Source organism: Endozoicomonas sp. 2B-B, from assembly GCF_053470045.1.
Genome location: NZ_JBLZMU010000001.1, coordinates 956544 through 1010400 on the forward strand (window position 1 = coordinate 956544; position 53857 = coordinate 1010400).

Sequence of the window (53857 nt, forward strand, 5' to 3'; positions counted from 1 at the left end):
CACGTTTCGCATTATCTGCCCAGAAGTTGAGCAGCTTCCTTGTATGTGAGAGCAGAGACTTTCCTGCATTCATAAGGGATAAAATGACATTACCAAACAGTCGGGTTCCACTTTTCATCGCCTTATGCGTCGAGATTTCTTCAATGGCTCCACTTTCATAGAGGTTCGCCTGTGCAGCATGGGCAAGATACCTTTTCAACGTCACAACCACGAAGGACATCAGAATCAGGCTAAACACCAGTGTCGCTGATTTAGTGTTAAAACGATGCCACCCTGAATAGGACTTGATCTCTTTGAAGATAAGCTCTATTTGCCATCGTAGACGATAGGCCTGAAGTACTTCATTCAGGGTGAACTCAACCCGGTTAAGGTTGCTTACAACGAATACCCATTTCAGTTTCCTGTCATTCCAGCGGACAACCAAACGATATGGCCAGGCTTTGAATCCTGGCCATTCTACATCCAGGTCGAGGCATTGATCTTTAGGGAAGCCAGACAACACTTCCTTAAGTTTTTTCCCTTTGTAGCGATTCAGATTTTTGCCATCCTCCCGTACTGCGCTGAGTATCGTCGGGTTGATACTCTGAGGTGCCTTGCAGATAAAAGAACCTTCCCGATCATCAATGGCAGCAAAGCGTTCCAACTCAAAATAACCGGCATCGATCAGCATCAGGATATTAGCCATGGAGGTTGGCAGTGGTGGCAGACAGTCTCTTTCTGAACGGGTATCTTCAGTGAGCTGCACGCGCACCAGATTGTTGGTAAGAAGATCCATTGTCGTATGAAGTTCTACAGCAGCAGGACTGACCGTTGAGAACCTGCCGGGAAATGTTTCCTTTAGGGCATTGTAGACAGCCTGCGATGAGCCGTCATGAATCAGAATGTGCTCGAACTCTGAAAATGGACTGTCCTCATCAAACGCCATGACTTTGCGGGTAAAGACTTCCAGACACTGCACCCATAGCCAGAGGACAAGAGCAGGCATCGCGTCTTTTTTAGCTTGATTTGCCCAGGAACGATAGGAGACATTCAGCCCCGTCAACTCATTAAATTTACGGTGGAGATCGGCTTGAGTATCGCAGTTTCCATCACCAGCAAGGGCATCAATCAGTGAAAGGATAAAGTCCAAGGGGCGGATATCTCGCTGTCGTATAGTAAAACCAAGCTGTTCCGCCATACTGAGAAGTTCAGACCGGTCGAAACACGTCAGCAGTTTTTTTGAACTAGTCTACTATTTGCGATACTCATCTTGTTCAGCCTTGATACTTTTCGCGAAGCTTTATTTTGGCTGTTCAAGGTGAGTTCTGCCGCTGGAAATGAAGCTTTTTTGAGCTTAATGTCTACCCTAAGATAAGCTCTTAAACTGCTCGTTGCCTACAATTATTTCTTTAACTCTTGATAGTAGATTGTTTAACTTTTCATATAGTTGACTCTCTGGTTTTTCAAAATTTTGCAAACAAAATTGATCGAGCGAAACTGCTCGTGTTTGTTGCAAATTAAGATCAGCTGTAGCCTCATAGAAGGCTGGTGGAAAAACAGGAAAAGGCAACTTAGGCATGTTCATAACAAACAAAGATTTTACACTCAAATCTTTTCTGGTAGATCTGTGTTGCAATTCAGAAAGCAATATCCTGATATCGTCAATCATTATATTCAAACCACTGTTAAAACTAATAGACTTATATATTTCATAGTTTTGACTTCCCGGAGGCATAATTTTTAATGATAACACGTTACACAAAAGTATAAATTTCTCAGCTGCTTGAAATATTTTAGGATTTGCATTTGCCGCTGATGCGGATGCTATGAAGTAAAAAAAAGTAATGTTAATAATTTTCTCATCATAAACTGCCTTTATCGATGGTCAGACTGTTTCAAGGTAGCATTTTTTTTGAGAAATATGACAGCGGGGTATTCCTTTATGCTATAGCCTCTCCAGTGGTGGGACGAGAAAAGCCAGTTTTTGTCGTCTTTGTGTCAACAATGTCATTAAATAGTCATTTGTAACCGTTATAAAAAGCCCTGATCAAATTGAATAAAATCAGGAATCTCAATGGAACTGAAACTCGCTCGCAACGCTATCACTCTGGCAGCTCCCTTCATTTTGGCTGGCTGTTCAATGGTTCAGGAAAACGTTGAAGTTTCCCATCCCACCATGGAGCCGATCGCTCGATATGCTTCTGGCAGTTACCATAAAGGGGCTGCAGAGATTGTGGCCTGGCATAAAGCCAGTCAATCTATCTATGTTGTCAACGCCCTGGATAAAACCGTAGATATTCTCAGCGGTAAATCACTCAAGGGGCAGCCTCTGGCTAATCCGACCATGGATTCCAATATACTCAAAATTGGCAAGATCAATCTTGAATCCAGTATTGACGGCATGAAGCTGGGCACCGCCAACAGCGTTTCTGTTCATGGCGATCTGCTGGCTGTTGCTGTTGAAAACAGTGACAAACAAAAGAAAGGCGTTGTCATAGTTTATAAGCTCGATTCTGAAGGTGGCGCTGTATTCAGTGACTATAAGGTTGTAGGTGCACTGCCTGATATGGTGACCTTTACGCCCGATGGAAAATACCTGCTGACAGCGAACGAAGGTGAACCCTCATCGGATTACAAAATTGACCCGGAAGGTTCAGTCAGTGTCGTCAAGGTTACCTCTGAAGGCAAACTGGAAGAACCACGTCATGCTACTTTCACTGCTTTCAACAAGGGGTACTCCAGAAACAGTGAGCTGCCAGAGGATGTCAGGGTTTTTGGTCGTGATGCTTCTGTGGCTCAGGATCTTGAGCCCGAGTACATAGCCGTTTCTGATGATTCCAGAACAGCGTACGTCTCTCTGCAGGAAAACAATGCCCTGGCATTGGTTGATATTGCCAATGCTCGCATTGATTCTATTGTTCCCCTTGGTTACAAGGATTATGGTCAGTTTGCGATGGATGCCAGTAATAAAGACGGTGGTGTGAATCTGCAAAAATGGAGTGGTGTCTATGGTATGTATCAGCCAGATACCATTGCTACCTATTCCGTGAAAGGTAAAACCTATGTTGTAACAGCCAACGAAGGTGATGCCAGAGATTATTGGTACAAAGCTGCTTCTGAAGCTCAATGTCTGGCTTCTGGTGGTCTGAAATACGATGATGAAGACGGTTGCCTGGGGTTCACAGAAGAAGTTCGTACCAAAAAGGTTAAGGTGGCCCTGGAGCACCCTAACGCTGAAGCAGCCAAGGACCAGAAAAAGCTGGCTCGTCTGAAAATTACCAACACTCTGGGTGATTCGGATAACGACGGCAAGTTTGAAGAACTTTACTCCTACGGAGCACGCTCATTTTCTATCTGGAACGAAACAGGTGAGCTGGTCTATGACTCAGGCAGCGACTTTGAAGAAGTGACGGCCGCTGTGCTGGGTAAACACTTCAACAATAATGACGAAGAAACCAAAGGTGATAACCGCAGTGACGACAAAGGCCCTGAGCCAGAGGCATTGGCTGTGGGTGAGATTGATGGACGTCAATATGCGTTTATTGGTCTGGAACGAACCGGCGGTGTCCTGATGTACGACGTGACTCATCCTGAAAAAGCCAAGTTTGTCAGCTATGTCTACAACCGTGATTTTTCAGTTGATACTGAGAAAGAACCAGAAAAAGCGGGGGATGTTTCTCCGGAGGGTATGAAGTTTGTAGAAGCCACTGACAGTCCAACTGGAAAGCCTTTATTGATAATCGGTCATGAAGTCTCTGGTTCTACACTGGTATATCAGGTAGATTGATTAGACGTGCCTTTCGGTAGATTATTATCGTTTTTGTCTTCAAAGGGTTGAGGGTTGTCAGAGAATTTCCGGCAACCCTTGTTTAAAGTGAAGCTCTGTTCAGATGACGGTGATTTTTTCGACTTCTATCTCGGTTGTTTCAAAAGCACCGCTTTCTACTTCGCCCAAAATCTTAACTTTGGTCTTTTCATTGATCTGCACCTGAGGCATGTCTCTGGATTCAATCTCTACCTGAATGCTGTCGTTGCCATCTGAAAAGGTGTAGGTTTCATCGTCGATTTTGTTGGTCAGGTAACCGGTAAGTTCCACCTGGGAGTCATCAACCGGGTTTTCGATGATGGAAGTAACATCATTGATCCTGGGTGTGCTGCTGGGGCCGGTGTATTCAGCAAATGCGTTGCCAGTGGTCAGTGCGATCGTTGAAGCAGCGAGGAAAGCAGATAGTGTCTTATTCATGGTTTCAATCTCCGGTTTTTCTTTCGAAATGGGTATCTGTGTAAAAGGTGGGCTTAGATTAATCGAAAGCAGTTAACCGGAAGATGAGTGAATCATTAAACTTTTTTCATAAAAGAAAAAACTGTGGCTTCAGGGGCCAAGCTTCCAGGTAGTAACCGGCAGTTTATAGTGCTCCAGAACCTGTTGTAAGCGTTCCCAATATTCATGGTCGGATGGTTTTCTCAGAATCAACACAATCCCAGCCTGTTTTTTGGTCAGCATTCCATAGGCAAGAGACTGGCCGATGGCTTCAGGCCATTTGTTGGCAAAATCCATTTCGATGGCGTAACGGTCAGTGATGCAATCGACACGTCTACCGTCGTCGAGTCTGGCTTCAACTTCTCCACCTCTGCCTTCACACCAGACCTTTTGATACCAGAGCTCGGGTTCCGATGCCCAGGCCAGATTGACAAGCAGAAGCGATAAAAAAATCGTAAGGAGACGCGGTAGTGTCGTTAACATGTGCTCAATCCATTGAGTCAATGATTCAACGCTACCTGTCACGACTGCTCAGTGCAATGCCTCATCGCCCCAAAGGGGATTATCTATCGCCTTCAGGGAGAGAAAAAACACCTTGATGACAGAACGAGTTAAAAATCCAAGTATTTATAAGGAACTAAAACCAAAAATAAGTATCTAACAATGTAATAAGCCAAAAGTATAATAGGGGGTTTTGCTATGGATGGTGATTGCAGAGTTGATAATATTAAGTGCGCAATATGTTATGACACAGCAAATTGCGACAGCATCGAACTAAAATGCGGGCATGCTTTTGGTAAATCATGCATGCAGAAATGGTTGGCAAGGAATGACCAAAAAAACTGCCACTTCTGTCGAAAAGAATTAACTGATATTGATTTAAAAAAGATAGGGAAAATTCCATTGCATGAACGCATGGTAGTTATTTTGGAAAGAACTATTAAATTTATTCGCAAGACTGTTGACATGCTTGTTCACCCAAATCCCTCGCTTCTTGTTGGGATTGCTGGCGGGGCTACCGCAGCTGTAGCTGGATTGGTTGTAGATGAGAACAATGGTGGGATTGGCGCTTCTATGTTTATTAGTTGTACTATCGGCGGTTTCGTGAGTATTCATGAATGGGAGCGTCAATTGACTGTCGAACTTGCTACTGGTTTTGCTACTGGTGTTGCTACTTCTGTCTTTGTGGGAAAGCCCGCAGCTTTCTGTTTAGCTGCCGTGTCTGTTGTCAAGGTTGCTGCCAATTATCTCGTAAGAAATCATTAAAATGATTTGCTGAGCAATTTTGAAGCATATTCTCCTGGCTGATCCCTCAGTCACTGGTGCCAGATTTAATTGACAAGAGCCATGAACAAAAGAAGGAAGGAGCCATTTCTGTTTTCAATAGACAATGTCTCGGAGGAAAACAAGGTTAAAGGATGACACCCTTGATGTCGTCATCTTTAAGATCCAGATAGTGGATAGACTTGATACGACGGATCGTACGGGATTTACCACGAATCACCAGTGTTTGGGTTTCTGCGATGTTACCCTGGCGGGAAACACCTTCCAGCAGGTCGCCCCTGGTAATACCGGTGGCCGGGGTGTCGTCAGCCAGTAAAGCAAGATCCTGTTGATGTCCTGCCTCATCGCCCTAAAGGGGATTATCTATCGCCTTCCGGGAGAGAAAAAACACCTTGATGACAGAACGAGTTAAAAATCCAAGTATTTATAAGGAACTAAAACCAAAAATAAGTATCTAATAATGTAATAAGCCAAAAGTATAATAGGGGGGTTTGCTATGGATGGTGATTGCAGAGTTGATGATATTAAGTGCGCAATATGTTTTGACACAGCAAAATGCGACAGCATCGAACTAAAATGCGGGCATGCTTTTGGTAAATCATGCATGCAGAAATGGTTGGCAAGGAATGACCAAAAAAAATGCCACTTCTGTCGAAAAGAATTAACTGATATTGATTTAAAAAAGATAGGGAAAATTCCATTGCATGAACGCATGGTAGTTATTTTGGAAAGAACTATTAAATTTATTCGCGAGACTGTTGACATGTTTGCTCACCCAAATCCCTCGCTTCTTGTTGGGATTGCTGGCGGGGCTACCGCAGCTGTAGCTGGATTGGTTGTAGATGAGAACAATGGTGGGATTGGCGCTTGTATGTTTATTAGTTGTACTACCGGCGTTTCCGTGAGTATTCTTGAATGGGAGCGTCAATTGACTGTCGAACTTGCTACTGGTATTGCTACTGGTATTGCTACTGGTATTGCTACTTCTGTCTATATGGGAAAGCCCGCAGCTTTCTGTTTAGCTGCCGTGTCTGTTGTCAAGGTTGCTGCCAATTATCTCGTAAGAAATCATTAAAATGATTTGCTGAGCAATTTTGAGGCATATTCTCCTGGCTGATCCCTCAAGCACCGCTGCTCAGATTTAATTGACAACAGTTGCGAATAGAAAGAAGGGGGAGCCATTTCTGTTTTCAATAGACAATGGCTCGGAGGAAAACAAAGTTAAAGGATGACGCCCTTGATGTCGTCGTCTTTACGGTCCAGATAGTGGATAGACTTGATACGACGGATCGTACGGGATTTACCACGAATCACCAGTGTTTGGGTTTCTGCGATGTTACTCTGGCGGGAAATACCTTCCAGCAGGTCGTCCTTGGTAATACCAGTGGCCGGGGTGGCGTCAGCCAGTAAAGCAAGATCCTGTTGATGTCCTGCCTCATCGCTCTAAAGGGGATTATCTATCGCATTTCGGGAGAGAAAAAACACCTTGATGACAGAACGAGTTAAAAATCCAAGTATTTATAAGGAACTAAAACCAAAAATAAGTATCTAATAATGTAATAAGCGAAAAAGTATAATAGGGGGTTTTGCTATGAATGGTGATTGCAGAGTTGATAATATTAAGTGCGCAATATGTTTTGACACAGCAAATTGCAAAAGCATCAAACTAAAATGCGGGCATACTTTTGGTAAATCATGCATGCAGAAATGGTTGGCAAGGAATGACAAAAAAAACTGCCACTTCTGTCGAAAAGAATTAACTGATATTGATTTAAAAAAGATAGGGAAAATTCCATTGCAGGAACGCATGGTAGTTATTTTGGAAAGAACTATTAAATTTATTCGCGAGACTGTTGACATGTTTGCTCACCCAAATCCCTCGCTTCTTGTTGGGATTGCTGGCGGGGCCACCGCAGCTGCAGCTGCAATAGTTGCAGATGAGAACCATGTTGGGAATGTCGCTTCTAATTTTATTATTTGTACTACCGGCGTTTTCGTGAGTATTCATGAACGGGAGCGTGGAGTGACTGTCGAACTTGCTACTGGTGTTGCTACTTCTGTCTTTATGGGAAAGCCCGCAGCTTTCTGTTTAGCTACCGTGTCTGTTGTCAAGGTTGCTGCCAATTATCTCGTAAGAAATCATTAAAATGATTTGCTGAGCAATTTTGAAGCATATTCTCCTGGCTCATCCCTCAAGCACCGCTGCTCAGATTTAATTGACAACAGTTGCGAATAGAAAGAAGGGGGAGCCATTTCTGTTTTCAATAGACAATGGCTCGGAGGAAAACAAAGTTAAAGGATGACGCCCTTGATGTCGTCGTCTTTACGGTCCAGATAGTGGATAGACTTGATACGACGGATCGTACGGGATTTACCACGAATCACCAGTGTTTCAGTTTCTGCGATATTACCCTGGCGGGAAACACCTTCCAGCAGGTCGCCCTTGGTAATACCGGTGGCCGAGAACACCACGTTATCAGAACTGGCCATATCATCCAGACGCAAGAGAACGCCGGGCTCAATACCCATTTCTTTACAGCGGCTGCGTTCAACATCACCGGCAGCCCTGTTTTCAGGCGTATCGCCTTTGGCTTGATCGCGGGTCATCAGACGACCTTGCATATCGCCACCCAATGCACGAATCACAGCTGCCGATACTACGCCTTCGGGTGCACCGCCGATGCAGTACATCATGTCGACTTCGCTGTCGGGCATACAGGTCAGAATAGAGGCGGCTACATCACCATCAGGAAGGGCAAAAACCTTTACGCCCATTTTTTGCATCATCTCAATGGCGCTGTCGTGACGAGGCTTGGCCAGTGTGATAACGGTCAGATTTTCTATGGGCTTGTGCAGTGCTTTGGCGACATTATGGATGTTCTCTTCAAGGCTAAGGTTCAGGTCGATGGCGTTTTTCGCGCCAGGACCGGCAACCAGCTTTTCCATATACATGTCGGGCGCTTTCAGGAAGGAACCTTTATCGCCTGCAGCCAGAACGGCCACAGCATTGTTCTGACCCATTGCAGTCATGCGGGTACCTTCAATAGGATCAACGGCAATATCAATACTCTCGCCCTGACCCTTGCCGACTTTTTCTCCGATGTAGAGCATGGGGGCTTCGTCGATTTCGCCTTCACCAATGACAATCTCGCCATCCATCTGAACTTTGTTGAGCATGGCTCTCATGGCTTCAACTGCTGCACCGTCAGCCGCATTCTTATCGCCTCTGCCAAGCCACTTATAACCAGCCAGGGCTGCCGCTTCGGTCACACGTGAGAATTCAATCGCCAGTTCGCGTTTCATGGTAATCCTGAGGGTGATCTAGGGTATGGGCGGGACTTTATCACAACTCTGACATCCGGAGTGAATCGCAATAATCGGGATTTTACTCCGCGAGCTTCACTTTTACACGATTTGTGTTATCCACAGACTTGACGCAATTCCCAGCATTCCGTAAAATTTCGCCGCTTTATATTGCCCCTAGCTGTATTTGAAAGGGGTTGGTAGATGCCGGTTTTTACGCCGGCTTTTGCCGTTGAAGCAAAGAATCTTCTGCGCACTCCTCTGACGCAGCTGATTCTTACTTACTTAGAAACGACTGGAGTTCGCCAATGGCAACAATTAACCAGCTGGTTCGCAAGCCTCGCAAGCGTAAGGTCAAAAAGACCGACGTTCCTGCGCTGCAGGCCTGCCCACAGCGTCGCGGTGTATGCACCCGTGTTTACACTACTACCCCCAAGAAGCCAAACTCTGCGCTGCGTAAAGTTTGTCGTGTGCGTCTGACCAACGGCTTCGAAGTGACTTCCTACATTGGTGGTGAAGGTCACAACCTGCAGGAGCACAGTGTTGTTCTGATCCGTGGCGGTCGTGTAAAAGACTTGCCCGGTGTTCGTTACCACACCGTTCGCGGTAGCCTGGATACTCAGGGTGTTAACGACCGTAAGCAGGGCCGTTCCAAGTACGGTACCAAAAAGCCTAAGTCTTGAACTGGTTGCTTGAAACCAGTGTCCAGAGACTAGACTTGAGAACGCTCAGTAGAGCAAGAATTTAACAGTAGGTTGATAAGAGTAAGGTCAGGAGTTTTTTCCTGAGCTACCTGAAGGCCGAAAAGAGGGCTTATCAATGCCAAGAAGACGCGTAGTCGCCAAGCGCGAAGTACTGCCAGATCCAAAGTTTCATAACAAGACTCTGGCAAAATTCATTAACCATGTGATGGTTTCCGGTAAAAAATCTGTTGCCGAGAAAATCGTCTATGGCGCACTGGACAAAGTTCAGGAGCGTACCAGCAAGGACCCTCTGGAGCAGTTTGAAAAAGCGCTCGAGTCCATCGCTCCTGTGGTAGAGGTAAAGTCCCGCCGCGTCGGTGGTGCTACCTACCAGGTACCTGTAGAAGTTCGTCCAAGCCGTCGCACAGCACTGGCTATGCGCTGGCTGGTTGACGCTGCGCGTAAGCGTGGCGAGAAGTCTATGGATCTTCGTCTGGCCGGCGAACTGATGGATGCTGCCGAGAACAAGGGTGCCGCTGTCAAGAAGCGTGAAGACGTGCATCGCATGGCTGAAGCTAACAAAGCGTTCTCTCACTACCGTTTCTAAGTATCAGAGGATTGAGTCGTGGCCCGTAAAACCCCTATTGACCGCTATCGCAATATTGGTATTTGTGCCCATGTTGACGCGGGTAAGACAACGACCACTGAACGTGTATTGTTCTACACCGGTCTGAGCCACAAAATTGGTGAGGTGCACGACGGTGCAGCTACTATGGACTGGATGGAGCAGGAGCAGGAGCGTGGTATTACCATTACTTCTGCTGCTACTACATGTTTCTGGCGTGGTATGGATGCTCAGTTTGATGAGCATCGTGTAAACATTATCGATACTCCCGGACACGTTGACTTCACCATTGAGGTTGAGCGTTCCCTGCGTGTACTGGACGGAGCTGTCGTTGTTCTGTGTGGTTCCTCTGGTGTTCAGCCTCAGACTGAGACCGTATGGCGTCAGGCTGACAAGTATGAAGTACCTCGTATGGTCTTCGTCAACAAGATGGACCGTACCGGTGCTAATTACCAGATGGTAGTAGATCAGCTGCGCGATCGTCTGAACGCAAATGCTGTTCCGATGCAGATGACAATTGGCTCTGAAGACGAGTTCAAAGGTGTTGTCGATCTGGTTAAGATGAAGGCGATCATCTGGAACGAAGCTGACCAGGGCATGACCTTCAACTATGAAGACATTCCTGCCGAGATGGCTGATGTCTGTGCAGAAATGCACGAATACATGGTTGAAGCAGCTGCCGAGTCCACTGAAGAGCTGATGGAGAAGTACCTTGAAGAAGGTGAACTCTCCGAGGAAGAAATCAAGGCCGGTATCCGTGCTCGCACCCTGGCTAACGAAATTATTCCGGTATTCGGCGGCTCTGCATTCAAAAACAAGGGTGTTCAGGCCGTTCTGGATGCTGTTATCGAATACATGCCTTCTCCGAAAGAAGTTAAGGCCATTGAAGGTATTCTGGACGACGGTAAAGACACGGTAGAAACCCGTGAAGCTGACGACAATGCTCCGTTTGCTGCGCTGGCGTTCAAAATTGCTACCGACCCATTCGTGGGTACCCTGACCTTCATCCGTAGTTACTCCGGTACCCTGAATTCCGGCGACACCGTTTACAACCCTGTTAAGGGCAAGCGTGAGCGTGTAGGTCGTATGGTTCAGATGCACTCTAACAACCGTGAAGAACTCAAAGAGTGTCTGGCGGGTGATATCGTTGCTCTGATCGGTATGAAGGACGTGACCACTGGCGACACTCTGTGCGCCATGAACAGCGTTATTACTCTTGAGCGTATGGAATTCCCGGAGCCTGTAATCTCTGTTGCGGTTGAGCCAAAGACCAAGGCTGACCAGGAGAAGATGGGTATCGCTCTGGGTAAACTGGCCCAGGAAGATCCTTCTTTCCGTGTTCATACCGACGAAGAGAGCGGTCAGACCATCATCTCCGGTATGGGTGAGCTGCATCTGGACATCATCGTTGACCGTATGCGTCGCGAGTTCAAGGTTGAAGCGAACATTGGTAAACCACAGGTTGCTTATCGTGAGAAGCTGAAAGCTACCGTTGATGCTAACCACAAGTTTGCCAAGCAGTCTGGTGGTCGTGGTCAGTACGGTCACGTTGTGATTGAGTTCTCTCCGGCTGAAGAAGGTGAAGAAGGTCTTCAGTTCGTCAACGAGATTGTTGGTGGTGTTATTCCGAAAGAATACATCCCGGCTGTTCAGAAGGGTCTGGAAGAGCAGATGCAGAACGGTGTTATTGCCGGCTACCCTCTGCTGGGTCTGAAAGCTCGTCTGTACGATGGTTCTTACCACGATGTTGACTCCAACGAAATGGCGTTTAAAATCGCTGCTTCTCAATGTCTGAAGAAATACGCGCCACAGGCTAACCCTGTTCTGATGGAGCCCATGATGAAGGTCGAGGTGGTAACACCTGAAGACTACATGGGTGACGTTATGGGTGACCTGAATCGTCGTCGTGGTATTGTTCAGGGCATGGAAGATACACCTTCCGGTAAGGTTATTAACGCTCAGGTGCCACTGGGTGAAATGTTCGGCTACGCCACAGATCTGCGTTCAGCAACTCAGGGGCGTGCTACATACTCGATGGAATTCAGCGAGTATGCCGAAGCTCCCGCCAGCATTGCTGAAGCGGTCATTAAAAATCAGGGTTAATAGTGTATCTGCGGTGTTCTAACAGGCATAAAGGGCTGTTAGAATGCTGCAATCACTACCCCGAACCATTGATATTTATCTAAGGGTCAAGAGAAATGGCTAAGGAAAAATTTGAACGTTCGAAGCCGCACGTAAACGTCGGCACCATCGGTCACGTTGACCACGGTAAAACTACTCTGACGGCTGCACTGACTCGCGTATGTGCAGAAGTATGGGGTGGCGAAGCTAAAGACTTCTCTCAGATCGATAACGCTCCTGAAGAGCGTGAGCGTGGTATCACCATCTCTACTGCTCACGTAGAGTACGACTCTCCTAGCCGTCACTACGCTCACGTAGACTGCCCAGGACACGCCGACTACGTTAAGAACATGATCACCGGTGCTGCCCAGATGGACGGCGCTATTCTGGTATGTTCCGCTGCTGACGGCCCCATGCCTCAGACTCGTGAGCACATCCTGCTGTCTCGTCAGGTTGGCGTACCTTACATCGTGGTATTCCTGAACAAAGCTGACATGGTAGACGACGAAGAGCTGCTGGAACTGGTTGAAATGGAAGTTCGTGAACTGCTGGACACTTACGAGTTCCCGGGTGACGACACGCCAATCATCACTGGTTCTGCCCTGATGGCTCTGGAAGGTAAAGACGACAACGAAATGGGTACTTCCGCTGTTAAGAAGCTGGTTGAAACCCTGGACGAGTACATCCCTGAGCCAGAGCGTGCTATCGATCAGCCGTTCCTGATGCCTATCGAGGACGTATTCTCCATCGCTGGTCGTGGTACCGTAGTAACTGGCCGTGTTGAGCGTGGTATCATCACTGTTGGTGAAGAAGTAGAAATCATTGGTATCAAAGAGACTACCAAGACTACTGTTACCGGTGTTGAAATGTTCCGTAAGCTGCTGGACGAAGGTCGTGCAGGTGAGAACATTGGTGCGCTGCTGCGTGGTACCAAGCGTGAAGAAGTTGAGCGTGGTCAGTGTCTGATCAAGCCAGGAACTGTAACGCCTCACACCAAGTTCGAAGCAGAAGTTTACATTCTGTCCAAGGACGAAGGTGGTCGTCACACTCCATTCTTCAAGGGCTACCGTCCTCAGTTTTACTTCCGTACCACTGACGTGACCGGTGCTGTAGAACTGCCAGAAGGCGTTGAAATGGTAATGCCTGGTGACAACATTAACTTCGTAGCTACCCTGATCGCTCCAGTAGCGATGGAAGACGGTCTGCGCTTCGCTATCCGTGAAGGTGGTCGTACTGTAGGTGCTGGTGTTGTTGCCAAGATCATCGAGTGATATTGAATCGCTGGTAATCTAGATCACCCTATAAAAACCCCGGATTTCTCCGGGGTTTTTTTGTCTTTAAGCCGCTGGCTTTCCTGGTGGATAGATGAAAACCATCTCAACGAATTTCGAAACCATGACCCACCTGTTCGAAGAAAACGTTCAACCCGGACTCTAGTTTATCTCGATTTTGCCGACCGGTCCTGTCAATGGCTGAACTTGACAAGGTTAACAATATTGCTAACCTCACTTTATGAAAAAATTAACTTGGCACATCCATTTCTACAGTGATCGAGTCGCCAAGGACATGGGCAAGCTGCCAGCCGGGATACTGGCTGATTTCATTGATCTTCTTGATCAGGTTGAAGTTCACGGTCCAAACCTTGGTGAACCTCATACCAAACCAATGGGGCGTGGGTTATATGAACTTAGGGCTAATGGGCCTGAAGGAATAGGCAGGGGTCTTTTTTGCAGTGTGAAAGGAAACCATGTTGTTATTTTGCATGTGTTTCAGAAAAAAACTCAAAAAACATCTAAAAGAGACTTAGATCTTGGATATAAGCGGATGAAGGAGGTGCAGCATGGCAAACTTAAGTTATAAAGCATTTCGCAAGAAGGCGCTTGAGCGCGAAGATGTTCAAGCTGCGATGGAAGAAAAAGCAGAGTTCTTTGCACTCCGTCGTGAACTGATTCGAATGCGGCAGGAAGCAGGAATGACCCAAGAGGATATTGCCCAGGCAATAGGTACACAGAAAACCAGTATCTGCCGACTTGAGAGTGCCAACAGTAAAACGCTCCCGAGTCTGGGTATGTTGAAAAAATATGCGGAAGCCACCGGGCATAAGCTCAACATCACTTTTTCTCCTGTGTGACACTTCCCTTGATTTAATGCTGCCGTTTTAATAATGACAGCCAACTGGTTTTCAAGTGTCCATTTATTTGGTTTTTTGCCGTCTTCAGTCGCAGGTATTCCTTGTGATCTTCCTTTCTTGCGCTTTTCCAGCCCCGAGAGCAATAACTAAGGCATGGATAAAAAGGTTTCATTTGGTTGAAACATAGCCGGAGTAAGGTGATGCCAGTATATGTCGTTGGTTCAGGTCGATTCTATTTGGAGATGACCTTATGAAAAAATGGATGACTGGTCTGGCTCTGGCGGATGGTTTTTATGCGGCACAGTTGCTTAGACAGCAGCATCCTGAATACTTCGCTCTGCTTTCGACAACCACCCTGCAATACAACTTCAGTAGTGATAGCGCCAGTTTGTCGAGCACTGGCCCGGTGATTGAGTTGGGCTGCGAGGGTGAAATCATCGGTATTCGTATTAACAACCGTTCGGTCCAGCCGATGCGCCTGCCAATGCCAGCCCGGGGTAAACGACATCTTCAGGGGGCCTATGCGGATATTGATTCCCTACGCAGTGAACTTAAGCGAATGAATTGATCCAGAAGAAAAGATTATTGAAATGAGAGTTATTGACTTTATCCGCACACAATATATCGAGAATGGTCATGTTGCTTATGGTGAGCATATCTCAATGACCAATCATATGTTGCAGTCAGCCTTTTACGCTGAACAGAGTGGCAGCTCAAAGGAAGTAGTCGTTGCTGCTTTCCTTCATGATATTGGTCATTTGTTGCATGGTCTCCCGGAAGATATTTCCGATCATGGCATTGATGGTTTTCATGAAGATATTGGTGAGCGTTGTTTGAAAGGTTATCTGCCAACACTGGTCACAGATTGTATTCGTCTTCATGTTCAGGCGAAGCGATACATGTGCACACTTAAGCCTGCCTATTACGACAAACTTACCGAGGCTTCGCGGGAGTCTCTTGCAATACAAGGTGGTTTGATGAGCGATCAGGAAGTTGCGGCTTTTGAAGCGGAGCCTTATTACAAGGAAGCTATGCGAGTTCGGGTTTATGATGATATGGGCAAGCAAGCCGAGCTGGAGCATCCTGATCTGGATTACTACCTGAAGCTGACTGAAGAGTGTTTGATGATGACTGAGATGCCTGCTCCCGATAACACATTGACCGTATAATAAAGTCGAAGACGAAATTCGTAAAGCCGAGCTGCAAGGTGAAGAAAAAAGGAATACCGCCAACGGAAGGCCAAACATCTGGCGTGTAGCCTTCGCTGTGTACCAGCGGGGAGAAAGAACTGGTTTTTTTGCTGGATAGAAGAGGGAAGGGGATAATGTCACTGTGTTCTAGACGTAATTGTCAGTTTTCTTCTTGCAGGTATAGATTCATCTCAGTACTTCATCGATGTGCTTCAGCGCATCAGTTTTCAATCAGCTCGAGATATTCGAGAGCTGATCCCGTGATTTTGGAAAGAGAAATTCGAGTTGAGTCCGTTAAAATTCGATCTCGACAAGTTGGGGTGAATGCTCTTGGCTTTAACGGTTGCTTTTTTTGCCTCATTCTTCTGATTCTCTTTTACTTGGTACTCTTTATTAACTAAAGCGGTTTTGTTTCAGCCTAATTCCATATTGCACCCTTAAGATGTTAGTAATCCTAACATTTATGTAATTGAGTAGATTGCTATAGATCAATATGATTCAGTACAAGTTCATTGAGGAAAGAACTATTACAGAATAAATACTCATAAATCTATACAAATGGAGGTGTAATATGCATTTAGATAAAATCGATTATTCTGATGTAGCGGGTCAGTATCAAGCGCCATATCAAGCCACTTTAACAGACAAAAATGAAGCAAGTCTTTCTGGTAAAAAAGTAGCTATCGTAGCACCCTTTAATGAGGGTTCTCATGTGCCTGTAGGGGATAAGGGATATGAGGGTCAGCCATTGCAAGCCAGAAAAACCAATCGTGCTCTGGCCGCATTGTCAGCGCTCGCGCTGGGCGTTGCATCAGTGTTATACGTTATGCCAACCGCCACGTCCGTTGGGGCTTTCACAGCGGGTTCCATTGGTGCGGCGGTTGGAGCGTTAGCGGGGCCACAAGGTCTGTTTGCTGGTGCTGTTGCTGGTGTCACTGTTGGATCTTTTATAGGATTAAGCGTTACAGCCTACTTTACCCCCTATTTGATGGCAAAGGTTTACAATGCGGTCCTGGATGTAACGAATGGCAATGGCTTTGAACGATCAAAGCTTGCTGACAGGGTTGTGGCTTATTATGAGGGGGAAGCTTCAACATCAAAGGCATAAGCCTGATGCGACCTAAACCATAAACCAAAAATCACTGTGATCACCGCAGTGATTTTTTTTGTCTGCCGTTTTTCCAGTTTTCTTTTGTCGGGCACACTCAATTAACTGAAGCAGATTAGTTTTAGTCTGATTCCGAAACACTGATGGGTTGAACCCAGACTGCAAAGGAATCTTGCTGGATTCCATATTGCACCCTTGAGATGTTATTAATTCGTAAGCGTTCAAGCAGGGTATAGACTCCCCCTACTTATCGAGATCGGATTTTAACGGATTGGCCCCGAATTTCTCTTTCCAGATTCGTGGGATTAGCTCCCGGATATCTCGAGCCGGATGGTAACTGATGCGCTGAAGCACATCGACGAAGTACTTGTATGGATCAATGCCTGCAAGAAGACAACTGACGATTAACGTCTGAAACACGGCTACATTGACTGCCCCTTCTTCTGTCCAGCAAAAAAGCCAGTTCTTTCTCCCCATCGGGATACACCTGAGACTTCGCTCCAGGTGATTCGTATCAATGGCGACATCCGGATTATCCAGATAAAGCCGTAGCTCTTTTTCCCGTTTGTTCACGTAGCCAAGAGCCTTGCTCAATGGGTTGCTTTTCACCAGATTCAGGCGACGAAGTTGTTCTTTATGCCAGTTAAAGAACTGATCAACCAGTGGCTTGGCATTCTGTTGGCGGTATTCCTGCTTTGCTTCGCCTTGCAGCCCAGCTTTGCGGATTTCGTCTTCGACTTGATAGATCGCACCTATGCAGTCCAGCGCCTCTTTTGCGGCTTCTGGCTCGACCTCTTGTGACTTGACGAAGTACCTCCTGCTATGTGTCCAGCACTGGGCATGGATGATTTTGGGATATTTCATGCACAGGCGGTCGTATTCCGAATAACCATCGGTCAGCAAGACCCCCTTATACTCTTTCAGATAAGGTTCTACGACCCTGCCAGAACGATTGGTGGAGAAGGTAAAAGCTATCTCATTCTGGTCTCCGTAAAAACACCAGAAGTAGCCTCTTTGCATCTTGCCCTTGCTTTTACGGCCCGCTTTTCCGGGCGTTTCATCCAGAGTGAGGACACGACTTTCCAGACAGCTGTTGAGCACTTCGTCAGCGATGGGTTTGAGTAAGTGCCCGGCACGCTGCTCAAGATGTGTCAGGGTTCCACGGCTGATGGTAATACCACTGGACTCAAGTTTCTGATGCTGGCGGTAAAGCGGTGCGTGAAAGCGGTACTTCTCTACCAGCAGACCTGCGATAAAGCTGACATCGGCAAAGCTGCGATCAAATAATCCTGATGGTGCGGCTACCGTTGTTAGCGTCTGGCTGGGCTTATGGCGAACGACTTCGCGCTGATATTTCAGGATGACATAGCTGGCAGGGCGCTGCGCCAGCCGATAGGTGTACTTGTAGTCAATGATTTCGTACTGGTCTGCGTCTTCACCCTTCATTTCTGCAGCAGGCATCGGGATGAGTTCAATCGGTACATCTTCAGTAAAGCGCAGTCCCTGATCGGTCACACAGTCTTCAGGGCGATTCTTTTTCCGCCGTTCGTAAGTGATGGTTTCTGTGGGAGTTTCCTGCTCTTCAGGCTTGTCCTGAAGGATTTCTCCCAGCGCCAGCTGGTCCGGATTCTCAATCAGGCGCTTTTCGGATTTTTCACCAAATAGCTGTTGTTTAAACCAGGCCAGCTGATGTTTAAGAGAAGCTATTTCCTGATCACGCTCCGACAGCAAGACCAGGATCTGCTGGAGCAGGTCCTGGTCAGTGGTGCCGGGGGTCGAAACAGGTAATTTCATGGCGGTTAAAGATAGACCTTTGACTCTCCTTTTGTGTAACGGGACGGTTGATGTTTGTAGCGTTTATATTGCTGAACGCAGCGGGTATCAATGCCTTCAAGGATGAGCTTCAGATCTGTCCACGCCATTGTTTGCTTGATGGATTTGCCTGCATGAGTATGAAACTGACCCTGTTCCAGTCGTTTGCTCCAGATACAGTATCCACTGCGATCAAAATACAGCACCTTGCACTGGGTTTGTTTGCGGTTGATGAAGACAAACAGCTGGCCGCTGAGTGGGTCTTCTTCAAGTTTGTTTCTCACCAGGGCAGACAGGCCGTCGTAGGATTTACGCATGTCGGTGGGCCGGTTGTAGAGCCAGATCCGAACCTGAGATTCTGGAAAAAACATGATCAGCGACGCATACGAAGAATAACGCCACCGGGCAGCTCAAGTTCCAACTGCCAGTTTAAGCTGGCTGGAGGCTCAGTCAGCCCGTTTGGGACTTCAACCCATTCCGGGGCAGAAGCCTGAGCGATATCAAAGGAGTCAGTGTTGTTGTAATTCCTGAGTTTGCGTTTCCAGTTTGTGAATGTTGCCAGGCTTATGTTTTGAGTTTGGCAAAAAGCTTTCTGGCTCAAGCCACTGGCTATTTGCTGATCAATGATCTGTTGCCACTGCTCAGGGTTGAGACGGGTAAAGGGTTTTGTCAGTTGCTTCACGTTAGGTATCTCCTGCGTTGTTTGCAGGGGAAAGGCTGGCAGTCAGGTTGTGATTTTTGAAGACGTCCTCAAATGAGCGGTTACATTAATTCTAACATTTGTGTAATTGAGTAGATTGTTATAGATCAATATCATTCAGTACAAGTTCATTGAGGAAAGAACTATTACGGAATAAATACTCATAAATCTGTACAAATGGAGGTGTATATGCATTTAGGTACAATCGATTATTCTGATGTAGCGGGGCAGTATCAAGCGCCATTTCAAGCCACTTTAACAGAAAAAAATGAAGCAAGTCTTTCTGGTAAAAAAGTAGCTGTCGCTGCACCGTCTAATGAGGGCTCACATATGCCTTTAGGGGGTAAGGGATATGAGGGTCAGCCATTGCAAGCCAGAAAAACCAATCGAGCTCTGGCCGCATTATCAGCGATCGCGATGGGCGTTGCATCAGTGTTATACAAAATGCCGACTGCCGCTTCCGTTGGGGCTTTCACTTTGGGTAGCATTGGTGCCGGGCTTGGGGCGATAGCAGGGCCAGAAGGTCTATTTGTTGGGGGCGTTGCTGGCTCAGCTGTTGGATCTTTCATAGGATTAAGCGTGACAGCCTACTTTACCCCCTATGTGATCGCAAAGGTTTACAATGTGGTTCTGGAGGCAACGAATGACAATGGCTTTGAACGGTCAAAGCTTGCTGACAGGGTTGTGGCCTATTATGAGGGGGAAGCTTCAACATCAAAGGCATAAACCTGATGTGATCTGAACCATAAACCAAAAATCACTGTGACCACCGCAGTGATTTTTTTTATCCGCCGTTTTTCCAGTTTTCTTTTACTGGATGCACTTAAGCTAAAGCAGTTTTGTTTTAGCCTGATTCCGAAACGCTGATGGGTTGAACCGAGGATCCAAAGCAATCAATAAAAATATGAGCCTGACACTTCCAGAGAGCAGAATAGTAGGTGCCGGTCAACTGGACAGCTAGCCAAGTTAAGTTCTAACGTCCGATATAGCCTTAGCACTTTAGTGCTGTCGTACATATTTTTAGCGTGATCGTAAAGGCCAGGTGGGAAACTTGCTCAACACTCCTTAGCAGTTTTCCTTATCTCATTACTCGTTTTATTAGGTTATCATGCCGTCTTAACTACGCGTGCGGTGGCTGAAACAAGTGTCGAATTATTTTTCGTCCGGCACTTGTGTTGACTTTAAGTTTTGTGCTTAGTAGAATTCCGCGTCCTCTTTTGTCTGGGTGGCATTGTTCACCGGACTTAGTTCTTTATTGATAGATGGTTACAACAAGATGAGTCAAGCTCAGCAGATTCGCATTCGTTTGAAGGCTTTTGATCATCGTCTGATTGACCAGTCCACGCAGGAAATTGTTGATACTGCGAAGCGAACTGGTGCTCAGGTGCGTGGTCCAATCCCTCTGCCAACCCGAAAAGAACGTTTCACGGTTCTGATCTCTCCACACGTAAACAAAGATGCGCGTGATCAGTATGAGATTCGTACTCATAAACGTCTTCTCGACATTATTGAGCCCACCGAAAAGACCGTTGACGCACTGATGAAGCTAGACCTGGCAGCTGGCGTTGAAGTGCAAATCAGTCTCGGTTAATAGCGGCACGGGCAGCCATTCAGTGTGCACAAAACTTTTGTGTAACGCTCTGGAATGAGCGGCCATAGTGGGTGAAAGCCCCGTACACGAGAGAGGTTGAAATGACTATTGGATTAGTCGGTAAGAAGTGCGGTATGACCCGTATCTTCACAGAAGACGGTGCTTCTGTACCAGTCACTGTAATTGAGGTTGACCCTAACCGCATCACTCAGGTTAAAAGCCTGGATGTTGATGGTTACAGCGCAGTTCAGGTGACTACGGGTACTAAAAAAAGCAGCCGTGTTCGCAAGCCAGAGGCTGGCCACTTTGCGAAAGCAAAGGTAGAGGCTGGTCATGGTCTTTGGGAATTCCGTGTTGACGATTCTGCTTCTTACGAGCTGGGTCAGTTGATCGGAGTTGACCTGTTCGAGCAGGGTCAGAAAGTAGACGTAACTGGTCAGTCCAAAGGTAAGGGCTTCCAGGGTGGCGTAAAGCGTTGGAACTTCCATATGCAGGACGCTACACACGGTAACTCTCTGTCTCACCGTGCTCCTGGTTCCATCGGTCAGTGTCAGACCCCGGGTCGTGTCTTCAAGGGTAAGAAGATGGCTGGGCATATGGGTGCTGAGAAAGTGACTGTTCAGTCCCTGGAAATCGTTCGCGTTGATGCTGAACGTAACCTGCTGCTGGTAAAGGGTGCAGTGCCTGGTGCTACTGGTGCTGACGTTATCGTTAAAGCTGCAGTTAAAGCGCGCGCCTGAGGGGATTAGACGATGGAATTGAATGTAACAGGTGCTGGTACGGTTCAAGTCTCTGACGTGACCTTCGGTACTGAATTCAACGAAAGCCTGGTTCACCAGACTGTCGTTGCTTTCATGGCCGGTGCTCGTCAAGGTACCCGTGCTCAGAAAACCCGCAGCGAAGTAAGCGGCGGTGGACGTAAACCCTGGCGTCAAAAAGGTACTGGCCGTGCACGCGCCGGTACAATCCGTAGCCCACTGTGGCGCGGGGGCGGTAAATCTTTTGCTGCTAAACCACAGGATCACGCTCAAAAGCTGAACAAGAAAATGTATCGTGGTGCTCTGCGTTCTATCTTGTCTGAGCTGGTTCGTCAGGAACGTCTGGTGGTAGTTGAAAGCCTTGGTGCCGAAACGCCAAAGACCAAACTGATGGTAGCCAGACTGAAGGAGCTGAATGTCGAGAGGGGGCTGATTGTTTCTGATGAAGTAGATCAGAACCTGTATCTGGCGACTCGCAACATTCCCCATGTGGATACACGTGACGTACAAGGCGTTGACCCTGTCAGCCTGATCGCTCATGAGAAAGTCGTGATGACTGTAGCAGCCATCAAGAAATTCGAGGAGATGCTGGGATGAACCAGGAACGTATTTATAAAGTTCTGCTTGGTCCGCACATTTCCGAGAAGGCGACAGTGGTGGCTGAAGAGCATGGCCAGTACGTCTTCAAGGTAGCCAAGGACGCAACCAAGCTTGAAATCAAAAAAGCGGTAGAGCAACTGTTCGAAGTCAGCGTTGATGCTGTTCGTACAGTGGTTGTTAAAGGTAAGACCAAACGTACTCGTTTCGGTATGGGCAAGCGCTCAGACTGGAAAAAAGCGTACGTCAGTCTGGCGCAGGGTCAAGAGATTGACTTTGCCGACGCGGAATAAGGAGTTACAGGATGGCCGTAATTAAGTGCAAGCCGACTTCTCCGGGTCGTCGCTTTGTTGTCAAGGTTGTAAACCCTGACCTTCACAAGGGTCGCCCACACGCGCCTCTGGTGGAAAAGAAGAGCAAGTCTGGTGGTCGTAACAACGCTGGTCGCATCACTACCCGTCATCGTGGTGGTGGTCACAAGCAGCACTACCGTATCGTAGACTTTCGTCGCAACAAGGATGGCATCCCGGCTATCGTTGAGCGTCTGGAATACGATCCAAATCGTACCGCTCATATCGCCCTGCTGAAGTACATGGACGGTGAGCGTCGTTACATTATCGCACCTAAAGGTGTGAAAGCCGGTGACGAGCTTTACTCTGGTGTTGATGCTCCTATCAAGCCAGGCAACACACTGCCTCTGCGTAATATTCCGCAGGGTTCTGTAGTTCACTGTGTTGAGCTCAAGCCAGGTAAAGGTGCGCAGATGATGCGCAGTGCCGGTACTTCCGCTCAGGTCGTAGCGCGTGATGGTGCTTACGTAACCCTGCGTCTGCGTTCCGGTGAAATGCGTAAAGTACTGGCTGACTGTCGTGCAACTCTGGGTGAAGCCTCTAACAGCGAGCACAATCTGCGCTCTCTGGGTAAGGCGGGTGCCAAGCGTTGGAGAGGCGTGCGTCCGACCGTTCGTGGTGTTGCCATGAACCCGGTTGATCACCCACACGGTGGTGGTGAAGGTCGTACCTCCGGTGGTCGTCACCCAGTGACACCATGGGGTGTTCCGACCAAGGGTCGTAAGACTCGTTCCAACAAGCGTACGGATAAGATGATCGTACGTCGTCGCAGCGCGAAGTAAGCCTAGAGAGAGGATACGACAGTGCCACGTTCTTTGAAGAAAGGCCCATTTATCGACCTTCACCTGCTGAAGAAAGTCGAAGATGCGGTTGAAAGCGGCAACAAGCGTCCGATCAAGACCTGGTCACGCCGCTCAATGATCCTGCCAAACATGGTGGGTCTGACTATCGCCGTTCATAACGGTCGCCAGCATGTGCCTGTTTTCGTTAGCGAAGACATGGTAGGCCTCAAGCTGGGCGAGTTTGCTGCTACCCGCACCTACCGCGGTCACGCTGCAGACAAAAAGGCCAAGAAGCGCTAAGAGGGTAAGAAATGAAAGAAGTAGCTGCTATACATAAAGGCGCTCGCATTTCCGCCCAGAAAGCGCGCCTGGTTGCTGACCAGATCCGAGGCAAAGCTGTTGGTGAAGCCCTGGACCTGCTGGCATTCAGCCCTAAAAAGGCTGCAGAGCTGGTCAAGAAAGTGTTGGAATCTGCGATTGCTAACGCAGAGCACAACGAAGGCATGGATATCGATGAGCTGACAGTGTCTGCTATCTTCGTTGACGAAGGTATGACCATGAAGCGCATTCGTCCACGTGCCAAGGGCCGTGCTGATCGCATTCTTAAGCGGTCTTGCCATATCACGGTTAAGGTTGCAGAGGTCTAAGGAGCGATCACATGGGTCAGAAAGTACATCCAAATGGGATCCGACTGGGCATCGTAAAGCCCCACAGATCTGTATGGTTTGCTGAAGGTCAGCAATACGCTGACAAGCTGATTACAGATCTGGAAGTTCGTGATTTCCTGCAGAAGAAGCTGAAAAATGCTTCCGTAAGCCGCATCGACATCCAGCGTCCTGCTCAGAGCGCTCGCGTTACCATCTATACTGCCCGTCCAGGCATCGTAATTGGTAAAAAAGGCGAAGACGTTGAGAAGCTGCGCCAGGCTGTTACCAATATGATGGGCGTACCTGTTCACATCAACATTGAAGAAGTTCGCAAGCCCGAACTGGACGCAATGCTGGTTGCACAGTCCATCGCTGGTCAGCTGGAGCGTCGTGTAATGTTCCGTCGTGCCATGAAGCGTTCTGTACAGAATGCTATGCGTCTGGGCGCGAAGGGCATCAAGGTGCAAATCAGTGGTCGTCTCGGCGGCGCCGAGATTGCCCGTACCGAATGGTACCGTGAGGGTCGCGTACCTCTGCACACTCTGCGTGCAGACATCGATTACGCAACTTATGAAGCCCTGACTACCTACGGTATCCTGGGCGTTAAAGTATGGATCTTCAAAGGCGAAGTGATTGGCGGAATGGCAGCTGAAGCTGAAAAGCAGCCTAAAGAGCCAGCCAAACGTCCTAAGAAGAGACAGGCTAAGAAGTAAGGAGCGCGGTAATGTTACAGCCAAAGCGTACGAAATTTCGTAAGCAGCAAAAGGGTCGCAATCGCGGCCTGGCACACCGCGGCTCCACTGTTAGCTTCGGTGAATACGCATTGAAAGCAACAGGCCGTGGACGCATAACTGCTCGTCAGATCGAAGCAGCACGTCGTGCCATGACCCGTCACATCAAGCGTGGTGGTAAAATCTGGATTCGCGTCTTCCCTGACAAGCCGATCTCCAAGAAACCTCTCGAGGTTCGTATGGGTAAAGGTAAGGGTAGTGTCGAGTACTGGGTAGCACAGATCCAGCCGGGTCGTGTCCTGTACGAAATGGAAGGTGTGTCCGAAGAGCTGGCTCGCGAGGCATTTGCCCTGGCTGCAGCCAAGCTGCCAGTGGAAACTGCCTTCGTTAAGCGGAGCGTGATGTGATGAAAGCTGCTGAATTGCGTGAAAAAACGGTTGAACAGCTCAACGAAGAGCTGGTCACACTGCTGCGGGACCAGTTTAACTACCGCATGCAGAAAGCGACGGGTCAGCTGAGTCAGACTCATCTGCTGAAGCAGACCCGACGCGACATCGCCCGTATTAAGACGGCGTTGAATGAGAAGGCAGGTATTTAACAATGGCTGAAGACAAGAAAGTCCGTACTCTGACCGGTAAGGTTGTGAGTGACAAGATGGACAAGACCGTCACCGTTCTTATTGAGCGCCGTGTTAAACATCCGCTCTACGGTAAGATCGTTAAGCGGTCCACCAAGTTGCACGCTCACGACGAAAACAATGATTGCCGTATGGGCGACATTGTCACAATCAAGCAAACACGTCCTTTGTCTAAGTCCAAGACATTTGAACTGGTTTCCATTGATGAGCGTGCTACTCAAATATAAGGCCACGGTGCCCTGGGTCTGAGTGGAAGTGGCTGGCCTTGTGGTCGGCCAGTTGTACAACGACCGGCGGGTACCCGTCTGCAGTTTGGGCTTGGAGAATAAGCATGATCCAGACAGAATCTCAACTCGAAGTAGCCGATAACTCCGGCGCTCGTCGAGTACAGTGTATCAAGGTGTTGGGTGGATCCCACCGCCGCTACGCCCACATTGGCGACATCATCAAAGTCACCGTTAAGGAAGCGATTCCACGCGGTAAGGTCAAAAAAGGCCAGGTGATGAATGCCGTTGTTGTGCGTACCAAAAAAGGCGTTCGTCGTCCAGACGGTTCCGTAATCCGCTTCGATGGCAATGCTGCCGTTCTGCTGAACGCAAGCAATCAGCCAATCGGTACCCGTATCTTTGGGCCAGTGACTCGTGAACTGCGTGGTGAGCAGTTTATGAAGATCATTTCCCTGGCACCAGAAGTACTGTAAGGGAGCAGGAAATGAAAAAGATCCGTCGTGACGACGAAGTAATCGTCATTGCTGGCAAGGACAAAGGTAAGCGCGGCAAAGTGCAGACCGTTCGTGCCGATGGCAAACTGATTGTTTCTGGTATCAACATGATCAAGAAGCATCAGAAGCCTAACCCCACACTGGGCACCCCTGGTGGCATCGTTGAAAAAGAAGCTCCAATTCAGGCTTCCAACGTTGCAATCCTGAACACAGAAACCGACAAGGCTGACCGTGTTGGCATTGCTATCTCTGAAGATGGCAAGAAACAGCGCGTGTTCAAGTCTACCGGTCAACCGGTTGACGCGTAAGGGGTGGCATAATGGCAAACTTCAAGACTAAATATCGTGAAGAGATCCTGCCCAAGCTCAGAGAAGAGCTGGGCGTGAGCAACGTTCACGAAGTTCCTCGTATCACTAAAATCACCCTGAACATGGGTGTGGGTGAGGCGATCGGTGACAAGAAAGTCATCGAAAACGCTGTTGCTGACATGGAGAAAATCGCCGGTCAGAAAGCAGTCGTTACCAAGGCACGTAAATCCGTTGCAGGCTTCAAGGTTCGTGAAGGCTGGCCAATCGGTGTTAAAGTGACCCTGCGTGACGAACGTATGTACGAATTCCTGGAGCGTCTGGTTGACATTGCTCTGCCTCGTGTTCGTGACTTCCGTGGTATCAGCCCGAAGTCTTTCGACGGCCGTGGCAACTACAGCATGGGTGTCAAAGAGCAGATCATTTTCCCGGAAATCGATTACGATAAAGTCGACGCTCTGCGTGGTCTGGATATTACCCTGACTACCACAGCCAAGACTGACGACGAAGGCCGTGCACTGCTGAAAGCCTTCAACTTCCCGTTCCGTAACTGATTAAGGTACGAGCCCATGGCAAAAGTATCCATGAAGCAGCGGGAGTTGAAGCGTCAGCGCACCGTTGCCAAGTATGCAGAGAAGCGCGCTGCGCTGAAAGCGATCATCATCAGTCCTGACAGCTCAGAAGATGAGAAGTGGGACGCTCAGGTAGCACTGCAGAAGCAGCCACGTGATGCCAGCTCATCTCGTCTGCGTAATCGCTGTCGTGTAACAGGTCGGCCTCACGGCTACCTGCGTAAATTCGGCCTGAGCCGCATCAAGCTGCGTGAAGCGGCCATGCGTGGTGATGTTCCAGGTCTGGTTAAGGCCAGCTGGTAAGCGCGATTGATCTTCTGGAGAGATAGATAATGAGTATGCAGGACCCGTTAGCAGATATGCTAACTCGTATCCGTAATGCCCAAATGGCAGAACATGCATCTGTCGAAATGCCATCTTCCAAGGTAAAGGCTGCTGTAGCCAAAGTACTGAAGGAAGAAGGTTATATAACCGATGCACGTGTAGAAGGCGAAGTTCAGAAAACTCTGATCATCGACCTGAAATACTATGAAGGCAAACCTGTTATTGAAAACCTGAAGCGCGCTAGCCGTCCGGGTCTTCGTTCTTACGCAGGCAAAGAAGGTCTGCCCAAAGTGAAAGGCGGTCTTGGTATTGCCATTGTTTCTACCAACAAAGGTGTAATGACCGATCGTGCTGCCCGTGCAGCCGGTGTTGGTGGCGAAATTCTTTGCACCGTATTCTAAGGGAGGGGTCAGATGTCTCGAGTAGCAAAAAGCCCTGTAGAAGTCCCTGCCGGTGTTGAGATCAAGTTGAATGGTCAGCACATCTCCATCAAGGGTGGTAAAGGTCAACTGGAGCTGAGCATTCACTCCAACGTTGAAGTAAAGCAGGAAGAAAACGTCCTGACTTTCGAAGCCCGTGACGGTGCCAAGCACTCTCGTGCATTGGCTGGTACTACCCGTGCGCTGGTTAACAACATGGTGACCGGTGTGACCGCTGGTTTCGAAAAGAAACTGCAGCTGGTGGGTGTAGGTTATCGTGCGCAGGCCAAGGGCAAGAGCCTGAATCTGAACCTTGGCTTCTCTCATCCGGTTGACTACAGTTTGCCGGAAGGCGTCACTGCGGAAACTCCAAGCCAGACAGAGATCCTGATCAAGGGTATCGACAAGCAGCTGGTTGGACAGGTTGCAGCGGAAATCCGCGAATTCCGTCGCCCAGAGCCATACAAAGGCAAGGGTGTCCGCTACGCCGACGAACACGTTCGTCGTAAAGAAGCCAAGAAAAAGTAAGGTAAGGTGATCATGATTGATAAAAATTCTGCTCGCCTGCGTCGTGCCCGACGTGCACGGATGAAGATGCGTGAATTGGGCGCTAACCGTCTGAGCGTTCATCGCACACCGCGTCATATCTATGCGCAGGTGGTTGCCCCTGAGGGTGACAAGGTGCTGGCCTCTGCCTCCACCGTTGAGAAGGAGCTGCGTGGCGAAGCTACCGGTAACGTTGAAGCTGCTAAAAAAGTGGGCGCTCTGATTGCTGAGCGAGCTAAAGCTGCTGGTGTTGCCAAGGTCGCTTTCGACCGCTCCGGTTTTAAGTATCACGGTCGTGTTAAGGCTCTCGCCGATGCAGCCCGTGAAGCCGGTCTGGAATTCTGAGGGTAGGCATCATGGCGAAAGATGAGCGTAAACCGCAAAACAATGACGAAGGCCTGATCGAAAAACTGGTGCAGGTTAACCGTGTAGCCAAAGTGGTGAAAGGTGGCCGTATCTTCGGTTTCACAGCCCTGACCGTTGTTGGTGATGGTAAAGGTAAAGTAGGCTTCGGTCGTGGCAAGGCGCGTGAAGTGCCTGTCGCTATTCAGAAGGCTATGGAAGCTGCCCGTCGCAACATGATCCAGGTAGACCTGAACGGTGATACCCTGCAGTACCCTGTAAAAGCCCGTCACGGTGCTTCCAAGGTCTACATGCAGCCTGCTTCTGCAGGTACCGGTGTTATTGCCGGTGGTGCAATGCGTGCTGTTCTGGAAGTGGCTGGCGTACACAACGTACTGGCCAAGTGCTACGGTTCCACCAACCCTGTGAACGTTGTTAACGCAACCTTCAAGGGTCTGCGCGACATGCGTTCTCCTGATGACATTGCTGCCAAGCGTGGCAAGTCTGTTGAAGACATTCTGGGGTAAGTCATGGCTGAGAAGATCAAAGTGACGCTCGTAAAGAGCACTAACGGTCGCCTCGAAAGCCACAAGGCTTGCGTCCGTGGCCTGGGTCTGCGTCGCATCAACCACACGGTTGAAGTGGAAGATACTCCTTCCGTTCGCGGCATGATCAACAAGGTATCTTACCTCGTTAAGGTCGAAGGAGAATAACATGCGTCTGAATACTCTGAGTCCTGCCGAAGGCAGTCGTAAAGAGCGCAAGCGCGTTGGCCGTGGTATCGGTTCCGGTCTGGGTAAGACTGGTGGTCGTGGTCACAAAGGTCAGAAGTCACGTTCCGGTGGTTCTGTAAGACCAGGTTTTGAAGGCGGCCAGCAGCCACTGCAACGCCGTCTGCCCAAGTATGGTTTTACTTCCCGCAAGGCGCGTTTCACTGCTGAAATTCGTCTGCATGAGCTGGCCAAGGTTGAATCCGAAGTGATCGATCTGGCGGCTCTGAAGGCTGCAGACCTCATCAACGGTAGCATCCTGCGAGCGAAAGTGATACTGTCCGGCGAACTGAACAAGGCCGTAACACTAAAAGGTCTGGCAGCTACCAAAGGCGCTCGCGCCGCGATCGAAGCTGCTGGTGGTAAGATCGAGGACTAAATGGCTAAGACACTACCTGTTGGGAATCAAAGCGGTTTGGGCGAGTTAATTTCTCGCCTCAAGTTCGTATTTCTGGCGATCCTGGTATATCGGATCGGTGCTCATATTCCTGTGCCTGGCATCAACCCTGATGCCCTGGCTCGGATGTTTCAACAAAATGAAGGGACCATTCTTGGCCTGTTCAACATGTTCTCCGGTGGTGCACTGGAGCGTATGTCGGTGCTGGCACTGGGAATCATGCCCTACATTTCGGCGTCCATCATCATTCAGTTGATGACCGTGGTCAGCCCCCAGTTGGAACAGCTCAAGAAGGAAGGTGAATCGGGTCGACGCAAGATCAGTCAGTATACCCGCTACCTGACAGTGTTGCTGGCGTTCGTCCAGGGTACTGGCATGACCGTAGGTCTTGCTAACCAGGGCGTGGCGTTCAATCCTGATATCAGCTTTTATGTAGTAGCTGTAGTCACCTTCGTAACCGGTGCCGTCTTTATGATGTGGCTGGGTGAGCAGGTGACTGAACGCGGGATTGGTAACGGCATCTCTATCCTGATCTTTGCAGGTATTGTCGCTGGCCTTCCCAGTGCGATCGGGCGGTCATTCGAGTCCGCCCGTCAGGGTGACATCAATATTCTGGCATTGCTCGCAATTGCTCTGCTGGCCATTGCAATTATTGCATTCGTAGTATTCATCGAACGCGGTCAGCGCCGTATAACTGTCAATTACGCCAAGCGTCAGCAAGGTCGTAAAGTGTTTGCGGCACAGAGCAGCCATTTGCCCCTGAAAGTAAATATGGCTGGTGTTATTCCAGCCATTTTTGCTTCCAGCCTTCTGCTCTTCCCTGCATCCATTGCACAATGGTTTGGTCAGGGCGAGGGCTGGGAATGGCTCCAGGATATCGCACTGGCACTGGGTCCGGGTCAGCCGTTGAACATAGTCTTGTTCTCTGCAGGTATCATCTTTTTCTGCTTCTTCTACACTGCGCTGGTCTTCAATCCGAAGGATGTTGCAGACAACCTGAAGAAGTCAGGGGCATTCATCCCGGGTATTCGTCCTGGTGAGCAGTCTGCCCGTTACATTGATGGTGTCCTGACTCGTTTGACCATGTTTGGCGCTATCTATATGACAGCAGTATGTCTGCTGCCACAGTTCCTGGTAGTTTCGGCTAACGTGCCTTTCTATCTGGGTGGTACCAGTCTGCTGATCGTAGTAGTGGTCGTCATGGATACCATGGCTCAGGTGCAGTCACACCTGATGTCACATCAGTACGAGTCACTGCTGAAGAAATCCAATCTTAAGGGCTATGGTGGTGGTGGCCTGATCCGCTAACACCGGTTCTGCATCGAATGCCACTAGCTCTGAAATGGTGGAGTGAATAATGAAAGTACGTGCATCGGTTAAGAAAATCTGCCGTAACTGCAAGATTATCAAGCGCAAGGGCACTGTTCGTGTCATCTGCGTTGAGCCACGTCACAAGCAACGCCAAGGTTGATTGTGCATGAGGTCTTTCGGGTTGTCCCAGGCCGTTATGGCCTGACCTCATAAGGCTACAGATAAATACAGCCGTTCATGAGCATCATGAGCGGTTGTATTTTGTCGTTGGTGGGATTAAAATTTCCGCTTTTCGACCTGTTAGTTGTGTAAGCATCTAACAATGGATTGGGAGGGCATGCTTTATAGCATTCCCGACAGTATCTTCAGGTGCTGATCCGGTCCGTGTTATCTGTCTATAGATGGCGAAGTAGATAAACATCGCATGACTGGCTGCAAAGTTGGTTGATAAGTCTACAGGCGAAAATAACCGTGAACTCAAAATGTCCCTGTCTGTAAAGGCAAGGATGAACTCACGGAGAAAACAAACGGAGACGATTGAATGGCCCGTATTGCTGGCGTCAACATTCCGGATAACAAACACGCTGTTATCTCGTTGACCTACATATTCGGCATCGGCAAGACCACAGCTAAAAAGCTGTGTGAGACCACTGGCGTTAAGCCAGAAGCCAAAATCGCTGATCTGAGCGAAGAGCAACTTGAGTCCTTGCGTGGCGAAATCGCCAAGCTGGACGTTGAAGGTGATCTGCGTCGTGAAATCAGTATGAACATCAAACGCCTCATGGACCTGGGTTGCTACCGTGGTATCCGCCACCGTCGCAGTCTGCCGGTTCGTGGTCAGCGTTCCAAGACGAATGCTCGCACCCGTAAGGGTCCTCGCAAGCCTATTCGTAAGTAAGTATCAATTAAGAATGGTTATACCGTTCTTATGAAACAGGATTTATTCTGATATGGCAAAGCCAGGTACTCGTTCACGTAAGAAGGTTAAAAAGCAGGTTGTTGACGGTGTTGCTCACATCCACGCTTCTTTTAACAACACTATCGTGACCATTACCGATCGTCAGGGCAACGCTCTGGCCTGGGCCACAGCCGGCGGTTCCGGTTTTCGTGGTTCTCGTAAGAGCACGCCGTTTGCAGCCCAGGTTGCTGCTGAGCGTGCAGGTCAGGCTGCCGCTGAATACGGTCTGAAGAATCTGGATGTCTGCGTGAAAGGACCTGGTCCTGGCCGCGAATCCGCTGTACGCGCACTGAACGCTTGTGGCTACAAGATCACTAACATCACTGATGTTACTCCGATCCCCCACAACGGTTGTCGTCCGCCTAAAAAGCGTCGTGTATAAGCAGGAGTCGGTATAAATGGCTAGATATATTGGTCCAAAGTGCAAACTGTCTCGTCGTGAAGGCACCGATCTCTTTCTGAAGAGTGGTGTTCGTGCACTCGAGTCAAAGTGCAAAGCAGAAATTGCTCCAGGTCAGCACGGTCAGCGTCGTGGCCGTCTTTCTGACTACGGTGTACAGCTTCGTGAAAAGCAGAAAGTTCGTCGTATCTACGGTGTACTGGAGAAGCAGTTCCGTAACTACTACAAGGCCGCTGATCGCAAGAAAGGTGCAACGGGTGCAAACCTCTTGCAACTGCTTGAGTCTCGCCTTGATAATGTAGTTTACCGCATGGGATTCGGTTCCACCCGTGCCGAAGCACGTCAGCTGGTAAGCCACAAAGCCATCCTGGTGAATGGAAAGACTGTAAACATTCCTTCCTACCAGGTTCAGCCTGGCGATGTTGTCGCCATCCGCGAAAAGGCTAAAAACCAGCTGCGTATCAACGCAGCCCTTGAACTGGCCGCTCAGCGTGGGTTTTCTACCTGGGTTGAGGTTGATGCCAGCAAAAAGGAAGGTACCTTCAAGGTGCTGCCCGAGCGGAGTGACCTGTCAGCTGACATCAACGAAAACTTGATCGTCGAGCTGTACTCCAAGTAAGGGATAGACAGTTAGGTGGGGTGTAACATCCATGCAGAATTCGGTTACTGAATTTCTTACTCCTAGACACATTGATGTCGAGGAAATTAGCCTGACGCGCGCTAAGGTAACTCTGGAACCGCTTGAGCGTGGTTTTGGACATACCTTGGGCAATGCTCTGCGTCGTATCCTTCTCTCTTCCATGCCCGGCTGTGCCGTGACAGAAGTTGAGATTGACGGCGTACAGCATGAATACAGTGCGATTGAAGGTGTTCAGGAAGATGTTATTGACATCCTGCTGAACCTCAAAGGTCTTGCCATTCGCATGACCGGCCGTGACGAAGCAACACTGAGTCTGACCAAGAAAGGTGCTGGCCCTGTGACTGCTGCGGATATCCAGTTGGACCACGATGTTGAAATCGTTAACCCGGATCATGTGATCGCCAATCTGAATGAGAAAGGCGACCTGAACATGCAGCTGAGGATAGCTCGTGGCCGCGGTTATGAGTCTGCTGACAGCCGTCATCAGGATGAAGATGAGACCCGTGCTATTGGCCGTCTGCAACTGGATGCCACCTATAGCCCTGTTTACCGCGTCTCCTATGTCGTTGAAAGTGCTCGTGTCGAGCAGCGTACCGATCTGGACAAGCTGGTTCTTGATCTGGAAACCGACGGTACTCTGGACCCGGATGAAGCCATCCGTCGTGCTGCAACCATTCTGCAGCAGCAGCTGGCTGTATTTGTTGATCTGGAAGGTGAGCCAGAGCCAGAGCCAGTTAAGGAAGAGGATGAAGTTGATCCTATCCTGCTGCGCCCTGTGGATGACCTCGAACTGACTGTTCGTAGTGCTAACTGTCTGAAGGCAGAAAACATCTACTACATCGGTGACCTGATTCAGCGCACTGAGGTTGAACTGCTCAAGACCCCGAACCTGGGTAAGAAGTCCCTAACCGAGATCAAGGACGTTCTGGCCTCTCGTGGTTTGAGCCTGGGTATGCGTCTCGACAACTGGCCACCGGCCAGCCTGAAGGGCGACGACAAGATTTCTGCTTAAGCAGCCATTGGCTTTTTCACTCACTCCAAAAGAGTGGGTGTAAGGCAAATGGTAGAATGAGGAAGTTTGTGCCATGCGTCATCGTAAGAGTGGCCGCAAGCTCAACCGGAACAGTTCACATCGCAAGGCGATGTTCAAGAACATGACTGCTTCCCTGGTAGAGCACGAAGTAATCAAAACAACACTGCCTAAGGCTAAAGAGCTGCGCCGTGTTGCAGAACCGCTGATAACCCTGGCTAAGGAAGACAGCGTAGCCAACCGTCGTCTGGCGTTTGATCGTCTCCGTAACAAAGAGACTGTTGGCAAGCTGTTCTCCGAACTGGGCCCTCGCTTCAAAGAGCGTCCAGGTGGCTATATCCGCATCCTGAAGTGCGGATTCCGTAAGGGTGACAATGCACCTATGGCTATCGTCGAGCTGCTGGATCGTCCAGCTGCTGAAGCGGAAGCTACTGAAGAGTAAGATTTTTACTCCTTCAAAAAAAACCGGACCTTGTGTCCGGTTTTTTTTGAGGCTCCTAATGACAAGCCAACTTTGAATCGATTCAGCAGAAAATCACAGGGGAACCAGGCCATCTTTTCATTGTCTAAATTGTAAAGGCATTGCAGTTTTGCGAATGGGGGGTCTATGTCAAATCAGGGTATTGAAGCAAAACGTTCCATAGAAAAATACGCCAAATCAGAATGGACCGCCAGGGACACAGGTTGGATGTTCAGTCACATAGGTACAGGCATAGGTGCAGGGTTGCTTTACCTCCCCATAGTCGCCGGCAGTGGTGGTATATGGCCTCTTTTCTTCATGGCCCTGGTCAGTGGTCCCATCATATTTCTCACCCATAGAGGGTTAACCCGTTTCTGTTTGTCTTCCCGGAAACCTGATGGGGATATCAGCAGTATTGTTAGAGAGAACTTTGGTGATAAAGTCGGTCAGTGGTTGATGCTGCTCTGTTTTTTGTCGATGTTTCCTGTCCTGCTGCTTTATACCATTGGCATTGCGAATGTTAGTGAGAGTTTTCTGCTAAATCAGCTCAAATGGGAAGGCCTAATAAACAGACCTTTGCTTGTTTTTTTGCTTGTCACGGGCATGATCGCGCTGTTTAGTGGCTCAGAGCAGAAAATGTTGAAGCTGATCAGCAGTCTGGTTTTTCCTCTGACTGTGGTGCTTCTGTGCGTAAGTCTGTATTTGATACCTCAATGGCGAATGGATTTTCTCCGTCAGGAAGTGCCCATGGTGGATATCGTTAAAACCTTTCTTCTGACGTTACCCGTGCTGGTATTTTCTTTCTACCATGCGGCTGTTTGTCCATCCTTTGCCCGATCGTACCGGCGTCAAATGCCTGAGCTTCATCAGTGCATCGCCAAGACCGACCAGATTCACTTCAGAAGCTCTCTGGTTTTACTGCTTATCACATTGTTCTTCGTGCTTTCGTGCGTATTGGCTCTGGCACCAGAACAGATTGAGCTTGCGAAAGCTCAAAATCTACCAATTCTTTCCATCCTGGCTAATCAACCCGGTAATCGTTTATTTTCCAGTCTGGCACCTGTTATCGCTTTTGTGGCGATTTTAACTTCTTACTATGGTTTTTTTCTCGGCACTATTGAAGTGATTAATGGCTTTATTGGTGTGGGGCTGGAACGGTTCAGGCCGGGTGAGTTAACAACCCCTTCTGCCAGACCCAGACGTTTGAGTATTTTTCTGGTGGCCCTGGGATGCTGGATTGCAGGTGTTGGTGATTGGAGTATTCTTATGATCATGGATGCCATAGTAGCCCCCATGATGGCGATTATCCTGTTCTTTATTCCGGTCATAGGGCTCTACAGGTCTGCTGCTCTGAAACGATATCGCAAGCCTTTGAACGATTTTTTTGTGGTGATTTTTGGTGTGATTGTAGTGGCAGGATTTCTGGTTTCACAGCTAATAAAATAAAAAAAACCAGGTTCTCTCAAACTTGGCTTTATATACTAACAGGCTATATCAAGTGTTATGATTTTTATACTTGGTCCCTTGTATTATTTTTTCTTATTGTGAAATCGTTCTTATTGTGTATTTGCCCTTGCTCCTGTGGTTCGTACTGTACGTATTAACGCTTACAATAGAATTGATCTGGATCAATACTTTGCTTTTCAGGTAGGTGTTTATCCATAAAAAATTGGTTCGTACTTCCTCTCGGAGGATCAGGTAGATCCAAGTTTCTTGACCTTGACTTCATTTTCTTCTTCAGAGGGGTTGGGCAACAGTTCGCCACTTTTGTGCATACGTTCCATCTTGCCATTTATGGCAGCTCCGGCCGCGATTTCCATCACATCGTAATATACGTTGCCTTCCACATGGGCCTCGGCTGATAGCTCAAGCTTTTCAGTAGCATAAACGTCGCCAGTTACACGACCATTAATGACTATCTGGGCGGCAGTAATATTACCCTCTACACGACTGCCGGCAATCAGTTGAAGTTTGCCATCGTTGGAGCTGACATTGCCCTTGATCTTACCTTCAACATGAACGATGCCACGGAAACGGATGTCTCCTTCAACTTCTGTGCCTGCAGCTATCAGAGTGATGGTGTCATCATTTCTGGTGCTGCTGACCAAACTGTTTTCTGAGCTGTTCTTGCCCCACATAGTGAACTCCTTAGAGTGCTTAACCCGAGATGCCCGAAACGAAAGAAAAAGTGGTATGCGTCCAGCTGACTGAAAACGGAAGACCCTTTTTCAAGGCAAAACTTTAAGGGGGGAATCATCCTTCATTGCGCCTTCAGCTTCAATCTGTAAACGCTATCGATATCCGAAAGAGTGCTCCCGTCGAATCCGGCGGGAGTGAATTCCATTAGCCCGTCAGGGCTGATATTGGTTCTCTGTTATTGATCAGGTGACTTTAGCATCAGCTTCAGGAAGCGACCGGTATGGGAAAATTCGTTGTCAGCCACAACTTCAGGCGTGCCCTCGGCAATGATCTGACCTCCACCATCACCTCCCTCGGGTCCCAGATCGACGATCCAGTCTGCTGTTTTGATGACATCGAGATTGTGCTCAATCACTACCACGGTATTCCCGCGATCTCTTAGCCTGTGCAACACTGCCAGTAACTGTTCAATATCGTGAAAGTGCAGGCCTGTAGTTGGCTCATCAAGAATGTACAGGGTCTTGCCGGTATCCCTTTTGGAAAGTTCCTTGGCCAGTTTCACCCGCTGTGCCTCACCGCCGGAGAGTGTGGTAGCATTTTGTCCCAGATGAATATACGACAAACCAACATCCATCAGAGTTTGCAGTTTACGTTTAACAGCAGGAATCGGTTCAAAGTATTCCAGAGCTTCCTCGACGGTCATTTCCAGAACTTCATGAATATTCTTGCCTTTGTATTTAACGTCCAGCGTTTCACGGTTGTATCGTTTGCCCTTACAGACGTCACAGGGCACATAAATGTCAGGCAGGAAATGCATCTCTACCTTTATGACACCGTCACCCTGACAGGCTTCACAGCGACCCCCTTTAACGTTAAAGCTGAAACGTCCGGGCTTGTAGCCACGGGAACGGGCTTCCTGGGTTCCGGCAAACAGTTCACGAATCGCGGTAAAAATGCCTGTGTAGGTAGCTGGGTTGGACCTTGGAGTCCGACCAATAGGGCTTTGGTCAATGTCGATGCATTTATCGAAGTGGTCCAGACCACTGATTTTCCTGTGCTTTGATGCCGTTAAAGTAGTGGCAGCATTCAAGACCTGGGCAGCAATAGGATAAAGAGTACTGTTGATGAGGGTGGACTTTCCTGAGCCGGAAACGCCTGTTACACAGGTCATCAGCCCCACCGGGATTTCCAGGGTGACATTTTTCAGGTTGTTGCCGGTGCAGCCCGTGAGTTTAAGTCGTTTCTTTTTATCCGCTGGTGTACGCTGTTCAGGTATCGCGATTTTTTTAGTGCCAGTCAAATATTGGCCTGTGACCGATTTTTCGTTGTCCATAATCTGGGCAGGTGTGCCCTGGGCAATAATTTCACCGCCATGAACTCCGGCACCCGGACCGATATCAATCACGTGGTCGGCAGTGCGAATGGCGTCCTCGTCATGTTCTACAACAATCACTGTATTACCCAGGTCGCGGAGACGGGTCAGTGTATTCAGTAGACGTTCGTTATCTCGCTGGTGCAAACCAATACTGGGCTCGTCCAGAATATACATAACGCCAACCAGGCCAGCACCAATCTGACTGGCCAGTCGAATGCGCTGGGCTTCACCTCCTGAGAGGGTATCCGCACTGCGATCTAGTGTCAGGTAGTTAAGGCCCACGTTCACCAGGAAGCTCAGACGATCACAGATCTCTTTCAGAATTTTTTCTGCAATCTCACCTTTCTGGCCGGGAAGACTGAGTTGTTCGAAATAAGCAAGCGCACGTTCTACCGGTAGTTTCACCAGATCGGGCAGTGTTTCATCTTCGATAAAGACGTGTCTTGATTCCTGATGGAGACGAGTGCCTTTACAGCTTGGGCAGTGCTGGGTACTCAAATACTTGGAAAGCTCTTCACGCACAGACTGGGATTCTGTCTCACGGAAACGGCGTTCAAAGTTGGGGATAATACCTTCAAATCGATGGCGCTTTTTATAAACATCGCCCCGATCGTTGACGTAACTGAAATCAATCTGCTCTTCGCCGGAGCCATGAAGAATAATCGTCTGTTGCTCAGCAGTAAGATCATCAAAAGCGGTATCAATATTAAAGCCGAAGTGAACAGCCAGTGACTTTAAGAGGTGAAAGTAATAGACGCTGCGGCGATCCCAACCACGAATGGCGCCTTCCGCCAGGGTTAATTCCGGGTGCTGGACAATACGGTCTTCATCAAAAAACTGCTTGACCCCCAGACCATCACAGGTGGTGCAGGCACCCGCCGGGTTATTGAACGAGAACATGCGGGGCTCCAGTTCATTGATGCTGTAGCCGCAAGATGGGCAGGCAAAGCGGGCTGAATACACAATGTCCTGCTCCTCCGCGTCCATAAAGCTGACTGCTGCCAGCCCGTCGGTCAGTTCCAGAGCTGTTTCGAAAGATTCTGCCAGACGCAACTGCAGATCTTCTCTTACCTTGAAGCGATCAACCACCACTTCGATAGTGTGCTTCTTCTTTTTGTCCAGCTCAGGTGGGATATCGAGGTCGGTGACAATGCCATCAATGCGGGCTCGAATAAAACCCTGGGCTCTCAGTTCGCTGAAGACATGGAGGTGTTCACCTTTTCGATCCCTGACCACAGGTGCCAGCAACATCAGTTTGGTACCTTTTGGCAATGCCAGTACCTGATCCACCATCTGGCTGACGGTCTGGGCTTCCAGGGGTAAGTGATGCTCAGGGCAGCGGGGTGTACCGGTTCTGGCAAAAAGCAAACGAAGATAGTCGTATATTTCAGTAATGGTGCCAACTGTCGAACGAGGGTTATGGCTGGTGGACTTCTGCTCAATGGAAATGGCAGGAGACAAACCCTCGATGTGGTCGACATCCGGCTTTTCCATCATCGAGAGAAACTGTCGTGCATAGGCAGACAGAGATTCCACATAGCGACGCTGACCCTCGGCATAAAGGGTATCGAAGGCCAGGGACGACTTTCCTGATCCGGAAAGACCGGTAATGACAATCAGGCTGTCCCGGGGCATATCGAGATCGATGTTCTTCAGGTTATGGGTTCTTGCACCCCTTACGGTGATTGTGTCCAAAGCCAGTCCCTCAGTACCATCTGTCAGGCAAAGGAGCAATTATATAGGCTTTGCTTGCGCAAACCCATGTTAAGTAAATGGCTAGCTGGTTTCACCTGTCTGGACGGTGGCTTTTTCTATCCTTACGAGTTTAAACCAGAGCACTTTAAGCTAAAATCGTGTGATATTTTGGCTGCAGATATTATATTGTTCGCCTGAAGAAACATCGTTGAAGATCCTGCTGACAGTCCTCACACGTATACCCTGACACTAATTCGAAAGTAATGGAGCAATTTGAATGTTTACAGGCATTGTTCAAGGCATGGCCAAAATTGGCCGTGTGGATGACCACGATGGCATTCGAACCTTTGACATTGAGTTCCCGGAAGGCTTTTGCCAGGGGCTGAATGTAGGGGCCAGTGTTGCGGTGGACGGCGTTTGTCTTACGGTAACAGAAATTATCAGTCCGACTCTGGCCAGATTTGATGTTATTTTGCAAAGCTTACGTGTAACGACATTAGGAGATCATGTCACTGGTCAGGCCGTGAATGTCGAGCGAGCAGCAATGGATGGGGCGGAAATTGGCGGACACCCTCTTTCTGGACACATCGACTTTCGGGCTCAGATTCTTGAAGTTGAAGAGATCGAGGGAAACTGCCGTATGCGGTTTGCATACAGCAATGAATGGGGGCAATACATTTTCCCTAAAGGGTATATAGCGATTAATGGATGCAGCCTGACCTTATCCGATGTCGACAAGAAGAAAGACTGTTTTGAAGTCTGGCTGATTCCTGAGACCCGAAGAGTCACAACATTCAATGCTAAAAAAGCAGATGATTGGGTCAACATTGAAATTGAGCGTGGTACGCAGGTGATCGTCGACACCATTAAAGACACGCTCGAAAAGCAACTGGGCGCTCTTTATCCTTTACTGGAAGCATTAATGGAAGAAAAAAATATTAACTTAACAGAGTCACTGACCACGAGCCTTGCGCAAACAGATCACGTCCGGCGCTGATTCAGCTCACTTCTACCTGGAAAGGGCCTGAAAACATGGGAGCCAGTGATTTGCAGCAGCCAGAGAGCCCTGCAATCCAGGGCTTTCTGTTCTCAGTGCTGAAGTTGAGTCAGGCACCATCGAGCTTCAAGAACTGTCTTACCCGAGGTGAATCCGGATTGGTAAAGAACTTCTCTGGCGGACATTTTTCAATCAGAATACCTTTCTCCAGGAACACCACCTGGCTTGAAACGTTTCTGGCAAACTCCATTTCGTGTGTGACCACCACCATGGTGTAACCCTCTTTCGATAACGCCTGCATCACGGTCAGAACCTCATCAACCAATTCAGGATCAAGGGCTGAGGTGGGTTCATCAAACAGCAAAACCTCTGGTTCCATAGCCAGTGCACGGGCGATAGCGACTCTCTGTTTTTGACCGCCCGATAGCATATTTGGATAGCTGTCGAGTTTATGGGACATACCAACTTTTTCTAACTGCACTCTGGCGATTTTTTCCGCCTCCGCTTTTGGCATTTTCTTAACATGTAACAGGGCTTCCATGACATTCTTGAGCACAGTGAGATGAGGCCAGAGATTGAAGCTTTGAAACACCATACCGATACGCTCGCGAATCCTGGCGAGCTCTTTGTATTTGAGGGGTTTCCTGGTAACAGGATTGATACCTATGCGCTCATCACCCAAATGGATGCTGCCTCGTTCCGGTTGTTCAAGCCAGTTCATACAACGAAGCAGGGTCGACTTACCTGAACCGGAAGAACCCAGAATACTGACAACGTCGCCCTTTTTGATGGTGAGGTTAATGTCTCTCAGAACCTCGATGCCATCAAACTGTTTGGACAGGTTAACCACCCTTACAATATCCCGGGCATTGGATTCGGTTTTTGGGTACTGGACAGGCAGTTCTACCACAGGTGCGCTTTCCTGAGTGGTTTTCGGGGTTTCAATTGGCTTGGTGAGAATCTTTTCATTAAGCATGGCTTAGCCCTCTATCCTGAACTTTATTAAGTGTGATTTTGCTGACCTGTTCGATGGCGATACTGATAATCCAGTACAGGGCGATAGCCACAATAAATGCGTTAAGCGGAATAAAGTAGGTTGATTGAATACTGTTAGCGGCCGCTGTGATCTCACCAACGGTAATAATGCACAGAAAGGCGGTGTCTTTCAGGCAGATGATCAGCTGATTGGCAATGAGCGGTACGGATCGAAACAACACATTGGGCATGATAATGCGGGTAAAGGTCTTGAATCTGGAGAAGCCACAAGCCTGGGCCGCTTCCGTCAAGCCTGAATCCAGTCCTTTGCGAATACCTCTGAAGATCTCGCAGAAATAGGTGCCATGATAAAGGCATAAAGAGATCAGCCCCGCAGTAAAGGCATCCATGCGGATTCCGACCTCTGGCAACCCGTAATACAACAGATAAGCCAAAATCAGGAAGGGCAGGGTGCGCATCATATTGATGATCAGGATTACGCTGCCTTTAACACCTTTTGAGCCATTTTCCAAGGTGTAGAGCAGGGTCACACCCAGGATGAAACTTGCGATTGATCCGGCAAAAAACAGTATAAAAGTATTACCAAAACCTGAAATAAAGATGTCTCTTTGCTGCCAGATTATTTCCCATTCAGCCATGATTACTCCTTATTATCAGCCAGCCAGGTAGTTAGCTTTTTTCTCGGCCATTTGTTGTAATTTGATTAGCACACCTATGATGCACATGTAGAGAATGCCAGCACACAGAATAGGAAGTAGAGGTTCATAGGTGACGGCTGCGATTCGGTTGGTAACACGAGTCAGATCAACAACGCCAATCACGGCAATCGCCGGGCTGCCTTTGATTAAGAAAGACATCTCGTTGACCAGTGCGGGCAGGCTCATGACCACCATTTGAGGGAACATGATGCGCCTAAAATAGGTCAGTCGTCGCATACCCAGAGCTTCAGCGGCCTCTTTCTGCCCACTGGAGAAGTTAAGGAATGCATTTCTCCAGATCTCGGCATTAAAGGCAGAGGTATTCAGGGTTAAACACAAGATGGCTGAGAAGTGTTTATCGAGATTGATGCCAAAAGACGGAAAAGAGAGGAAGATGAACAAGGCTAATGTCACCAGTGGTGTGGCTCTTGCCCAGCTGACATAGACACCTAATATCTGATCGACAATTGGCAGTTTCGCCATGCGAATAAGCGCTATCACGAGCCCGAAAACCACCCCCAGGGCGATGGATACCATTGATATCCATGCCGTGGTCCATGCCCCCTGAAGCAATTGCATCCATCCGTAGTGATCCATAAATACCTACCTGTCTGCAGCAGTGTTAACGTTGATTTTTTAAGTAAGACCAGGGCGATAGGAGTAGTCGTTTTTAAGCCCTGGTCATTACTGAACTATGAGGAGTGGTTTACTGGACTGCAGTCAATTTATGGTACTGTTCAACTGAAACGATGGCGTTGGTTGGCAGTTCATCAAAGGATTCACCGAACCATTTTTCCTGCAACTCAGCCATACGACCTGTCTCTTTTAAGTGTGCAAAGAAGTCTGTCAGATAGGCCAGCAGTTCAGGGTTGTCTTTGGGTACAGGCCAGCTTACAAAGCCGGGTCCAGATACAGCTTCACCTTTCTTGAATACCTTGGGCTTGGTTTTTACCAACTCATTTATATTGACGATACTGTTGATCACGTAATCGATGCGACCATTTGCCAGGTCGGCGTAGGCTTCAGGGTATGATTGATACTCAACCACTTTTCCTAGTTTCTTATCCTGGGCTTCAAGCATGGTTTTCAATTCGGGAAGCCTTTCCAGTAGTGCGCTGCCTGCCTGCAAGCCAACTGTTTTTCCATCCAGATCTGCAATCGTGTTTACGCTGTCGTCTTTTGCCCGGGCGACGAAATAGTGCTGTGCGGAGGCGATGGGTGGGGTGAAATCGAATGCTTTGAGGCGAGCGTCAGTAATGATTGCACCGGTAAGGGCAAGGTCATACTGACCTGCGGAAACGGATGCCAGAAGACCTGTCCAGGGCAGAATCTCCTGCTTTACTTTAAAGTCGGAGTAGTCGCGCAGTTCATCCAGAAGATCTTTATTTATCCCGGTTGGCTTGCCTTTATCGATAAAGTTGAACGGAGAGTAGTTATCCTCTGTCGCAACCTTTATTCCCTTGCTGGCAAAAGAAGGCGACTCATCGGCAACAACCATACTGGACATGCCTATAGTCATCGTTGCTGCGGCAACGGCTACCCATTTTCTAAGTTTTATTCCATGTCTCATAATTCGTTACTTGCTGTGATTTGTGAACGCCTTCACTTTAGAGATGAGATAGATAGTTGGGTTAGAGCCAATTTTCCGTGCTGATTGGGACAGTGGTTAGAATATAAGATAAATACGACTAATTAAGTATATTGGCTTGCTTTTTGCTGTGGTGAATCGAATGCAATGAATAAAAATATCCAAAAGGTTGACTCCATGGGGATAAATTACAGCTGTTTCATTGAGTTTGATTCGAAGAGAAGTTTGCAGGAGCAGGTAAGAGAGTATCTTGTTAAAGCAATACTCGAAGGTGTGTTCTCTGCCGATGAGGCGCTGCCTTCCTGCCGTAAGCTTTCAAGTCAATTGAAGGTGTCACGCAATACTGTGTCACTGGTCTACGAAGCACTGTCAGATGACGGTTACCTGATAAGTAAGCCAAGAAGCGGTTATTACCTGTCGGAAAAATACTCCGCAAGACTTGAAGAGGTGGAACAGGAGTTGAACCATTTTGAGGCAGGCAACCCTGCCAATGCCGCAAACTGGAGCCGTCGATTCAAGGTTTCTACAGATGCTTTCCCCCGTATAGTCAAACCCTCCCACTGGAGCTGTTATCAATATCCCTTTATCTATGGGCAACCAAGCATTCAAGATTTTCCTCTGGCGCAGTGGCGAGAATCCACTCGTAAGGTGATAGCAGACCCGAAAGATCATAGCTGGCTGTGTGACAAAGTTGATAAGGATGTAGAGTTATTGGTAGAGCAGATCCGGACCCGGGTACTCCCACAGCGGGGCATTCACGCCAGGAGCGATGAGATTCTCATTACCGTTGGCTCACAGAACGCGCTCTATTTGCTATCCAGGATGTTAATGGATAAACACACTCGAGTAGGGGTGGAAAACCCTGGCTATAAAGAAGCTAACAATATTTTTAGTTTGGCCCGGGCACAGCTTCATCCGCACACTGTTGACCAGAGCGGGCTGGTGCTTAACGAGCTGTCATCCAAGTGTGATTATTTCTACGTTACACCGAGTCATCAGGCTCCAACGGGTGTGACCATGAGTAAGCAACGCCGACATGACCTTTTGCAATTAGCGCAAAAGAGTGACGCCATCATTATAGAAGATGATTACGACTCAGACAGCAACTCCGAATGGAACCCCTTGCCTGCACTAAAGGCATTGGACAAAGACAACCGTGTTGTCTATGTCAGTAGTTTTTCCAAAACATTGGCACCTGGTCTACGCCTTGGTTATATCGTTGCTCCGGAAGAGTTGATCTATGAGTTACGAACACTGCGTCGTTTAATGTATCGCCACCCGCCAAGCCGGGTGCAAATGGAAATGGCGCATTTTATCTCACAGGGTTATTACGATAGCTTCCTGCGACGTTTCAAAGACAATACACGCCAGCGCTGGCACGAGATTAATGAAGCGGTTCAGCGCTATCTTCCCGATTGTAAGCGATTGGCCAAGGGTAACTATTGCAATGCGTTGTGGTTAGAAACACCCGACCGAATAAGCAGTCAGCGACTGGCGTCCAGAGCATCTCAACGGGGGGTTCTGATAGAAACAGGATATTCGCATTTCATGGGGCAGGAACAAGCTAACCCTGAAACCAATAGTTTTTTCAGGCTTGGCTTTCATGCCATCGATAAGGCGCTCATTACCCCCGGGGTTGAACAACTGGCAAGCGCCCTGGAAGGTTAGGCTTTATATAGATTTTTTCCTTTTCGAGGTGTCAACGCCAAGACCATTGTCCTGGCGTTTTTTGTTCAGGCTTTAATCAAAGTCCGAGAGTACCTGGCTAATAATGGCCACACCCTGGGCAATCTCATTGGGTTTAATGATAAGAGGCGGCGCTACGTGAATACGGTTGTTCACTATAAAAGAAAGTAGGCCCTTGTCGGTTAATCTGGCTTTAATGGAGGCCATTTTCTCATTGCTTAAAGGCTCTCGTGTTGTCCTGTCTTCGACCAGCTCCAGAGCCCAGAACATGCCCTTGCCACGAATGTCGCCAATGCTGTTGTGTTTTTCCATCAGGTCGATTAGTGCGGGTCCCAAAACCGTGTTTCCTACCTCATCGGCATAGCGAACAATGCCTTCCTCTTCCATTGCATCCAGAGTTGCGACAATGGCGGACATGGCCAGTGGGTGGCCAGAATAGGTGAGGCCGCCCATAAAGAAGTGGCTCTTGAAATACTCGGATATTGGCTCGCTTACAACAACGCCGCCAGCTGGAACGTAGCCTGAGTTAACCCCTTTGGCAAAGGTGATCAGATCCGGAATAACGTTAAAGTGCTCATAAGCAAACCAGCGGCCGGTGCGACCAAATCCCACCATCACTTCGTCAAAGATCAGTTGTATACCATGTTCTGTGGCCAGATCTCTAACCCCTTGGAGATAGCCTTCTGGTGGAAGAAGAAAGCCTGCTGTGCCCGGGATTGTCTCCAGAAGAATGGCGGCAATGGCATCTGGTCCTTCACATTCAATCACTCGTTTCAGGTGCTGCAGAGCTCGCTCGCACTCCTGTTCCTGCGTCTTTGCGTTGAACTCGGTGCGATAAAGATAAGGGTTAAAAAAGTGCACATGCCCACGACTGTACTCATTGGGTACACGACGAAAATCACCTGTGGCAGCGATCGCTGAGCCGGTATTGCCATGGTATGAGCGGTAGGCAGAAAGTACCTTGTCACGACCCGTAAATTGTCTTGCCATGCGAATCGCATTTTCATTGGCATCAGCACCAGCGTTGGTAAAAAACACCTTATTGAAGTTAGCCGGTGCTCTATCCAGGATGCGTCTGGCTGCTTCACCCCGGGCAAGGTTTGCTGTTGCCGGAGCTATGGTCACCAGGGATTCAGCCTGGGCCTTGATGGCATCGATCACCTTTGGGTGCTGATGCCCAATATTGGTGTTCACCAACTGGCTACTAAAATCCAGATACTGCTTTCCTTCGAAATCCCAAAGGCTAGATCCCTGTGCACCGGCAATGGCTACCGGTGTTGCTGACTCTTGTACCGACCAAGAGTGGAATACGTGTTTATCCAATTCCACGACATGATGATTTGATACATCTGATCCCAATACATCCATTTTCATTCTCCAGTGGGGGAATTGTAGCCATCGAACTTTCTAACTCCCTATTGCGCTGAAGATTTGAGCCTTGACCCTGCGTTGGCGATCGTCGCCTTGTCTTAAGGCTCAAATCTCCATGCTCATCACGGGAGTTAGAAAGCACGATGGGTATGAGTCTTCGTTTGTGATTTGCAGTTATCTTGGCGAGAAACGTGAAAGAGGGTGTAGGGACAGTTTAAAAAAAGCCTTGTGTCAGGGTGGCTGTTGGCGCTACTGACTCAGACAATCTGAAAAACTGGCTCTATAGGATAGGTCGTGAGCTGATTACATTGATGGCCTTCAAAAGCAATGTGCAATGTTTAACGGAATTGATGATGGGCTTAGCAACGGTATTTGTTTTGTTTGCCGGGTTGGTAAGGGGTTACAGTGGCTTTGGATTTGCCATTATCGCTGCCCTGTGCCTGAGTCTTGTCTATTCCCCCTTTGATGCCATTGCTATTGCTCTGACACTCGATCTGCTCAGTAGTCTGTGTCTGTTGCCGGGCGCCAGGAAGCAGGTTAATCGACGTCTGCTGACCATGCTTTCACTGGGCATGCTAGGCGCAATACCGGTCTCGCTTTTGTTTATTTCGGTCATATCTGCACATGAACTGAAGATGATGATTGCAGGCTTCTCATTGATTGCCGGTACTTTGATCATGTTTGATCTGCGGTTCACCTGGCTTAACCATCGCTATGCCATGCTTGCTGGTGCATTGTCAGGTTTTGGCATGACAACGGCTTCAGCGGGCGGTCCACCACTGGTTTTGTATCTGTTAAACCTGTCGTTAAAGGCCAGTGAAATCAGAGCAACGGCAATACTGTTTTTTATCCTGAGTTCAGCGACATCACTGTTGGGTTTGCTTTATGTCGATGCTATCTCGGCCCGGTCTGTTCAGTTCAGCCTGGTTCTTTTTCCTGTTGCCATGCTGGGCAGTTTATTGGGAAAGAAGCTGTTTGATTTATACCCGGATTCATCACCAAAAAACACGGTAGCGCCCATTTTGATGATGTTGGCACTGCTCACAATCATGATTTAACAAGGAAAACATGATGAAGAAAATCGCATTTATTACTGGCGCGACCTCTGGTTTTGGTAAAGCTGCTGCACACAGATTTGCCAAAGAGGGGTGGTCGCTGGTTCTTTCGGGGCGTCGTTTAGAGAGACTTTTGGACCTCAGGGAGACACTGGATGTTCCTGTGCATGTAATGCAGCTGGATGTACGCGATTCAGAAGCCGTCAAGAAAGCAGTAGCGTCGTTGCCAGAGGAATTTTCAGCAGTAACGGCTTTGGTCAACAACGCAGGACTGGCACTGGCTCCCCAGGGAGCTCCCGAGGTTGATCTTAATGACTGGCATACCATGATAGACACCAACGTTACTGGCCTGGTCAATGTCACGCATGCACTGCTGCCTGCCTTAATCAAGTCTGGGGCAGGCGCTACTATCATCAATGTAGGTTCGATCGCAGGTCAATGGCCCTATCCGGGAAGCCATGTTTATGGTGCAAGTAAGGCATTTGTTAAGCAGTTCAGTTATAACCTGAGGTGTGATCTGCAGGGGACAGGTGTGCGTGTTACGGACCTGTCGCCAGGCATTGCAGAGACCGAATTCACCCTGGTTCGTACCAAGGGAAACCAGGAGGCATCTGATAACCTGTACCGTGGCACCACGCCTTTGAGCGCAGAAGATATTGCCGAGCAAATGTTCTACATCGCAACCTTGCCGGAACACATCAATATCAACCGTGTTGAGGTGATGCCAACACGTCAGGCCTGGTCTCCATTTGCTATCGACCGTGATCAGTAGGGGGATAAAAAAGCCCCCGATATTGATGAGGCTTTTGCGACACCTTCTTGATGATCGGGGGCTGAAGACTGTCTATGACAATACCGTGCATTCTCCTAACCTGAACTGACTTTGTTTTCGGGTTACTCGTGATCAAGGACATGAATGGGCAGAATGTCTTTGGTTGCCGGAGTTAATCTGACTGGTCTGGGCATAGGTGGCCAGGGAGAGCCAAGCTTCCAGGCATAGGCAAATTTAGCCTGGCTGCTGGACAGGCGAGTCGCTATGAAATACTCGTTGTGTCCGTCATGATGCAGATGAGTAACGCCCTGTTTTGGCAGTTTGAAAACCAGTTCGCCTGCAGAGTCGATCATCGGAGGGTTCATGCCGGCGTTTCTTGGATAGTGATAACAGGTTTTAAAGTACTGGTTAGGCTCGAAGTCGCTCATCGCTATGCTGAAATAACTCATATCTTCTTTGGTAGCTTCTTTGTGATTGGGGTTCAGCGCTACCTGATAGGGAGTGAGGGTCAGAATGTTGGCTCTGTATACCATTTCCGGAAGCGCAACATTAAAGGCTTCTGCCAGATCAATACCACTGACTTCATGGGGAAATACCATATTGTTTCTGCTGAACCAGGCGTTGCATTGGTCGTGAATATCTTTTAATAGGTTTTTATTCACCTCTTTGACTTCCAGGATGGGGTTACAGACAGCCGCTTTTTTTGTGCCCTTCAGTTGCAAGAGGGTCCCTTTAAATTCGATTATTTCGCCTTTCGGGTCTACCGAAGGGGCAAGCCTGACATCAACGGAGTGATGGTTTTTTAACGCCGCCTCCTTTTTGTAGGTGATGACGGGCAATTGCAACGAGTGCTCCTGATTTTCAACATCCTCGGAGTAGTTTGAACCACCTGAATAGGAAGTCTCAATTAACAGCAGCAAACCGCCCACAAAAACCACTCCAGAGGAAAGAAGCGCATAGCGAAGCGTTCTGTCGTTAGCGGCCTCTGCTGGCTTGGGAGTTGCCAATGTGAAAGCAATTACCGCCATCATGAAAAGTGGTAAATGACCGAAGCGTCGGGCAGGGTATATCATGTTGATCAATCCTCTTTTTTTATTGCTTGGGCTACCTGTAAGCGACCTCAGGTCTGGCAGACTTCTTGTTCATGGTTGTTCTTGTTCATGGTTGTAATGATTCCACCGGAACGATTAAAAATAGCTGATTTTCGGGAAGTTGCAGGTAAATGTAAGTTTTTTTTCTATTTTTAAATCCAATGGGCATATTGTCTTTCGGCGACTCCTTTCTTCAAAAGTTTTTCCTGATAAAATAAGCCGCTTGCAATGTTATATAAGAAGTCAGGAATGTCTCCGCAGGAACTGAAATCAACGGTCTCACTGTCACTGGTGTTTGTATTCAGGATGTTTGGCCTGTTTATGGTACTGCCTGTTCTGGTCCTTTATTCCGAAGACCTGCAGGGGGCCACTCCAGCCCTGGCCGGCTTTGCGATTGGTGCTTATGGATTAACCCAGGCGGCTCTGCAAATTCCCTTTGGCTGGATGTCAGACCGGTTCGGGCGCAAGCCGGTTATCATAGCCGGTATGATGATCTTTATGCTGGGCAGTCTGGTTGCCGCTCAGGCCGACTCTATTCACGGAGTCATTTTCGGTCGGATTCTTCAGGGTGCTGGTGCGGTATCCGGGGCTGTCACCGCACTTCTGGCTGATTTGACCCGTGAGCAGTACCGTACCCGGGCCATGGCGGTATTTGGTATCAGTATCGGATTCTCATTCTGCATCGCCATGTTACTGGGCCCTCTTTTTGCCGACTGGTGGGGGCTGGAGGGGCTTTTTGGCAGTAATGCTGTAATGGCCGGGTTGAGCATTCTGATTCTATTGTTCTTGGTGCCAACTCCGGTAGTGACCCGGACTGATCTGAACACCAAAGTCAGTATCAAAGATGTGGGCAATGTTATAGGTAATCGGGAAATGCTCAGGTTGATGGCCGGTATCTTTACCCTGCATTTCACCTTGATGGCCCTGTTCGTATTCCTGCCGCAGATGCTGGAAGACACCCTTGGGATGGCCCGGGAAAATCATGGCTGGATTTACGTGGTGGCACTCTCGGTCTCTTTTGTGATGATTGTACCGGTGATTATTTTCAGTGAAGCCAAACGTCGCCTGAAACAGTGCTTTGTTGGCGCTGTCACTGTCCTGCTGGCAGCCATTGCCGGTATGTGGCGTGCCGAAAGTGTTTTGCTGGGAATATTCCTGTTTTTTGCTGCATTCAATTTTCTGGAAGCTACACTACCTTCTCTGGTCAGTAAATTATCGTCGGCAGGCACCCGGGGAACCTCCATGGGCGTATATTCAACCAGTCAGTTTCTGGGGGCTGCTCTGGGTGGAAGCCTTGGTGGACTCGCCTTTCAGTACTGGGGAGCGACCGGTGTCATGATGGTTTGTGCAATCCCTACTGCACTCTGGTGGTTATTGTCTGTTACCATGAAACAACCTCCTTATGTCAGCAGTATGGTGATGGCCCTCGACTCCTCCATGAGCCTGGATGCCCGTGCTATTGGCAGGGAACTGGCCATTATTCCCGGGGTTGAGGAAGTGACTGTCCTGGACAGTGAGAGAACCGCCTATCTGAAGGTGGACAGAAAAATAGTGGATATGACCGCGCTGCGCCAATACGGTGAGTGCTGACATAAATGAATGAGAAAGCGACAACCAGGAGCCTTTTTTCATTCCTGTGAGGATGAAAAGGGTTCATGTTAAAAATTACTGGAGAAACTGATGGCACGAGGTGTTAACAAGGTCATTCTGATCGGCAACCTGGGCAATGATCCGGATGTCCGCTTTACCCCGAATGGCAGCGCTGTAGCCAACCTGAGTGTTGCGACCAGTGAGTCCTGGAAAGATCGTAACACCGGCCAGCCACAGGAAAAAACCGAATGGCACCGGGTGGTCATTTTCGGCAAGCTGGCTGAAATTGCTCAGCAATACCTGCGCAAGGGTTCCAAGGTGTACATTGAAGGTAAACTGCAGACCCGTAAGTGGCAGGATCAGTCCGGGCAGGATAAGTACACGACAGAAGTTGTTGTTGACGGTTTCAGTGGCCAGCTGCAAATGCTGGATGGCCGTCAGGACGGAATGGCTATGCCTGCGGGTGGTGGCGAATTCCAGCCAAGAGCTGCACAACAGCCTGCTCCTCAGCAACAATACAATGCACCCCAGCAGCCGATGCAACAGCAGGCGCCTGCAGCCGCTCCACAGCAGCCGCAGCATCAGCATCAGCCTCAGCAACATCAGCCTCAACAGCGTCCTGCTCCGCAGCAGCAACCTCAGCAACAGCCTCAGACTGCGCCAGCAGGTGGCTTTGACGACTTTGATGATGATATTCCGTTCTAGCAGCCTGTCGGACTTAAGACTGTCCTACGCGGCAACTGCTCCTGCGTTGCTCTAGCTCCTGCATCCATGCAGTCGTGCGGTTGCAATAAATTGGTCTAAAAATCTCTGTTTCTTCGTCAAATAGCTCGCTATTCTCCTCAGAAACAGAGATTTTTATCCTCAATTTCTTGCAATCCTCGCTACGGACGCTTAAGTCCGACAGGCTGCTAGTCAGGAACTGAACATAGCAAAAGGCCGCTGAAATCAGCGGCCTTTTGCCTTTTCTGGAGAGGCAGTCGCCGATGTCTGACAGGCATCATCCATTTCAATCATTGAGTATTTCCTTTCAGCAGTAGACAATATTGCTCCAACAGAACAATGTCGGGTGTCATCTCAGATGGATCGAGCCAGCCTGCGCAAGCAGTTACGAAGCAATCGTCAATCCCTGTCGGCTGAACAGCAACTTACTGCGGCAAAGAAATTATCCTCTGTCGTGTGTAACAGTGAGGCTTTTCGGCACAGTCAGCATATCGCTCTGTATCTGGCTAATGATGGTGAAATTGATCCCGGATTTATCGCCGAAGCGATCTGGGAGCAGGATAAGTTCTGCTATCTTCCGGTTCTGGATCAGGAGCAGCCTGAAAAGATGTATTTCCAGCTCTACAGACCCAATACCCGGATGGTAGAGAACCGTTACGGGATTGCCGAACCGGAACTGGATCTTGAAAAAACCGTTAAGGCAGAAGCACTGGATCTGGTGCTTATGCCGCTCACCGGGTTTGATGAGCAGGGCAATCGTCTTGGCATGGGAGCGGGTTATTACGACCGGACTTTTGCCTTTCTGGAAAACCGCAGTAAACCGATACTGATGGGGTTAGCGCATGAGTGTCAGAAAGTCAGTTCAATTCCGGCGGCGGACTGGGATGTTCCAATGAAGAGTATTGCAACAGAAAAGCAGCTATATGGTGAGAAAGTTCAGTAAGCCACTCCCTGGCCTACGCCATCAGCTTGTCAGATCAGAGTCGAAGTCGCTGCTGTTGTTAACACGGCGACGATAAAGACAGCTAATAAAAGGCTGATTGAACTGGGTTTTGGGTTAACCATTTTCTTCAGAACTCCACTTTATTTTAATTATTATTCATGGCCGTCTTGAACACGGGGAAGCCAGCCAGTCATTGATTTGCCATCAAAAGCGACTCTTATTTTAATCGCTACGGGCATCAATTGCTTTTTTCAAGCGTTGGTGAATTTCGCATAAAGAGGTGTTAACTGCAAGCGAATGATAGACAGGGGCTTCATTGCCATGGGCAGACCTTCGGAGCACTGCGTGACACTGAGTTGTTATTCACCACTTTATAATGGCGCGAGTGAGGGTTTTGTCCGCCTGATAAATCAAATGTTATGCTGAGGCAAAAGGAGCATCTCAATGAAATTTTTTACCCAATCTACCAAGCTCGTTTTGCTGAGTTTGTTCGGCTTTCTTGGCTTGCTCATGAGCGTCAGTGTCGTGCATGCGGCCCCTGAATCTGAGTTGATTCCTTTCTGGAATAAAAGCGACGAAAGCAATAAAGCTGTCATCGATCACAGCGACTGGCAACATACCCTCGACACATACCTGGACAACAAACATGCCTC

70 protein-coding genes (2 of these 70 only partly in view) are annotated in these 53857 nt (G+C 48.6%); 52 read left to right on the forward strand and 18 right to left on the reverse strand.

All coding sequences use genetic code 11. From position 1 onward, the window contains the following. Nucleotides 1–1213 carry the 5' portion of an IS4 family transposase gene (locus ACOMHB_RS03820; protein ID WP_448218596.1) on the reverse strand. 68 nt of this gene lie to the left of the window's left edge, so only the first 1213 of its 1281 coding nucleotides appear in the window; its start codon is at nucleotides 1211–1213; its stop codon lies off the left edge, out of view. Between the two features lie 132 nt (nucleotides 1214–1345). Beyond that, nucleotides 1346–1648, reverse strand: a complete 303-nt coding sequence (locus ACOMHB_RS03825; protein ID WP_448215566.1) for a hypothetical protein — start codon at nucleotides 1646–1648, stop codon at nucleotides 1346–1348. 405 nt (nucleotides 1649–2053) lie between these two features. Here ACOMHB_RS03825 and ACOMHB_RS03830 point away from each other — a divergent pair, with 405 nt between their 5' ends. Continuing rightward, nucleotides 2054–3766 carry a choice-of-anchor I family protein gene (locus ACOMHB_RS03830; RefSeq protein ID WP_448215567.1) on the forward strand — a complete coding sequence of 571 codons (1713 nt, stop codon included), beginning with the start codon at nucleotides 2054–2056 and terminating at the stop codon, nucleotides 3764–3766. A gap of 99 nt (nucleotides 3767–3865) precedes the next feature. On the opposite strand, the gene ACOMHB_RS03835 is transcribed toward ACOMHB_RS03830, so the two are convergent. Continuing rightward, the gene (locus ACOMHB_RS03835; protein WP_448215568.1) at nucleotides 3866–4222 is read right to left on the reverse strand and encodes a YgiW/YdeI family stress tolerance OB fold protein; all 357 of its coding nucleotides are present in this window, start codon (nucleotides 4220–4222) and stop codon (nucleotides 3866–3868) included. Nucleotides 4223–4351: 129 nt separating this feature from the next. Then, on the reverse strand, nucleotides 4352–4723 hold the full coding sequence (locus tag ACOMHB_RS03840) for a hypothetical protein (RefSeq protein ID WP_448215569.1): 372 nt from the start codon (nucleotides 4721–4723) through the stop codon (nucleotides 4352–4354). On the opposite strand from ACOMHB_RS03840, the gene ACOMHB_RS03845 reads away from it, so the two are divergent. Further along, complete coding sequence (locus tag ACOMHB_RS03845; protein ID WP_448215570.1) at nucleotides 4711–4839, forward strand: hypothetical protein; 129 nt, start codon at nucleotides 4711–4713, stop codon at nucleotides 4837–4839. The genes ACOMHB_RS03840 and ACOMHB_RS03845 overlap by 13 nt on opposite strands. A 100-nt stretch (nucleotides 4840–4939) precedes the next feature. After that, nucleotides 4940–5506: an RING finger domain-containing protein gene (locus ACOMHB_RS03850; protein ID WP_448215571.1), complete on the forward strand. Its 567-nt coding sequence runs from the start codon at nucleotides 4940–4942 to the stop codon at nucleotides 5504–5506. 145 nt (nucleotides 5507–5651) lie between these two features. Here ACOMHB_RS03850 and ACOMHB_RS03855 read toward each other — a convergent pair whose 3' ends face one another. Then, complete coding sequence (locus ACOMHB_RS03855; protein WP_448218601.1) at nucleotides 5652–5837, reverse strand: fructose-bisphosphatase class II; 186 nt, start codon at nucleotides 5835–5837, stop codon at nucleotides 5652–5654. Nucleotides 5838–6020: 183 nt separating this feature from the next. On the opposite strand from ACOMHB_RS03855, the gene ACOMHB_RS03860 reads away from it, so the two are divergent. After that, nucleotides 6021–6599: an RING finger domain-containing protein gene (locus tag ACOMHB_RS03860; protein WP_448215572.1), complete on the forward strand. Its 579-nt coding sequence runs from the start codon at nucleotides 6021–6023 to the stop codon at nucleotides 6597–6599. A 146-nt stretch (nucleotides 6600–6745) separates the two neighbouring features. Here ACOMHB_RS03860 and ACOMHB_RS03865 read toward each other — a convergent pair whose 3' ends face one another. Further along, nucleotides 6746–6931 carry a fructose-bisphosphatase class II gene (locus tag ACOMHB_RS03865; RefSeq protein ID WP_448218602.1) on the reverse strand — a complete coding sequence of 62 codons (186 nt, stop codon included), beginning with the start codon at nucleotides 6929–6931 and terminating at the stop codon, nucleotides 6746–6748. A 184-nt stretch (nucleotides 6932–7115) separates the two neighbouring features. Between ACOMHB_RS03865 and ACOMHB_RS03870 the strand changes: the two genes are divergently transcribed. Then, on the forward strand, nucleotides 7116–7670 hold the full coding sequence (locus tag ACOMHB_RS03870; RefSeq protein WP_448215573.1) for an RING finger domain-containing protein: 555 nt from the start codon (nucleotides 7116–7118) through the stop codon (nucleotides 7668–7670). Nucleotides 7671–7816: 146 nt separating this feature from the next. Here the strand turns inward: ACOMHB_RS03870 and glpX are convergent, their stop codons facing one another. Next, a complete protein-coding gene (gene glpX, locus ACOMHB_RS03875) occupies nucleotides 7817–8827 on the reverse strand; it encodes a class II fructose-bisphosphatase (RefSeq protein ID WP_448215574.1) in 1011 nt (336 codons plus the stop codon). Between the two features lie 308 nt (nucleotides 8828–9135). Here glpX and rpsL point away from each other — a divergent pair, with 308 nt between their 5' ends. The 9 genes from rpsL (at nucleotide 9136) to ACOMHB_RS03920 (ending at nucleotide 16685) form a co-directional block, all read left to right on the forward strand. Continuing rightward, nucleotides 9136–9510, forward strand: a complete 375-nt coding sequence (gene rpsL, locus ACOMHB_RS03880) for a 30S ribosomal protein S12 (RefSeq protein ID WP_034841716.1) — start codon at nucleotides 9136–9138, stop codon at nucleotides 9508–9510. 136 nt (nucleotides 9511–9646) lie between these two features. Further along, on the forward strand, nucleotides 9647–10117 hold the full coding sequence (rpsG, locus tag ACOMHB_RS03885; protein WP_252177337.1) for a 30S ribosomal protein S7: 471 nt from the start codon (nucleotides 9647–9649) through the stop codon (nucleotides 10115–10117). 18 nt (nucleotides 10118–10135) lie between these two features. Continuing rightward, a complete protein-coding gene (gene fusA, locus ACOMHB_RS03890) occupies nucleotides 10136–12238 on the forward strand; it encodes an elongation factor G (protein WP_422136678.1) in 2103 nt (700 codons plus the stop codon). A gap of 95 nt (nucleotides 12239–12333) precedes the next feature. Further along, nucleotides 12334–13527, forward strand: coding sequence for an elongation factor Tu (tuf, locus tag ACOMHB_RS03895; protein WP_257254328.1), 1194 nt, complete (start codon nucleotides 12334–12336; stop codon nucleotides 13525–13527). Between the two features lie 241 nt (nucleotides 13528–13768). Next, nucleotides 13769–14116 (forward strand): type II toxin-antitoxin system RelE/ParE family toxin, encoded by a 348-nt coding sequence (locus ACOMHB_RS03900; RefSeq protein ID WP_448215575.1) that lies wholly within the window; start codon nucleotides 13769–13771, stop codon nucleotides 14114–14116. Continuing rightward, nucleotides 14097–14387, forward strand: a complete 291-nt coding sequence (locus ACOMHB_RS03905; RefSeq protein WP_448215576.1) for a helix-turn-helix domain-containing protein — start codon at nucleotides 14097–14099, stop codon at nucleotides 14385–14387. Before ACOMHB_RS03900 ends, ACOMHB_RS03905 begins: the two co-directional genes overlap by 20 nt. Nucleotides 14388–14637: 250 nt before the next feature. Next, nucleotides 14638–14955 carry a Fe(II)-2OG oxygenase family protein gene (locus tag ACOMHB_RS03910; protein WP_448215577.1) on the forward strand — a complete coding sequence of 106 codons (318 nt, stop codon included), beginning with the start codon at nucleotides 14638–14640 and terminating at the stop codon, nucleotides 14953–14955. 22 nt (nucleotides 14956–14977) lie between these two features. After that, on the forward strand, nucleotides 14978–15556 hold the full coding sequence (locus ACOMHB_RS03915) for an HD domain-containing protein (protein ID WP_448215578.1): 579 nt from the start codon (nucleotides 14978–14980) through the stop codon (nucleotides 15554–15556). 592 nt (nucleotides 15557–16148) lie between these two features. Continuing rightward, complete coding sequence (locus tag ACOMHB_RS03920) at nucleotides 16149–16685, forward strand: hypothetical protein (RefSeq protein ID WP_448215579.1); 537 nt, start codon at nucleotides 16149–16151, stop codon at nucleotides 16683–16685. A 243-nt stretch (nucleotides 16686–16928) separates the two neighbouring features. Here ACOMHB_RS03920 and tnpC read toward each other — a convergent pair whose 3' ends face one another. Genes tnpC through tnpA form a run of 3 tightly spaced genes read right to left on the reverse strand, consistent with a single transcriptional unit; the run spans nucleotide 16929 to nucleotide 19179 of the window. Beyond that, nucleotides 16929–18479 (reverse strand): IS66 family transposase, encoded by a 1551-nt coding sequence (tnpC, locus tag ACOMHB_RS03925; protein WP_448215580.1) that lies wholly within the window; start codon nucleotides 18477–18479, stop codon nucleotides 16929–16931. A gap of 5 nt (nucleotides 18480–18484) precedes the next feature. Beyond that, nucleotides 18485–18868: an IS66 family insertion sequence element accessory protein TnpB gene (gene tnpB, locus ACOMHB_RS03930; RefSeq protein WP_422452200.1), complete on the reverse strand. Its 384-nt coding sequence runs from the start codon at nucleotides 18866–18868 to the stop codon at nucleotides 18485–18487. 2 nt (nucleotides 18869–18870) lie between these two features. Next, on the reverse strand, nucleotides 18871–19179 hold the full coding sequence (gene tnpA, locus ACOMHB_RS03935) for an IS66 family insertion sequence element accessory protein TnpA (protein ID WP_448215511.1): 309 nt from the start codon (nucleotides 19177–19179) through the stop codon (nucleotides 18871–18873). 207 nt (nucleotides 19180–19386) lie between these two features. Between tnpA and ACOMHB_RS03940 the strand changes: the two genes are divergently transcribed. The 30 genes from ACOMHB_RS03940 to ACOMHB_RS04085 all read left to right on the forward strand — a co-directional run bounded on the left by ACOMHB_RS03940 (nucleotide 19387) and on the right by ACOMHB_RS04085 (nucleotide 35931). Further along, entirely contained in the window at nucleotides 19387–19923 is a 537-nt protein-coding gene (locus ACOMHB_RS03940; protein ID WP_448215581.1) for a hypothetical protein, read from the forward strand. Nucleotides 19924–20473: 550 nt separating this feature from the next. Continuing rightward, nucleotides 20474–20788 (forward strand): 30S ribosomal protein S10, encoded by a 315-nt coding sequence (gene rpsJ / locus ACOMHB_RS03945; RefSeq protein ID WP_034841731.1) that lies wholly within the window; start codon nucleotides 20474–20476, stop codon nucleotides 20786–20788. A 101-nt stretch (nucleotides 20789–20889) separates the two neighbouring features. Beyond that, nucleotides 20890–21528 (forward strand): 50S ribosomal protein L3, encoded by a 639-nt coding sequence (gene rplC, locus ACOMHB_RS03950; RefSeq protein WP_422136685.1) that lies wholly within the window; start codon nucleotides 20890–20892, stop codon nucleotides 21526–21528. Nucleotides 21529–21540: 12 nt separating this feature from the next. Beyond that, complete coding sequence (gene rplD / locus ACOMHB_RS03955; RefSeq protein WP_252177330.1) at nucleotides 21541–22143, forward strand: 50S ribosomal protein L4; 603 nt, start codon at nucleotides 21541–21543, stop codon at nucleotides 22141–22143. Beyond that, nucleotides 22140–22436, forward strand: coding sequence for a 50S ribosomal protein L23 (gene rplW / locus ACOMHB_RS03960; RefSeq protein ID WP_422136686.1), 297 nt, complete (start codon nucleotides 22140–22142; stop codon nucleotides 22434–22436). Before rplD ends, rplW begins: the two co-directional genes overlap by 4 nt. Nucleotides 22437–22447: 11 nt before the next feature. After that, entirely contained in the window at nucleotides 22448–23275 is an 828-nt protein-coding gene (rplB, locus tag ACOMHB_RS03965; RefSeq protein ID WP_252177328.1) for a 50S ribosomal protein L2, read from the forward strand. A 21-nt stretch (nucleotides 23276–23296) separates the two neighbouring features. Next, nucleotides 23297–23575, forward strand: coding sequence for a 30S ribosomal protein S19 (gene rpsS, locus ACOMHB_RS03970; RefSeq protein ID WP_252177327.1), 279 nt, complete (start codon nucleotides 23297–23299; stop codon nucleotides 23573–23575). Between the two features lie 11 nt (nucleotides 23576–23586). Continuing rightward, nucleotides 23587–23922, forward strand: coding sequence for a 50S ribosomal protein L22 (gene rplV, locus ACOMHB_RS03975; RefSeq protein WP_448215582.1), 336 nt, complete (start codon nucleotides 23587–23589; stop codon nucleotides 23920–23922). Nucleotides 23923–23933: 11 nt separating this feature from the next. Then, on the forward strand, nucleotides 23934–24635 hold the full coding sequence (gene rpsC / locus ACOMHB_RS03980) for a 30S ribosomal protein S3 (protein WP_422136688.1): 702 nt from the start codon (nucleotides 23934–23936) through the stop codon (nucleotides 24633–24635). Nucleotides 24636–24646: 11 nt separating this feature from the next. Continuing rightward, on the forward strand, nucleotides 24647–25060 hold the full coding sequence (rplP, locus tag ACOMHB_RS03985; RefSeq protein WP_034841748.1) for a 50S ribosomal protein L16: 414 nt from the start codon (nucleotides 24647–24649) through the stop codon (nucleotides 25058–25060). Further along, complete coding sequence (rpmC, locus tag ACOMHB_RS03990) at nucleotides 25060–25251, forward strand: 50S ribosomal protein L29 (protein WP_252177324.1); 192 nt, start codon at nucleotides 25060–25062, stop codon at nucleotides 25249–25251. The genes rplP and rpmC overlap by 1 nt, the downstream gene beginning before the upstream one ends. Before the next feature lie 2 nt (nucleotides 25252–25253). Next, a complete protein-coding gene (gene rpsQ / locus ACOMHB_RS03995) occupies nucleotides 25254–25517 on the forward strand; it encodes a 30S ribosomal protein S17 (RefSeq protein ID WP_422136689.1) in 264 nt (87 codons plus the stop codon). Nucleotides 25518–25621: 104 nt separating this feature from the next. Further along, entirely contained in the window at nucleotides 25622–25990 is a 369-nt protein-coding gene (rplN, locus tag ACOMHB_RS04000) for a 50S ribosomal protein L14 (protein ID WP_062268071.1), read from the forward strand. 11 nt (nucleotides 25991–26001) lie between these two features. After that, the gene (rplX, locus tag ACOMHB_RS04005; protein WP_257253580.1) at nucleotides 26002–26319 is read left to right on the forward strand and encodes a 50S ribosomal protein L24; all 318 of its coding nucleotides are present in this window, start codon (nucleotides 26002–26004) and stop codon (nucleotides 26317–26319) included. Between the two features lie 11 nt (nucleotides 26320–26330). Next, on the forward strand, nucleotides 26331–26870 hold the full coding sequence (rplE, locus tag ACOMHB_RS04010; RefSeq protein ID WP_257253585.1) for a 50S ribosomal protein L5: 540 nt from the start codon (nucleotides 26331–26333) through the stop codon (nucleotides 26868–26870). Nucleotides 26871–26885: 15 nt separating this feature from the next. Continuing rightward, nucleotides 26886–27191, forward strand: coding sequence for a 30S ribosomal protein S14 (gene rpsN / locus ACOMHB_RS04015; RefSeq protein ID WP_422136690.1), 306 nt, complete (start codon nucleotides 26886–26888; stop codon nucleotides 27189–27191). A gap of 29 nt (nucleotides 27192–27220) precedes the next feature. Further along, nucleotides 27221–27613, forward strand: a complete 393-nt coding sequence (gene rpsH / locus ACOMHB_RS04020; RefSeq protein ID WP_422136691.1) for a 30S ribosomal protein S8 — start codon at nucleotides 27221–27223, stop codon at nucleotides 27611–27613. A 12-nt stretch (nucleotides 27614–27625) separates the two neighbouring features. After that, nucleotides 27626–28159 (forward strand): 50S ribosomal protein L6, encoded by a 534-nt coding sequence (gene rplF, locus ACOMHB_RS04025; protein WP_422136692.1) that lies wholly within the window; start codon nucleotides 27626–27628, stop codon nucleotides 28157–28159. A gap of 12 nt (nucleotides 28160–28171) precedes the next feature. Next, nucleotides 28172–28522: a 50S ribosomal protein L18 gene (rplR, locus tag ACOMHB_RS04030; RefSeq protein ID WP_257253596.1), complete on the forward strand. Its 351-nt coding sequence runs from the start codon at nucleotides 28172–28174 to the stop codon at nucleotides 28520–28522. 11 nt (nucleotides 28523–28533) lie between these two features. Further along, the gene (rpsE, locus tag ACOMHB_RS04035) at nucleotides 28534–29046 is read left to right on the forward strand and encodes a 30S ribosomal protein S5 (protein ID WP_252177316.1); all 513 of its coding nucleotides are present in this window, start codon (nucleotides 28534–28536) and stop codon (nucleotides 29044–29046) included. Between the two features lie 3 nt (nucleotides 29047–29049). Continuing rightward, nucleotides 29050–29232, forward strand: coding sequence for a 50S ribosomal protein L30 (gene rpmD, locus ACOMHB_RS04040; protein ID WP_252177315.1), 183 nt, complete (start codon nucleotides 29050–29052; stop codon nucleotides 29230–29232). Between the two features lies 1 nt (nucleotide 29233). After that, a complete protein-coding gene (gene rplO, locus ACOMHB_RS04045) occupies nucleotides 29234–29668 on the forward strand; it encodes a 50S ribosomal protein L15 (protein ID WP_317143665.1) in 435 nt (144 codons plus the stop codon). Beyond that, nucleotides 29669–30994 carry a preprotein translocase subunit SecY gene (gene secY / locus ACOMHB_RS04050; RefSeq protein ID WP_317143664.1) on the forward strand — a complete coding sequence of 442 codons (1326 nt, stop codon included), beginning with the start codon at nucleotides 29669–29671 and terminating at the stop codon, nucleotides 30992–30994. Between the two features lie 49 nt (nucleotides 30995–31043). Continuing rightward, nucleotides 31044–31157, forward strand: a complete 114-nt coding sequence (gene rpmJ, locus ACOMHB_RS04055) for a 50S ribosomal protein L36 (protein WP_079253874.1) — start codon at nucleotides 31044–31046, stop codon at nucleotides 31155–31157. Nucleotides 31158–31538: 381 nt separating this feature from the next. Further along, entirely contained in the window at nucleotides 31539–31895 is a 357-nt protein-coding gene (rpsM, locus tag ACOMHB_RS04060; protein ID WP_422136693.1) for a 30S ribosomal protein S13, read from the forward strand. A 52-nt stretch (nucleotides 31896–31947) separates the two neighbouring features. Further along, complete coding sequence (gene rpsK / locus ACOMHB_RS04065; RefSeq protein ID WP_034841784.1) at nucleotides 31948–32337, forward strand: 30S ribosomal protein S11; 390 nt, start codon at nucleotides 31948–31950, stop codon at nucleotides 32335–32337. 16 nt (nucleotides 32338–32353) lie between these two features. Beyond that, complete coding sequence (gene rpsD, locus ACOMHB_RS04070) at nucleotides 32354–32974, forward strand: 30S ribosomal protein S4 (protein WP_257254923.1); 621 nt, start codon at nucleotides 32354–32356, stop codon at nucleotides 32972–32974. Between the two features lie 31 nt (nucleotides 32975–33005). Then, nucleotides 33006–34007 (forward strand): DNA-directed RNA polymerase subunit alpha, encoded by a 1002-nt coding sequence (locus ACOMHB_RS04075; RefSeq protein ID WP_422136694.1) that lies wholly within the window; start codon nucleotides 33006–33008, stop codon nucleotides 34005–34007. A gap of 73 nt (nucleotides 34008–34080) precedes the next feature. Next, entirely contained in the window at nucleotides 34081–34467 is a 387-nt protein-coding gene (gene rplQ / locus ACOMHB_RS04080) for a 50S ribosomal protein L17 (protein WP_317143661.1), read from the forward strand. A gap of 165 nt (nucleotides 34468–34632) precedes the next feature. Continuing rightward, the gene (locus ACOMHB_RS04085) at nucleotides 34633–35931 is read left to right on the forward strand and encodes an amino acid permease (RefSeq protein ID WP_448215583.1); all 1299 of its coding nucleotides are present in this window, start codon (nucleotides 34633–34635) and stop codon (nucleotides 35929–35931) included. Nucleotides 35932–36179: 248 nt separating this feature from the next. Here ACOMHB_RS04085 and ACOMHB_RS04090 read toward each other — a convergent pair whose 3' ends face one another. Beyond that, the gene (locus ACOMHB_RS04090) at nucleotides 36180–36623 is read right to left on the reverse strand and encodes a bactofilin family protein (protein WP_422136700.1); all 444 of its coding nucleotides are present in this window, start codon (nucleotides 36621–36623) and stop codon (nucleotides 36180–36182) included. Between the two features lie 236 nt (nucleotides 36624–36859). After that, on the reverse strand, nucleotides 36860–39694 hold the full coding sequence (gene uvrA, locus ACOMHB_RS04095) for an excinuclease ABC subunit UvrA (RefSeq protein WP_448215584.1): 2835 nt from the start codon (nucleotides 39692–39694) through the stop codon (nucleotides 36860–36862). A 277-nt stretch (nucleotides 39695–39971) separates the two neighbouring features. Here uvrA and ACOMHB_RS04100 point away from each other — a divergent pair, with 277 nt between their 5' ends. Further along, nucleotides 39972–40691, forward strand: coding sequence for a riboflavin synthase subunit alpha (locus ACOMHB_RS04100; protein ID WP_422136702.1), 720 nt, complete (start codon nucleotides 39972–39974; stop codon nucleotides 40689–40691). Between the two features lie 109 nt (nucleotides 40692–40800). Here the strand turns inward: ACOMHB_RS04100 and ACOMHB_RS04105 are convergent, their stop codons facing one another. The 4 genes from ACOMHB_RS04105 to ACOMHB_RS04120 all read right to left on the reverse strand — a co-directional run bounded on the left by ACOMHB_RS04105 (nucleotide 40801) and on the right by ACOMHB_RS04120 (nucleotide 43955). Then, a complete protein-coding gene (locus ACOMHB_RS04105) occupies nucleotides 40801–41667 on the reverse strand; it encodes an amino acid ABC transporter ATP-binding protein (protein ID WP_448215585.1) in 867 nt (288 codons plus the stop codon). Then, nucleotides 41660–42325 (reverse strand): amino acid ABC transporter permease, encoded by a 666-nt coding sequence (locus ACOMHB_RS04110; protein WP_448215586.1) that lies wholly within the window; start codon nucleotides 42323–42325, stop codon nucleotides 41660–41662. Before ACOMHB_RS04110 ends, ACOMHB_RS04105 begins: the two co-directional genes overlap by 8 nt. 15 nt (nucleotides 42326–42340) lie before the next feature. After that, nucleotides 42341–42982, reverse strand: coding sequence for an amino acid ABC transporter permease (locus ACOMHB_RS04115; protein WP_422473634.1), 642 nt, complete (start codon nucleotides 42980–42982; stop codon nucleotides 42341–42343). Nucleotides 42983–43091: 109 nt separating this feature from the next. Then, nucleotides 43092–43955, reverse strand: a complete 864-nt coding sequence (locus tag ACOMHB_RS04120) for a transporter substrate-binding domain-containing protein (protein ID WP_448215587.1) — start codon at nucleotides 43953–43955, stop codon at nucleotides 43092–43094. A 165-nt stretch (nucleotides 43956–44120) separates the two neighbouring features. Between ACOMHB_RS04120 and pdxR the strand changes: the two genes are divergently transcribed. After that, nucleotides 44121–45641 (forward strand): MocR-like pyridoxine biosynthesis transcription factor PdxR, encoded by a 1521-nt coding sequence (pdxR, locus tag ACOMHB_RS04125; RefSeq protein ID WP_448215588.1) that lies wholly within the window; start codon nucleotides 44121–44123, stop codon nucleotides 45639–45641. A 72-nt stretch (nucleotides 45642–45713) separates the two neighbouring features. Here pdxR and ACOMHB_RS04130 read toward each other — a convergent pair whose 3' ends face one another. Next, complete coding sequence (locus tag ACOMHB_RS04130) at nucleotides 45714–47027, reverse strand: aspartate aminotransferase family protein (RefSeq protein ID WP_448215589.1); 1314 nt, start codon at nucleotides 47025–47027, stop codon at nucleotides 45714–45716. Between the two features lie 239 nt (nucleotides 47028–47266). On the opposite strand from ACOMHB_RS04130, the gene ACOMHB_RS04135 reads away from it, so the two are divergent. Then, the gene (locus ACOMHB_RS04135) at nucleotides 47267–48088 is read left to right on the forward strand and encodes a TSUP family transporter (protein WP_448215590.1); all 822 of its coding nucleotides are present in this window, start codon (nucleotides 47267–47269) and stop codon (nucleotides 48086–48088) included. Between the two features lie 13 nt (nucleotides 48089–48101). Next, nucleotides 48102–48857 (forward strand): SDR family NAD(P)-dependent oxidoreductase, encoded by a 756-nt coding sequence (locus ACOMHB_RS04140; protein ID WP_422137065.1) that lies wholly within the window; start codon nucleotides 48102–48104, stop codon nucleotides 48855–48857. 122 nt (nucleotides 48858–48979) lie between these two features. Here the strand turns inward: ACOMHB_RS04140 and ACOMHB_RS04145 are convergent, their stop codons facing one another. Next, nucleotides 48980–49930 carry a hypothetical protein gene (locus tag ACOMHB_RS04145; protein WP_448215591.1) on the reverse strand — a complete coding sequence of 317 codons (951 nt, stop codon included), beginning with the start codon at nucleotides 49928–49930 and terminating at the stop codon, nucleotides 48980–48982. Nucleotides 49931–50197: 267 nt separating this feature from the next. Here ACOMHB_RS04145 and ACOMHB_RS04150 point away from each other — a divergent pair, with 267 nt between their 5' ends. The 4 genes from ACOMHB_RS04150 to ACOMHB_RS04165 form a co-directional block, all read left to right on the forward strand. Then, complete coding sequence (locus ACOMHB_RS04150) at nucleotides 50198–51538, forward strand: MFS transporter (RefSeq protein WP_448215592.1); 1341 nt, start codon at nucleotides 50198–50200, stop codon at nucleotides 51536–51538. Nucleotides 51539–51628: 90 nt separating this feature from the next. Beyond that, nucleotides 51629–52243, forward strand: coding sequence for a single-stranded DNA-binding protein (gene ssb / locus ACOMHB_RS04155; protein WP_448215593.1), 615 nt, complete (start codon nucleotides 51629–51631; stop codon nucleotides 52241–52243). A gap of 376 nt (nucleotides 52244–52619) precedes the next feature. Then, nucleotides 52620–53204, forward strand: a complete 585-nt coding sequence (locus tag ACOMHB_RS04160; protein ID WP_422136713.1) for a 5-formyltetrahydrofolate cyclo-ligase — start codon at nucleotides 52620–52622, stop codon at nucleotides 53202–53204. A gap of 444 nt (nucleotides 53205–53648) precedes the next feature. After that, nucleotides 53649–53857, forward strand: partial view of a DUF547 domain-containing protein gene (locus ACOMHB_RS04165; protein WP_448215594.1) — the 5' end (the start) only. It continues 634 nt past the right edge of the window; the window shows 209 of its 843 coding nt (coding positions 1–209); it begins with the start codon at nucleotides 53649–53651; its stop codon lies beyond the right edge, outside the window.

Coding starts and splice junctions, on each gene's coding strand:
- ACOMHB_RS03915 (WP_448215578.1), top strand. CDS start 14,978: ATGAGAGTTATTGACTTTATCCGCACACAATATATCGAGAATGGTCAT.
- ACOMHB_RS03940 (WP_448215581.1), top strand. CDS start 19,387: ATGCATTTAGGTACAATCGATTATTCTGATGTAGCGGGGCAGTATCAA.
- rpsE (WP_252177316.1), top strand. CDS start 28,534: ATGGCGAAAGATGAGCGTAAACCGCAAAACAATGACGAAGGCCTGATC.
- rplN (WP_062268071.1), top strand. CDS start 25,622: ATGATCCAGACAGAATCTCAACTCGAAGTAGCCGATAACTCCGGCGCT.
- rpsL (WP_034841716.1), top strand. CDS start 9,136: ATGGCAACAATTAACCAGCTGGTTCGCAAGCCTCGCAAGCGTAAGGTC.
- rpsG (WP_252177337.1), top strand. CDS start 9,647: ATGCCAAGAAGACGCGTAGTCGCCAAGCGCGAAGTACTGCCAGATCCA.
- ACOMHB_RS03840 (WP_448215569.1), bottom strand. CDS start 4,723: ATGTTAACGACACTACCGCGTCTCCTTACGATTTTTTTATCGCTTCTG.
- ACOMHB_RS04115 (WP_422473634.1), bottom strand. CDS start 42,982: ATGGATCACTACGGATGGATGCAATTGCTTCAGGGGGCATGGACCACG.
- ACOMHB_RS04150 (WP_448215592.1), top strand. CDS start 50,198: ATGTCTCCGCAGGAACTGAAATCAACGGTCTCACTGTCACTGGTGTTT.
- tuf (WP_257254328.1), top strand. CDS start 12,334: ATGGCTAAGGAAAAATTTGAACGTTCGAAGCCGCACGTAAACGTCGGC.
- rpsM (WP_422136693.1), top strand. CDS start 31,539: ATGGCCCGTATTGCTGGCGTCAACATTCCGGATAACAAACACGCTGTT.
- ACOMHB_RS03870 (WP_448215573.1), top strand. CDS start 7,116: ATGAATGGTGATTGCAGAGTTGATAATATTAAGTGCGCAATATGTTTT.
- rplX (WP_257253580.1), top strand. CDS start 26,002: ATGAAAAAGATCCGTCGTGACGACGAAGTAATCGTCATTGCTGGCAAG.
- rpsH (WP_422136691.1), top strand. CDS start 27,221: ATGAGTATGCAGGACCCGTTAGCAGATATGCTAACTCGTATCCGTAAT.
- rplB (WP_252177328.1), top strand. CDS start 22,448: ATGGCCGTAATTAAGTGCAAGCCGACTTCTCCGGGTCGTCGCTTTGTT.
- ACOMHB_RS03920 (WP_448215579.1), top strand. CDS start 16,149: ATGCATTTAGATAAAATCGATTATTCTGATGTAGCGGGTCAGTATCAA.
- rplD (WP_252177330.1), top strand. CDS start 21,541: ATGGAATTGAATGTAACAGGTGCTGGTACGGTTCAAGTCTCTGACGTG.
- rpsK (WP_034841784.1), top strand. CDS start 31,948: ATGGCAAAGCCAGGTACTCGTTCACGTAAGAAGGTTAAAAAGCAGGTT.
- ACOMHB_RS03905 (WP_448215576.1), top strand. CDS start 14,097: ATGGCAAACTTAAGTTATAAAGCATTTCGCAAGAAGGCGCTTGAGCGC.
- ACOMHB_RS04160 (WP_422136713.1), top strand. CDS start 52,620: ATGGATCGAGCCAGCCTGCGCAAGCAGTTACGAAGCAATCGTCAATCC.
- ACOMHB_RS04140 (WP_422137065.1), top strand. CDS start 48,102: ATGAAGAAAATCGCATTTATTACTGGCGCGACCTCTGGTTTTGGTAAA.
- ACOMHB_RS03830 (WP_448215567.1), top strand. CDS start 2,054: ATGGAACTGAAACTCGCTCGCAACGCTATCACTCTGGCAGCTCCCTTC.
- ssb (WP_448215593.1), top strand. CDS start 51,629: ATGGCACGAGGTGTTAACAAGGTCATTCTGATCGGCAACCTGGGCAAT.
- ACOMHB_RS04090 (WP_422136700.1), bottom strand. CDS start 36,623: ATGTGGGGCAAGAACAGCTCAGAAAACAGTTTGGTCAGCAGCACCAGA.
- glpX (WP_448215574.1), bottom strand. CDS start 8,827: ATGAAACGCGAACTGGCGATTGAATTCTCACGTGTGACCGAAGCGGCA.
- ACOMHB_RS03910 (WP_448215577.1), top strand. CDS start 14,638: ATGAAAAAATGGATGACTGGTCTGGCTCTGGCGGATGGTTTTTATGCG.
- ACOMHB_RS03850 (WP_448215571.1), top strand. CDS start 4,940: ATGGATGGTGATTGCAGAGTTGATAATATTAAGTGCGCAATATGTTAT.
- ACOMHB_RS04130 (WP_448215589.1), bottom strand. CDS start 47,027: ATGGATGTATTGGGATCAGATGTATCAAATCATCATGTCGTGGAATTG.
- rpsC (WP_422136688.1), top strand. CDS start 23,934: ATGGGTCAGAAAGTACATCCAAATGGGATCCGACTGGGCATCGTAAAG.
- rpsJ (WP_034841731.1), top strand. CDS start 20,474: ATGAGTCAAGCTCAGCAGATTCGCATTCGTTTGAAGGCTTTTGATCAT.
- ACOMHB_RS04120 (WP_448215587.1), bottom strand. CDS start 43,955: ATGAGACATGGAATAAAACTTAGAAAATGGGTAGCCGTTGCCGCAGCA.
- rplE (WP_257253585.1), top strand. CDS start 26,331: ATGGCAAACTTCAAGACTAAATATCGTGAAGAGATCCTGCCCAAGCTC.
- ACOMHB_RS03900 (WP_448215575.1), top strand. CDS start 13,769: ATGAAAAAATTAACTTGGCACATCCATTTCTACAGTGATCGAGTCGCC.
- rplC (WP_422136685.1), top strand. CDS start 20,890: ATGACTATTGGATTAGTCGGTAAGAAGTGCGGTATGACCCGTATCTTC.
- rplV (WP_448215582.1), top strand. CDS start 23,587: ATGAAAGAAGTAGCTGCTATACATAAAGGCGCTCGCATTTCCGCCCAG.
- rpsD (WP_257254923.1), top strand. CDS start 32,354: ATGGCTAGATATATTGGTCCAAAGTGCAAACTGTCTCGTCGTGAAGGC.
- ACOMHB_RS03825 (WP_448215566.1), bottom strand. CDS start 1,648: ATGATTGACGATATCAGGATATTGCTTTCTGAATTGCAACACAGATCT.
- rplO (WP_317143665.1), top strand. CDS start 29,234: ATGCGTCTGAATACTCTGAGTCCTGCCGAAGGCAGTCGTAAAGAGCGC.
- tnpB (WP_422452200.1), bottom strand. CDS start 18,868: ATGTTTTTTCCAGAATCTCAGGTTCGGATCTGGCTCTACAACCGGCCC.
- rpsQ (WP_422136689.1), top strand. CDS start 25,254: ATGGCTGAAGACAAGAAAGTCCGTACTCTGACCGGTAAGGTTGTGAGT.
- ACOMHB_RS03835 (WP_448215568.1), bottom strand. CDS start 4,222: ATGAATAAGACACTATCTGCTTTCCTCGCTGCTTCAACGATCGCACTG.
- ACOMHB_RS04145 (WP_448215591.1), bottom strand. CDS start 49,930: ATGATATACCCTGCCCGACGCTTCGGTCATTTACCACTTTTCATGATG.
- rplW (WP_422136686.1), top strand. CDS start 22,140: ATGAACCAGGAACGTATTTATAAAGTTCTGCTTGGTCCGCACATTTCC.
- secY (WP_317143664.1), top strand. CDS start 29,669: ATGGCTAAGACACTACCTGTTGGGAATCAAAGCGGTTTGGGCGAGTTA.
- pdxR (WP_448215588.1), top strand. CDS start 44,121: ATGAATAAAAATATCCAAAAGGTTGACTCCATGGGGATAAATTACAGC.
- rpmD (WP_252177315.1), top strand. CDS start 29,050: ATGGCTGAGAAGATCAAAGTGACGCTCGTAAAGAGCACTAACGGTCGC.
- rplP (WP_034841748.1), top strand. CDS start 24,647: ATGTTACAGCCAAAGCGTACGAAATTTCGTAAGCAGCAAAAGGGTCGC.
- rpmC (WP_252177324.1), top strand. CDS start 25,060: ATGAAAGCTGCTGAATTGCGTGAAAAAACGGTTGAACAGCTCAACGAA.
- rplF (WP_422136692.1), top strand. CDS start 27,626: ATGTCTCGAGTAGCAAAAAGCCCTGTAGAAGTCCCTGCCGGTGTTGAG.
- rplQ (WP_317143661.1), top strand. CDS start 34,081: ATGCGTCATCGTAAGAGTGGCCGCAAGCTCAACCGGAACAGTTCACAT.
- ACOMHB_RS04085 (WP_448215583.1), top strand. CDS start 34,633: ATGTCAAATCAGGGTATTGAAGCAAAACGTTCCATAGAAAAATACGCC.
- ACOMHB_RS04100 (WP_422136702.1), top strand. CDS start 39,972: ATGTTTACAGGCATTGTTCAAGGCATGGCCAAAATTGGCCGTGTGGAT.
- rpmJ (WP_079253874.1), top strand. CDS start 31,044: ATGAAAGTACGTGCATCGGTTAAGAAAATCTGCCGTAACTGCAAGATT.
- ACOMHB_RS04105 (WP_448215585.1), bottom strand. CDS start 41,667: ATGCTTAATGAAAAGATTCTCACCAAGCCAATTGAAACCCCGAAAACC.
- ACOMHB_RS03860 (WP_448215572.1), top strand. CDS start 6,021: ATGGATGGTGATTGCAGAGTTGATGATATTAAGTGCGCAATATGTTTT.
- ACOMHB_RS04110 (WP_448215586.1), bottom strand. CDS start 42,325: ATGGCTGAATGGGAAATAATCTGGCAGCAAAGAGACATCTTTATTTCA.
- rplR (WP_257253596.1), top strand. CDS start 28,172: ATGATTGATAAAAATTCTGCTCGCCTGCGTCGTGCCCGACGTGCACGG.
- tnpC (WP_448215580.1), bottom strand. CDS start 18,479: ATGAAATTACCTGTTTCGACCCCCGGCACCACTGACCAGGACCTGCTC.
- rpsN (WP_422136690.1), top strand. CDS start 26,886: ATGGCAAAAGTATCCATGAAGCAGCGGGAGTTGAAGCGTCAGCGCACC.
- ACOMHB_RS04075 (WP_422136694.1), top strand. CDS start 33,006: ATGCAGAATTCGGTTACTGAATTTCTTACTCCTAGACACATTGATGTC.